We start from the raw sequence: 56,562 nt of genomic DNA on the forward strand, positions 1-56,562 counted from the left end.
CGCCAACCCGGCGCCGCCGCGACTCCGTCAGGCGGCGCTTTTGCTTGGTGGTGCCGTTGTGCGGCGAAATGTCACAGCGGTCGCGGCGGTCACGGCGACCGCCGGCACGAACGAATGCATCAACGCCCGATCGGCAGGCCGGTCGAATGGATCCAGCCCATCCAGTTCGCGAACAGGATGAACAGGAACAGCGAGATCGACAGCCCGACGCGGGTGGCAAGCGACCACACCATGCGTTTCGTATGGCCGCGGTCTTGCATCATGAAGTAGAGCGCCGAGCCCATGCTGGCGACGATGAGGACGAAGGCGATGGGAACGAGGATGTGCATGACGCGAACCGGACGACGGCAATTCGAAAGGAAGAGGATAATTATCGCACTTCGCTTTCGCGAATGCGTCTCGCGGGTGGCCCGATGAAGATCCGCTGGCTGCCTGCGCTGCTGATTCTCGTCGTCGTCGCGGTCACGATTCGCCTCGGGTTCTGGCAGCGCGACCGCGCGCACCAGAAGGAAGCGCTGCAGGCGAGCATCGTGCGCTACGAGCACGCGGCGCCCGTCGACGTCGGCGCGCAGCCGATTCCGCTCGCGTCGATCGAGTTCCACCGCGTGCGGGCACGGGGCCGCTTCCTGCCGGAGCTGGCGGTGTTTCTCGACAATCGGCCGTATAACGACCAGCCGGGTTTTTACGTCGTGATGCCGTTTAAACTCTCGGGCGGCGGTGTCGTGCTGGTGAACCGCGGCTGGCTGCCGCGCAACATCGCCGATCGCACGGCGATCGAGCCGTTTTCGACGCCGGACGGCGACATCGAGATCGAAGGCATCGCGCGCGCCGATGCGTCGCGCGCGTTCGAGCTTGGCGAAGGCGGCTCGGCCGCGCACCAGAAGATCCGGCAGAACCTGGGCGTCGCCGCGTATGCGAAGGAAACGGGGCTGCCGCTGCAGCCGTTCGTGATCCAGCAGACGAGCGACGACGGCGACAAGCTCGTGCGCGACTGGCCGGCGGCGACGACCGGCGTCGAGCGCAATTACGGTTACATGTTTCAGTGGTGGGCCATGGCGGCGGCCGCGCTCGGTTTCGGCCTGTACGCCGCGCGGCGTGCGGCGAAGAAGTCGGCCGGCGCGTGAGCGCCATGCCAGGACGCGGCGCAAGCGCCGCGGGTTCGTTTCGAGAGGTCTGATTTGTCCATGCAATCTTCCCGTCAGGGTCCGGCCGCAGCGCCGATCTCGCCCGCGGCCCGCAAGCGCGGCCGCTGGATGCTCGTGCTGCTGGGTCTCGTGTGCGCAGCGCCGATCATCGCGTCGTACTTCACCTATTACGTGATCAAGCCGAAGGGCGGTTCGACCAACTACGGCACGCTGATCGAGCCGCAGCGGCCGATCCCGGCCGACCTGCAGGTGACCGACGAAACCGGCAAGACGGTGCCGCTGTCGTCGCTGCGCGGCGTGTGGCTGTTCGTGATGACCGACCGCAGCGCGTGCGACGACGCCTGCGCGCAAAAACTCTACTTCATGCGCCAGATCCGCGTCACGCAGGCGGGCGAGCGGCACCGGATCACGATGGTATGGCTGCGCAGCGATGCGGGCGCGGTACCGCAGAAGGTGCTGGAGGCCTACCCGGACACGCGCCGGCTGGTCGCCGATCCGGCCGCGGTCGCCGCGTGGCTGCCGGCAGAAGCCGGCACCAAGGACAGCGATCACATCTACATGGTCGATCCGAACGGCAACCTGATGATGCGTTTCCCGAAGAACCCGAACCCCAGCAAGATCAAGACGGACGTCACGAAGCTGCTGAAGTGGTCGAGCATCGGCTAAGGCGAGACGACGAGGCAACCATTCGATGTCGTATCTACTGCAACTCGGCCTGATCGGCCTCTGCATCGCGCTGCTGCCGCTGTCGTACGTGTGGGTGAAGGCCGACGACGACAAGTTCCGCAAGCTGGTGTGGATCACCACGTTCCTGACCCTCGACCTGGTGATGTTCGGCGGCTTCACGCGGCTGACCGATTCGGGCCTCGGCTGCCCGGACTGGCCCGGCTGCTACGGCACGTCGTCGCCGTTCATCGCGCACGCCGCGATCACGGCCGCGCACCAGGCGATGCCGACCGGCCCCGTCAGCATGACGAAGGCGTGGATCGAGATGATCCACCGCTATTTCGCGATGGCGATCGGCGTGCTGATCATCGCGCAGGTCGTGATTGCGTGGTCCGCGCGGCTGCGCCGCCGCCCGCTGCACGTGTCGCCGTGGTGGCCGACGAGCCTCTTGCTGCTGATCGTCGTGCAGGGCGTGTTCGGCGCGTGGACGGTCACGATGAAGCTGCAGCCGGTGATCGTTACGACTCACTTGCTGCTCGGCCTCACGCTGCTCGGCACGCTCGGCTGGCTCGCGGCGCGGCAGACGCCGCTGCCGTCGCATGACCCGGAGGCCGGCCGCTACCGCGCGGCCGCGCTCGCGGCGCTGGTGCTGCTGGTCGTGCAGATCGCGCTCGGCGGCTGGGTGAGCACCAACTACGCGGTGCTCGCGTGTACCGACTTCCCCACCTGCAACGGCCAGTGGATTCCGCCGATGAACTTCGAGCAGGGCTTCCATCTTTGGCGCGCGCTCGGTATGACGAAGGATGGCGATGCAATCACGCAGGACGCGCTGGTCGCGATCCACTGGACCCACCGCACGTTCGCGTTCGTCGTCGTCGCATACCTGGTCGCGTTCGCGCTGAAGATGCGCCGCTTCGAGTCGCTGCGCCGGCCCGCGAACGGCGTGCTGCTGGTGGTCCTGCTGCAGTTCCTGACGGGCCTGACCAACATCGTGCTGCAGTGGCCGCTGCCGGTCGCCGTCGCGCACAACGGCGGCGCCGCGATCCTGCTGCTGCTCGTCGTCATGTTAAACTTTCGCATCCTTTCAAGCCGCCCCGGCCGTGTCGTGCAGCCCGCGCGCGACGCCGCCCCGGCGTGACCGTCCCCATGCAAAGCACCCTTTCCCAATCGCCCGGTAGCCGGTTCTCGCAGTACATGGCGCTGACGAAGCCGCGTGTCACGCAGCTCGCGGTGTTCTGTGCGGTGATCGGCATGTTTCTCGCGACGCCGGGCATGGTGCCGTGGCATGTGCTGATCGGCGGCACCGTCGGCATCTGGCTGCTGGCCGGCGCGGCGTTTGCGATCAACTGCCTCGTCGAACAGAAAATCGACGCGATGATGCGGCGCACCGCGTGGCGTCCGTCCGCGCGCGGCGAGATCACGACCCCGCAGATCCTGCTGTTCTCGGCCGTGCTCGGCAGCGTCGGCGCATGGACGCTCTATACGTTCACGAATCCGCTGACGATGTGGCTGACGATCGCAACGTTCGTCGGCTACGCGGTGATCTACACGCTGCTGCTCAAGCCGATGACGCCGCAGAACATCGTGATCGGCGGCGCATCGGGCGCGATGCCGCCGGCGCTCGGCTGGGCCGCGGTCACCGGCGCGGTGCCCGGCGATGCATGGATCCTCGTGCTGATCATCTTCGTGTGGACGCCGCCGCATTTCTGGGTGCTCGCGCTGTATCGCCGCAAGGATTACGAAAACGCGGGCCTGCCGATGCTGCCCGTCACGCACGGCGAGAAATTCACGCGGCTGCACATCCTGCTGTACACGGTGATCCTGTTCGCGGTCACGCTGATGCCGTTCATCTCCGGGATGAGCGGGGCCGTCTACCTGACGAGCGCGGTGCTGCTCGGCGCGGTGTTCCTCGCGTATGCATGGAAGATCCACCGCGACTATTCGGACGAACTCGCCCGCAAGGCTTTCCGTTACTCGATCGTCTACCTGTCGCTGCTGTTCGCCGCACTGCTCGTCGATCACTATGCACGCCCGCTGCTCGGCGTGTAACCGCACGGTTTGAACGCAATGCTCCATTCATGGTTCGGGCGCCGCGCGCGCCAAGGCTGGATGCTCGCGTGCGCATTCGCGGCAGCCACGCTGCTCGCCGGCTGCGACAACGCGCCGAAATTCCAGAATCTCGACATCACCGGCAACACGCAGTTCGGCAGCGATTTCTCGCTGCCCGACACGACGGGCAAGGTGCGCACGCTCGCCGACTTCAAGGGCCGTGCGGTCGTGATGTTCTTCGGCTATACGCACTGTCCGGATGTTTGCCCGACGACGATGGCCGAACTGTCCGAGGCACTGAAGCAGCTCGGGCCCGATGCCGCGAAACGCGTGCAGGTGCTGTTCGTCACCGTCGATCCGGAGCGCGACACGCCCGCGCTGCTCGGCCAGTACGTGCCCGCGTTCGATCCGTCGTTCATCGGCCTGCGGCCGGCCGACGAAGCGGCGCTCAAGAAGGTCACGAAGGATTTCCGCGTGTACTACGCGAAGGTGCCCGGCAAGACGCCCGGCAGCTACACGATGGATCACACCGCCGCGAGCTACGTGTTCGACCGCGACGGCAAGCTGCGCCTGTTCGTGCGTGATGGCCAGGGCCCCGGCCCGTGGGTCCACGACCTGAAGCTGCTGGTCGACTGAGCGGCGCGCGCCGCATGTTCGCCCGGGCGTTCGCCCGGCGAAACGCGTGACGGCCGCGACGCGCCGTCACGCATTCTTCCCGTTTCCCCTCGATCTGCATTCGCCGCCTCGCGAGGCGGCGTGCGTGCGCGTATTCGCGCGCCGGCGCGCGTTACGGCAGTGCCGGCACGTTGAAGCCCTGCGCGGCACGCGTGATCCGGAATTCCGTCACGCGGTACGTCGCGAGCCCTTCGGTCACGAACGGATCGGTTTCCAGAATCGCGTCCAGTTCGTCGCGATCGATGCGGGCTGCGAGGATCACGCCGCCTTCGCGCGGCACCTTCGGCCCCGCCGCGATGAAGATGCCGCGCTCGAACAGCGGCTGCAGATACGCACGGTGGCGTTCGAGCGCATCGTCGATGCGCTCGAGCGACGCGTTGTAGTGGATGTCGATGACGTACATGGATGGCCCTGGAATGTCGCCGGCGCGTCGTGTGCCGGTCAGCCGGTCTTTTTAGCACAGCGGCCGTCGCGTGTCGTGCCGGCCGTCGCGCGTGTATTCAAGTTGTAAGTCTCGCTGCCGTAAATACGGGGGCAACCGTTTGCGCGCGACCGGCCGTTCGCGCGTATGCGGGAATCGACTTCGACAACGAGGCACGCAGATGAGCAGAATGAGTTTGAATCGCAAGCTGTGGCTCGCGCTTGCGCTGGTATGGATCGGCCTGCTCGGCGTCGGCGCATGGAGCGCATACGAGACGCGCGCGACGATGCTCGCCGAACGCAAGGCCGGCATCGCCAATCTGGTCGACTCGGCGGCCGGCATTGTCAACGCATATCACGCGCTCGCGCAGAGCGGCACGCTGCCCGAGGCCGACGCGAAGCGCGACGCGCTCGCGAGCCTGGCCGCGATGCGCTACGGCGAGTCGGGCTATGTGTTCGTGATGGATTCGAAACCCGTCGTGCTGATGCACCCGACGCTGCCGAAGCTGGTCGGCACGCAGGTCGGCGACTATCTCGACCCGGACGGCAAGCCGCTGTTCGTCACGATCCTGAACGCGGCGAAGGCGACCGGCAGCGGCTTCGCCGAGTATCGCGGGCGGTTGCCGCACAGCGAGACCGCGGTGCCGAAGATCAGCTACGTCACGCGCTTCGCGCCGTGGGACTGGAACATCTCGAGCGGCGTGTTCCTCAAGGACATCGATACCGTCTATTACCGGACGCTGTTCGGCCACCTCGCGGTCGTGTTCGTGATCGGTTTCGTGATCAGCGCGGCGATGCTCGTGATCATTCGCAACGTTCGCGGCAGCCTCGGCGGCGAGCCGGACGAAGCGGCCGCGCTGGCAACGCGCATCGCGCAGGGCGACCTCACGCGGCCGGTGCCGGTGCGTGCGGGCGACGACACGAGCATGATGGCGGCGATGCGCGACATGCAGGCGCGCCTGCAGGCGACGATCGGCGGAATCCGCCAGTCGGCCGAGTCGATTGCGTCGGCGAGCCGCGAGATCGCGTCCGGCAACGACGACTTGTCGCAGCGCACCGAGGAGCAGGCCGCATCGCTCGAGGAAACGGCCGCGAGCATGGAGCAGCTGACCGCGACGGTGAAGCAGAACGCCGACAACGCGCGGCAGGCGAGCGGGCTCGCGAACAACGCATCGGAGATCGCGCGGGCGGGCAACGACGTCGTCAGTCGCGTGATCGGCACGATGGGCGAGATCGACGACAGCTCGCGCAAGATCGCCGACATCATCGGCGTGATCGAGGGCATCGCGTTCCAGACCAACATCCTCGCGCTGAACGCGGCGGTCGAGGCCGCGCGGGCCGGCGAGCAGGGGCGCGGCTTCGCGGTGGTCGCGGGCGAGGTGCGATCGCTCGCGCAGCGCAGCGCGACGGCGGCGAAGGAGATCCGCGAGCTGATCGTCGATTCGGTCGAGCGCGTGCGCAACGGTTCGACGCTGGTCGGCCAGGCCGGCACGACGATGGGCGAGATCCTGCAGGCGGTCGCGCGCGTGACCGACATCATGGGCGAGATCGCGGCGGCGTCCGAAGAGCAGGCGAGCGGCATCACGCAGGTCGGGCGCGCGGTCACGCAGATGGATCAGGTCACGCAGCAGAACGCGGCGCTCGTCGAGGAGGCCACCGCGGCCGCGGCGTCGCTGCAGGAGCAGGCCGGGCGGCTGCGCGACGCGATCGGCGCGTTCCGGGTCGCCGACGCCGGTGCCCGCGTACACTGAACGCAACTAACGGCCGAGCCGCGCATCGTCTGCCGGCACTGCCGCGGTGCATACCCATATGAGCGGGATGTATTTCACTTCCGGCCGATCCTGTGACACCATTTGCCCCTTCCTGCGAGTTCGGGGATACCCGTATCGCGCCCCATTTTTAGTTAGCAAGCAAGCGAGAAACAGATGAAGCGTCGCAGTCTCCTGAAGGTATTTTCCGTGCTGGCCACCGGTGCCGCGCTGACGCTGTCGGCGGGCGCGCACGCCGAGGACAAGGTCATCAAGGTCGGCACGGTCGCCGGCCCGGATGCGGAAGTGTGGCAGCTCGTGCAGAAGGTCGCGAAGGAGAAGGAAGGCCTGAACGTGAAGGTCATCGAGTTCAACGACTACGTGCAGCCGAACGCGGCGCTCGATGCGGGCGACCTCGACGCGAACAGCTTCCAGCACCAGCCGTACCTCGACAGCCAGGTGAAGCAGCGCGGCTACAAGATCGTCAGCGCGGGCCTGACCTATATCTCGCCGATCGGCGTGTACTCGAAGAAGTTCAAGGCGCTGAAGGACCTGCCGCAAGGCGCGAAGCTCGCGGTACCGAACGATCCGTCGAACGAGAACCGCGCGCTGCTGCTGCTGCAGACGCAAGGCGTGATCAAGCTGAAGGCCGGCGCCGGCACGGGCGGCAACAACGCGACGGTGCTCGACATCGCCGAGAACCCGAAGAAGCTGAAGATCTCCGAGCTCGACGCCGCGCAACTGCCGCGCGTGCTGTCGGATGTCGACGCCGCCGTGATCAACACGAACTACGCGCTCGCCGCGAACCTGCAGCCGACCAAGGACGCGATCGCGCTCGAATCGCTGACGAGCCCGTATGCGAACCTGATCGCCGTGCGCGCGAAGGACAAGGATCAGCCGTGGGTGAAGAAGCTGGTGAAGGCGTACCAGTCGGCGGAAGTACGGGAATTCATCAAGAAGCAGTTCAAGGGCTCGATGGTCGCGTCGTTCTGAACGTTGCACACCGGTCGGACCGCTGAAACGAAAGGGCCTGCATCGCGCAGGCCCTTTTTCGTTGGCGCCGCCGGCAGACCATGGCGCGGCGCCCGGCGTTCAGCGCCGGCTCACATCTCGCCGCGCCGCGAGCAGATCGCCATGATCTGCTGGATCGCGTAGTTGTCGCGCACGCCCGGCAACGACTGCACGACGCACTCGTGAAAGCGCCGCTCGCGCGGCAGCAGCATCGCGTTGTTGCGGTACAGCGCGTCGCACGAGCGCTGGATCAGTTGCGCGGCCGCGCCGTTGCGGCTCTCGCGCAGCGCGCCCAGCATGCAGTCGTCGTATTGCGCGCTGCCGTCGGTCAGCGCGAATGCCGCGCCTGGCAGCACCAGCGCGACGGCCGCGCACGCGATCGCGTGGAGTCCCCGTTTCATGCACCCTCCGATGGTGTGGATTGGGTCGGCGGACAGCATAACGTAAAGCTGTGAATGCGGCTGACGCGTTGCGCCGGGACCGGCGCGGAGCGCCGCCGGCCGGGCTTCACGAGCGTTTCGCAGCGGAGCGGCGGCCGCGTGTGCCGGCCGGCCGCCCGAAAGCGCGGAGTCAGGCGGTGGTCTGCGGAAATGGTATCCTCGTGCGTTCGCCGCCGCGCGCCTTCCCGGGGCCCGCGCGGGGCCGCTGCCGCCGTATCGCGCGCGCATCGGCACCTGCATGACGGCGGCGGGAATCCATCATCCAGAACCGACACAAATACGGGGGAGACTCACCCATGAAGCGTTTCAAGACTTTCGCAATCCGTTCGATCACGGCCGGCGTCGCCGCATTCGCGCTGGCAGGCGCCGCGCACGCCCAGACGGTCAAGGTGCTGTCGATCGTCGACCATCCGGCGCTCGATGCGATCCGCGACGGCGTGCGTGCCGAACTGAAGGCGGAAGGCTACGGCGACGACAAGCTCAAGTGGGAATACCAGAGCGCGCAGGGCAACACGGGCACGGCCGCGCAGATCGCGCGCAAGTTCGTCGGCGACCAGCCCGACGTGATCGTCGCGATCGCGACGCCGGCCGCGCAGGCGGTGGTCGCGTCGACGAAGAGCGTGCCGGTCGTGTATTCGGGCGTGACCGATCCGGTGGCCGCGCAGCTCGTGAAGGGCTGGGGCGCGTCGGGCACCAACGTGACGGGCGTCTCCGACAAGCTGCCGCTCGACCGTCAGGTCGCGCTGATCAAGCGCGTCGTGCCGAAGGCGAAGACGGTCGGCATGGTCTACAACCCGGGCGAGGCAAACTCGGTCGTGGTCGTGAAGGAGCTCAAGGAGATCCTCGCGAAGCAGGGGATGACGCTGAAGGAAGCGGCCGCGCCGCGCACCGTCGACATCGGCCCGGCCGCGAAGAGCCTGATCGGCAAGGTCGACGTGATCTACACGAACACCGACAACAACGTCGTGTCCGCGTACGAAGCGCTCGTGAAGGTCGCGAACGAAGCGAAGATCCCGCTCGTCGCCGGCGACACCGACAGCGTGAAGCGCGGCGGCATCGCGGCGCTCGGCATCAACTACGGCGACCTCGGCCGGCAGACCGGCAAGGTCGTCGCGCGCATCCTGAAGGGCGAGAAGCCGGGCGCGATCGCGTCGGAGACGAGCAGCAACCTCGAGTTGTTCGCGAACACGGGCGCGGCCGCGAAGCAGGGCGTGACGCTGTCGCCGGATCTGCTCAAGGAAGCGAAGACGGTCATCAAGTAAGCCGCGGCCCGACCGCCGCGCTTGCAGGCCCGATCCGGGCCTGAACGAAACCGCCGGGCGGGCGGCTCCCACCCGGGGCCGCCCGTCCGCTTCGCCCGGCCGTACACGTCCGGCCGGGAAGCAACAGGATTTCCCCATCATGTCTCTGTTCTCGTTTCTGGGCGCGCTGGAGATCGGCCTGATCTTCAGTCTCGTCGCCCTCGGGGTGCTGATTTCATTCCGCATCCTCAACTTCCCCGACCTGACCGTCGACGGCAGCTTTCCGCTCGGCGGCGCCGTCGCCGCGACGCTGATTTCCGCTGGCCACGACCCGTTCACGTCGACGGTGATCGCGATCGTCGCGGGCGCGCTGGCCGGCTTCGTCACCGGCTGGCTCAACGTGCGCCTGAAGATCATGGACCTGCTCGCCAGCATCCTGATGATGATCGCGCTCTACTCGGTGAACCTGCGGATCATGGGCCGGCCGAACGTGCCGCTCATCACCGAGCCGACGATCTTTACCGTGCTGCAGCCCGACTGGATGCCCGACTACGTGCTGCGCCCGGCGCTGCTCGCGATCGTCGTCGTGGTCGCGAAGCTCGGCCTCGACTGGTTCTTCTCGTCGCAGCTCGGCCTCGCGATGCGCGCGACCGGCGCGAACCCGCGGATGGCGCGCGCGCAGGGCATCGCGACGGGCCGCGCGACGCTCGCCGGGATGGCGCTGTCGAACGCGCTCGTCGCGCTCGCCGGTGCGCTGTTCGCGCAGACGCAGGGCGGCGCCGACATCTCGATGGGGATCGGCACGATCGTGATCGGGCTGGCCGCGGTGATCATCGGCGAAACGCTGCTGCCCGCGCGCCGGCTCGTGCTGACGACGCTCGCCGTCGTGCTCGGCGCGATCGTCTACCGCTTCTTCATCGCGCTTGCTCTGAACAGCGAATTCATCGGCCTGAAGGCGCAGGACCTGAACCTCGTGACGGCCGCGCTCGTCACGATCGCGCTGGTGCTGCCGGCGACGCGCAAGAAGCTGTTCGCGCGCAAGAACGGAGGGGCCTGACATGCTGTCCGCACACGACCTGAAACTCACGTTCAACCCCGGCACGCCGATCGAGACGCGCGCGTTGCGCGGGCTGTCGCTCGAGATTCCCGACGGCCAGTTCGTCGCGGTGATCGGCTCGAACGGCGCTGGCAAGTCGACTTTCCTCAACGCGATCAGCGGCGACCAGCGCGTCGATGCGGGACGCATCGCGATCGACGGCACGGACGTGACGCGCCAGCCGGCGTGGGACCGCGCGCACCTCGTCGCGCGCGTGTTCCAGGATCCGATGGCCGGCACCTGCGAGGCGCTGACGATCGAGGAAAACATGGCGCTCGCGATGGCGCGCGGCGCCCGGCGTGGCTTTCGCGCGGCGCTTGACCGGCCGTCGCGCGAGCTGTTCCGCGACAAGCTGCGTCTGCTGAACCTCGGGCTGGAAAACCGGCTGACCGATCGGATCGGGTTGCTGTCAGGCGGTCAGCGGCAGGCGGTGAGCCTGTTGATGGCGTCGCTGCGGCCGTCGCGGATCCTGCTGCTCGACGAGCACACGGCCGCGCTCGACCCGAAGACGGCCGCGTTCGTGCTGGAGCTGACCGCGCGCATCGTCGCCGAGAGCAAGCTGACGACGATGATGGTCACGCACAGCATGCGCCAGGCGCTCGACTACGGCGACCGCACGGTGATGCTGCACCAGGGGCAGGTCGTGCTCGACGTGTCGGGCGACCAGCGCCGCGGGCTCGACGTGCCGGACCTGCTGCAGATGTTCGAGAAGGTGCGGCACGAGCAGCTCGACGACGACGCGTTGCTGCTCGGCTGACGCGCGGCGGGCGGGCCGGCGCGGTGCGGGGTGCCGCATCGTGCCGGTTCGCCCGGCGGTTGGCGTGTCGGCCCGGCGATTCGGACGACACGATCCGGCCCGCCCGCTCCGGTGCGGCGTAACATGAACGATCGCGCTGGATTTCCCGTCGTTTTTCCTCTGACGAAAAACCGGTTTCGCCTCAGTACTGTGCGACGCACGCGCATTGCCATATACTGTATATCCATACAGTTGTGGGTGGCGTCATGCTCGCATCCTCCATTTCTCCCGAATCCCTTCATCCATCCCTTTGGCGCGGCTCGCAGCTCGCGCGCGGCGGTGCGCGCACGATCGATACGGGTTTCGCGCCGCTGTCGGCCGAGCTGCCGGGCGGCGGCTGGCCGGTCGGCGGCCTCGTCGAGTTGCTGGCCGCGCAGCCGGGCTGCGGCGAGATGCGGCTGCTCGCGCCCGCGCTCGCGCGCACCGTCAGTGCGCGGCGTCCGCTCGCGCTCGTCGCGCCGCCTCAGTCGCCGCATGCGACGGCGCTCGCCGGTCTCGGCGTGCCGGCCGACGCACTGCTGTGGCTGCGCGCCGGCAGCCGCACGGATGCCTTGTGGGCCGCCGAGCAGGCGCTCAGGACGGGCTGCTGCGGTGCGCTGCTGCTCTGGCAGGACGCGCGGCCCGATGCGCTGCGGCGCCTGCATCTCGCGGCCGCGCGCACCGGCGACACGCTGTTCGTGATGCTGCGCCCGCTGTCGGCCGCGCGGCAGCCGTCGCCGGCCGTGCTGCGCGTCGCGCTGCATCCGGTGCCGGGCGGCGTGTCGCTCGACATCGTCAAGCGCCGCGGGCCCGCGCGCAGCGAGCCGCTTGCGCTCGATTTGCCGTCGCCCATCGTGGAGAGCCGCTATGCGCGTCTTGCTCGGCATCCATCTGCCGCGCCTGCCGCTCGACGTGTGCGTCCCGCCGCCGTCTGACGGCGCGGCGGACGACGCAGACGACGCAGGCTGTGCGGTGCTCGAGCAAGGTGTCGTGCTGATTGCCGATGCGCCCGCGCGCCGGCAGGGCGTGCGCGCGGGCATGAAGCGCGGCGGCGTGCTGACGCTCGCGCCCGACACACGGCTCGTCGAGCGCGATCCCGCCCGCGAGGCCGATGCGCTGCGCGCGGTCGCGCTCGCATTGCTGCGCTTCTCGCCGTGCGTCGCACTCGACGACGAAGCGACGCTGATCGTCGACGTCGGCCCGAGCCTGCGCCTGTTCGGCGGCCTGCCGTCGCTGTGCCGCCAGGTGCGCGCGACGCTCGCGGCGCTCGGCTATGCGGCGCGCCTGTCCGCCGCGCCGACCGGGCGCGGCGCGTGGCTGCTCGCGCGCATGTCGGCGCGTGCGCGCATCCGGCGCCGCGTGGCCGGGCCGGCTTCGCTCGTCCGTACGCTCGATCGTCTGCCGTGCGCGCTGCTGCCCGACGCGCGCGCGTATGCGGGCTGGTTCGACGGCCTCGGCTGCCGCACGCTCGCCGATCTGCGCGGCCTGCCGCGCGCGGGGCTGCAGCGCCGCTGCGGTCCGGCGCTGCTCGCCGCGCTCGATCGCGCGTACGGCGATGCGGTCGAGCCGCTTGCGTGGATGGCGGTGCCGCCCGTGTTCGACGTGCGGCTCGAATTGCCGGAGCGCGTCGAATACGCGGAAGCCGTGCTGTTCGCCGCGCGGCGGCTCGTCGTGCAGCTCTGCGGGTGGCTGGCCGCGCGGCAGCTGTCGCTGGCCGCGATGACGTTCGATCTCGAGCACGAGCGCGGCCGTCAGGCCGTGCCGCCGACACCGCTCGAACTCGCGTTCGCCGCGCCCGTGCGCGACGAGACGCACTTCATGCGGCTGCTCGGCGAGCGGCTCGCGCGCGTCGAATTGCCGGCCGCGGTGATCGCGGTGCGGCTGAAGGCCACGCGCGTCGAATCGGTCGCGCCGCCGGCCGACGATCTTTTTCCCGAGCCGGGCGGCACGCGCGAGACGCGTGCGCGGCTGTTCGAACTGCTGGTCGCGCGGCTCGGCGCGGAGAACGTGCTGCGCGCGGCACCCGTCGCCGATCACCGTCCGGAGGCCGCGAACCGCTGGCTGCCGCTCGATGCGCAAGCGGGCAAGCCGGCCGGCGGGCCGCCCGCCGTGCCGCCGCGTCCCGCGTGGCTGCTGGCCGAGCCGCAGCCGCTCCTGATGCGCGAGAACCGGCCGGTGTTCCATACGCCGCTCAGGATGATGTCGTCGGCCGAGCGGATCGAAGCCGGGTGGTTCGACGGGCAACTGGCCGCACGCGATTACTACGTCGCGCAAGACGAGGTCGGTGCGTGCTACTGGGTGTTCCTGGAGCGCTCGGGAAGCCAGGCCGAGCCGCGCTGGTTCCTGCACGGCTTGTTCGGGTGAGTCGAAATGAGTGCGGAATTCAGCTGGCTGCCCGATTACGCGGAGTTGTTCTGCCGATCGAACTTTTCGTTCCTGCATGGCGCGTCGCATGCGGACGAACTGGTCGAGCGCGCGGCCGAACTCGGCTATCGCGGGATCGCGATCACCGACGAATGCTCGCTGGCCGGCGCGCCGCGCATGCATGTCGCGGCGCAGGCGCAAGGGCTCCCGCTCGTCATCGGTTCGTATTTCGAAGTCACGCCGGATGAAGTCGCACCGGGTCACGATCCGGGCCCCGGCGCGTTCGGCCTCGTGCTGCTCGCGCAGAACCGCGAGGGTTACGGCAATCTTGCCGAGCTGATCTCGTGGCGGCGGATGGCCGCGCCGAAGGGCACCTATACGTTGACGTCGCGGATGCTGTCGGCCCCGCCCGCGGCGTTTGCGCACCTGCGCGGCATGCCCGACTGCTTCGCGATCCTCGTGCCCGCGTATCCGGTGCGCGCGGACGTGCTCGATGCGCAGGTCGCATGGTTTCGCGCGACCTTCGGCGAACGCGCGCGGCTCGGACTCGTGCAGCTGCAGCGCGCGCTCGATGGCGCGCAGCGCGAAGAGATTCGCGCGGCCGGCGAGCGGCGCGGCGTGCGTATCGTCGCACTCGGCGACGTGACGATGCACCGGCGCTCGTGCAAGGCATTGCAGGACGTGATGACGGCGATCCGGGTCGGGATGCCGGTTGCCGAATGCGGGTATGCGCTGGCGCCGAATGCGGAGCAGCACCTGCGTTTGCGGCAGCGGATCGGACAGTTGTACGCGCCGGACGAGATCGCGGAGACCTGCGCGATTCTCGACGCGTGCGATTTCGACCTCGGCTCGCTGCGCTACGAGTATCCCGACGAGATCGTGCCGCAGGGGCTGACGCCGACGCGCTATCTGGAACAGGAAACCTTCGCGGGGGCGGCGGGGCGTTATCCGCGAGGCATTCCGGAGAAGGTCGAGAAGCAGATCCGCCATGAACTCGACCTGATCGCGAGGCTGAGCTACGAACCGTTCTTTCTGACCGTCTACGACATCGTCAAATACGCGCGCAGCCAGAACATCCTGTGCCAGGGCCGCGGCTCGGCCGCGAACTCGGTCGTCTGCTACTGCCTCGGCATCACCGAGGTCGATCCCGACCAGAGCACGATGCTGTTCGAGCGCTTCATCAGCGAGGAGCGCGGCGAGCCGCCGGACATCGACGTCGACTTCGAGCATCAGCGCCGGGAAGAGGTCATTCAGCATATCTACGAAAAATACGGCAAGGATCGCGCGGCACTCGCGGCGGCGGTCTCGACGTATCGTCCGCGCGGCGTGCTGCGCGAAACCGGCAAGGCGCTCGGCGTCGATCCGATGCTGGTCGACCGCGTCGCGAAGGGGCATCGCTGGTTCGACGGCAGCCGCGACCTGCTGCAGCAATTCGCGACGACCGGGCTCGATCCGGCCACGCCGATCATTCGCGCATGGGCCGAACTCGCGGGGCGCTTGCTCAACTTTCCGCGCCACCTGTCGCAGCATTCGGGCGGCTTCGTGATCAGCCGCGGCAAGCTCACGCGGCTCGTGCCGGTCGAGAACGCGGCGATGGACGGGCGGCGCGTGATCCAGTGGGACAAGGACGATCTCGAGGCGCTCGGGCTGATGAAGGTCGACGTGCTCGCGCTCGGCATGCTGTCGGCGCTGCATCGCGCCTTCGACATGCGCACCGCGTGGCGCGGGCCGCAGGAGGACGGCCAGCCATTCACGCTGAAGCATATTCCGCAGGATGACGAACCAACCTACGACATGATCTGCCGGGCGGATACGGTCGGCGTATTCCAGATCGAATCGCGTGCGCAGATGTCGATGCTGCCGCGGCTGAGGCCGCGCAACTATTACGATCTCGTCGTCCAGGTGTCGATCGTGCGGCCCGGGCCGATCCAGGGCGGCGCCGTGCATCCGTATCTGAAGCGGCGCAGGATCGTGGCCGGCGAGGAGGAGGGTGAGGTCACGTATCCGAGCGAGGCGCTCAAGGAAGTGCTCGTTCGCACGCTCGGCGTGCCGATCTTCCAGGAGCAGGTGATGCAGATCGCGATCGTCGCGGCGGGCTTCACGCCAGGCGAGGCCGACGAACTGCGCCGCGCGATGGCCGCGTGGAAGCGCAAGGGCAACCTCGAGAAGTATCACGACAAGATCATCGACGGCATGCTCGAACGCGGCTACACGCGCGAATTCGCCGAGCAGATCTTCGAGCAGATCAAGGGCTTCGGCGAATACGGCTTTCCCGAGAGCCACGCGGCCAGCTTCGCGAAACTCGCGTACGCGAGCAGCTGGCTCAAATGCCACGAGCCCGCGATCTTCGTCGCGTCGCTGCTGAACAGCCAGCCGATGGGCTTCTACGCACCCGCGCAGCTCGTGCAGGATGCGAAGCGCCACGGCGTGAAGGTCTTTCCGGCCGACGTCACGCGAAGCGGCTGGGAAGCGTCGCTCGAAGCGCTGCCCGGCCAGCCGCCGCCGCACGGCCAGCCCGCGGTGCGGCTCGGCCTGTCGCTCGTGCGCGGCCTCGGCGAGGCTGCCGCGCGGCGCATCGAGGCCGCGCGCGCGGCCGGCCCGTTCGAGAACGTCGACGCGCTCGCGCGCCGCGCGCAGCTCGAACGGCGCGATCTCGAAGCGCTCGCCGCCGCGAACGCGCTCGCGACGCTCGCCGGCCATCGCCGCGATGCACTGTGGCAGGCCGTCGCCGCGGCACCTGAGCGCGACCTGCTCGCCGCCGCGCCGATCGACGAAACGGAGCTGCCCGTGCTCGGCGCGCCGTCGGAAGCCGACGACATCCTCGCCGACTATCACACCACCGGCCTCACGCTGAACCGCCACCCGGTCGCGCTGCTGCGACCCGCGTTGCGCGCGCAGCGGCTGTCGTCCGCGGCCGAGTTGCGCGACCGTCCCGACGGCCGGCTCGCGCGTGCATGCGGGCTCGTGATCGCGCGGCAGATGCCGGGCACCGCGAAGGGCGTGATGTTCATGACGCTCGAGGACGAGACGGGCTGCGTGAACGTGATCGTGCGGCCCGAGCTGCTCGCGCGGCAGCGCCGCGAAACGCTCGATTCGCGACTGCTCGCGGCGTCGGGCGTGTGGCAGGTCGTCAGCGACGTGAGGCACCTCGTCGCGCAGCATTTCGAGGATCTGACGCCGCTGCTCGGCGGCCTGCGCACGTCGAGCCGCGAGTTCCACTGACGCTGTGCGCCGGCATGCCGCCCGCGCGCCGCCGCCGGATGCATACCAGTCGGCCGAACTGGTTCTATTCCGGTATCGTTTTCGGCTTCCCAAGCCTGGCAAATCCGGCCCGGGAACTGTCCCTTTGCATACCAATCCGGGTAAATCCCTATCCCGCATCGCATTGTAAACAAAGGCTTTCCGGCAACTAAAACGCTTGCCGGGCAAGGCTCCCGGCGATTTTCGCGCCGCTAATACCAGTTCGTTGACTGGTATTATGGTGGTTATATAATGCGTTCACTTTCGACGGTCCGAGATCGTCGTCCGACACCCGGAGGCACATGGAAACCGGCTGGTCCGAACTGGCGCCCGATCCCCTCGACGACACGCCGCTGTATCTGCAGCTCGCCCGCAACCTGGCGAGCGCGATTCACGCCGGCGCGTGGCGGGCCGGCGAGGCGCTGCCGTCGGAGCGGCTGCTGTCGGGGTCGGTCGGCGTGTCGCGGATCACGGCCCGTCGTGCGCTCGCGCTGCTGGTCGAGCAAGGGCTGATCAAGCGGGCGCGCGGGGCGGGCAGCTTCATCACGCCGCGCGTTGCCGATCCGCTGTCGCGTCTCGTCGGCTTCACCGCGAAGATGCGGCAGCGCGGTTTCGTGCCCGATTCGGTGTGGCTGTCGCGCACGCTGCGCACCGCGAGCCGCGACGAGATCACGCGTCTCGGCCTCGCGCCCGGCGCGACGGTCGCGCGGCTCGAGCGGCTGCGCCGCGCGGACGGCATCGTGATGGCCGTCGAGCATTCGACGTTGCCGGCCGCGGTGGTGCCCGATCCGCAGGCGCTCGGCGCGTCGCTGTACGAATACCTCGACGCACGCGGGATGACCGTCGTGCGCGCGCTGCAGCACTTTCGCGCGGCGAACGCGACGCACGAGATCGCGAAGTGGATGTCGGTGAAGCCGGGCTCGGCCCTGCTCGTGATCACGCGCATCGGCTACGGTGTCGACCAGCGCGCGATCGAAGTGTCCGAAACGTATTGCCGCGACGACTATTACGACTTCGTCGCCGAACTGAAACGCTGACGCGCGAGACTGCCCGTGCGCCACGCGCGGCGGGGCGCAACGAAGCACAACGGATTTGCAAATCGCGACGCGGATGTCCGCGTCACCAGATCATCAAGAGAAACGTCATGCTGACTGGAAACATCCTCACCTCCGACGGCTGGATTCTCGGCTCGCTCGACAGCGAGAACGGCCGCATCACCACGCTCGACGGCACGCCCACCGATCCCGCGAAGAACGACGCGCCGTACATCCTGCCCGGCTTCATCGACCTGCACGTGCACGGCGGCGGCGGCGCCGACGTGATGGAAGGCGGCGACGCGATCGAGACGATCGCGCGCACGCACGCGCAGTTCGGCACGACGAGCTTGCTCGCGACGACGATGACCGCGCCGCGCGACGAACTGATGCAGGTCGTCGCGAATCTCGGCACCGTCGCGCGCACGCGCACGCCGGGCGGCGCGCGCGTGCTCGGCGTGCACCTCGAAGGACCGTACATCAACCCCGGCAAGCTCGGCGCGCAGCCGGACGCGGCCGTATCGGCCGTGCTCGACGAAGTGCTGAAGTACCTGTCGATCGCGCCGATCCGGGTCGTCACGCTCGCGCCGGAAATCGCCGGTCACATCGAGATCATCGGCGAGATGGCCGCGCGCGGCGTGCGCGTGCAGCTCGGCCACTCGCTCGCGACCTACGACGACGCCGTCGCCGCGCTCAAGCACGGCGCATGCGGCTTCACGCACCTGTTCAACGCGATGTCGCCGCTGCATCACCGCAACCCGGGCCTCGTCGGCGCCGCACTCGCGCATGCCGAATACGCGGAAATCATCCCCGACCTGCTGCACGTGCATCCGGGCGCGATTCGTGCGGCGTTGCGCGCGATCCCGCGCCTGTATGTCGTGACCGACAGCACGTCCGCCACCGGCATGCCCGACGGCGAATACCGGCTTGGCAGCCAGCACGTGACCAAGTGCCTCGGCGGCGTGCGGCTCGCCGACGGCACGCTCGCCGGCAGCACGCTGACGATGGACCAGGCGCTGCGCAACCTCGTGTCGCTCGGCCTGCCGATCGCCGACGTGTCGAACCGGATGTCGCGCTATGCGGCCGACTACCTCGGCGTCACCGATCGCGGCCGCCTCGAGCGAGGCGCATGGGCCGACCTCGCCGTGTTCGATCGCGACCTGAACCTCACCGCGACCTACGTCGAAGGAGAATCGATTGTCGAATATGCTTAAGGAAGCGCGCGAATCCGCCCAGGTCGTCGCCGCGCAACTCGCCGACACCACGCGCGTCGAAGCGCTCGCCGGCCAACTCCTCGATCACCCGCCGGCCGTCGCGCTGACGGTCGCGCGCGGCAGCTCGGATCACGCCGCCAGCTATTTCGCGAGCCTGACGATGAGCCGCCTCGGCGTGCCCGTCGCGTCGCTGCCGATGTCGGTCGCGACGCTGCAGCAGGCGCCGCTGAAGGTGCAGGACCAGCTCGCGCTGGCATTCTCCCAGTCGGGCAAGAGCCCCGACCTCGTCAACACGATGACCGCGCTGCGCGAAGCCGGCGCGCGCACCGTCGCCGCCGTCAACGTGCTGCCGTCGCCGCTCGCCGACGCGTGCGAGCACCAGCTGCCGCTGCTGGCCGGCCCCGAACTGTCGGTCGCCGCGACCAAGAGCTACATCGCGATGCTGTCGCTGTCCGCGCAGATCGTCGCGTACTGGCAGCGCGACGCCGCGCTGATCACGGCACTGCGCGGCCTGCCCGACGTGCTCGCGCAGGCGGGCCGGCTCGACTGGTCGCCGGCCGTCGCCGCGCTCGCGGGCATCGAGCGGATGATCGTGATCGGCCGCGGCCTCGGTCTTGCGATCGCGCAGGAAGCCGCGCTGAAACTGAAGGAAACCTCCGGCATCCAGGCCGAGGCGTTCTCGAGCGCCGAAGTCCGTCACGGCCCGATGGAGCTGATCGACCGCGACTATCCGCTGCTCGTGTTCGCGCCGCCGGGCCCGGAGCAGGCCGGGCTGCTGCAGCTCGCGCAGGACATGCGCACACGCGGCGCGGCCGTGCTGCTCGCGGCGCCCGGCGGCACGCCCGGCGCGACCTTGCCGCTCGCGCAGTCCGCCCATTCGGCGCTCGACCCGATCGCCGCCATTCTTTCGTTCTACGTGATGGCGGCGGATCTCGCCGTCGCGCGCGGCCGCAATCCCGACACGCCGCGCCACCTGAACAAAGTCACCGAAACGCACTGATAGCCGAGACAGCCGATGAGACGCGCCGAGGAGTCCCAGTTGAAGAGTTCCACCCATGATCAGATCGTCCTGCTTGCCCCGCTGACCGGGCCGATCGTCGCGCTGACCGACGTGCCCGATCCGGTGTTCTCCGGCGGGATGTTCGGCGACGGCATCGGCATCGATCCGCTCGCGGGCCGGCTCGTCGCGCCGTGCGCCGGCATCGTGTCGCATCTCGCGCGCACCGGCCATGCGGTGACGATCACGACGCCGCAAGGCGCGGAAGTGCTGCTGCACATCGGCATCGACACCGTCGAGCTGAACGGGCAGGGCTTCACCGCGCGCGTCGAAGCCGGCGCGCGTGTGGCGGCGGGCGATCTGCTGATCGAGTTCGACCAGGACGCGGTCGCGCGCAGCGCGCATTCGCTGGTCTCGGTGATCGCGATCGCGAACTCCGACGCGTTCGACGTCGTCGAGCGCGCGAGCGGTTTCGCGACGGCCGGCGAGACGCCGCTGCTGACGTTGCGCGGCAAGGGCGAAGCCGCCGCGCAGGCGGCGCAGGCCGGCGCGGCGGCGATGAACGAAGTGCGCCGCGCGGTCGTGCTGACGCAGCCCGGCGGCCTGCATGCGCGCCCGGCTGCGCGGGCGCGCGAAGCCGCGCGCGGGCTCGACGCACATGTCGACGTGCTTTTCGACGGCCGCAAGGCGCCGATCGCAAGCGTGGTCGGCCTGCTCGGTCTCGGCGCCGGCGAAGGCGCGACGATCGAACTGGTCGGCCGCGGTGCGCACGCGCGGGAAGCCGTCGAAGCGGTCGAGCGTGAGTTGTTGCGCGAAGCGCACGGCGAGGTCGAGGAACGGCCGGCGCGGCTCAAGTCGCCCGCACCGCAGCCGATCGTGCGCAACACCGGCGCAACACTCGATCCGAACACGCTCGCGGGCGTGTGCGCGGCGCCCGGCATCGCGGTCGGCACGCTGGTGCGTCTCGACGATGCGGACATCGTGCCGCCCGAACAGGCGACCGGCACGCCCGCGTCGGAAAGCCGCCGGCTCGACCAGGCGCTGACGGCGGTCGATGCCGAACTCGACGAAACGGTGCGCAACGCATCGGCGCGCGGCGCGGTCGGCGAGGCGGGAATCTTCGCGGTGCATCGCGTGCTGCTCGAGGACCCGACGCTGGTCGACGCGGCGCGCGACCAGATCAGCCTCGGCAAGAGCGCGGGCTTCGCGTGGCGCGCGACGATCCGCGCGCAGATCGACACGCTGTCGAAGCTCGACGACGCGCTGCTCGCCGAGCGCGCGGCGGACCTCCGCGACATCGAGAAGCGCGTGCTGCGCGCGCTCGGCCACACGAGCGGCGCGACGCGCACGCTGCCCGACGAGGCCGTGCTCGCCGCCGAGGAATTCACGCCGTCGGACCTGTCGTCGCTCGATCGCCAGCGCGTGACCGCGCTCGTGATGGCGCGCGGCGGCGCGACGTCGCATGCGGCGATCATCGCGCGCCAGCTCGGCATTCCGGCGCTCGTCGCGGTAGGCGACGCGCTGTACGCGATTCCGGACGGCACGCAGGTCGTCGTCGATGCGAGCGCGGGCCGTCTCGAACACGCACCGACCGCGCTCGACGTCGAACGCGCACGCCACGAACGCCAGCGCCTGGACGGCGTGCGCGAAGCGAACAGGCAACAGGCCGGCGCTGCCGCCGCGACCATCGACGGCCGCGCCATCGAGGTCGCCGCGAACATCGCGACGCTCGACGACGCGAACACCGCGGTCGACAACGGCGCGGACGCGGTCGGTCTGTTGCGCACCGAGCTGATGTTCATCCATCGCCAGGCCGCGCCGAGCGTCGTCGAGCACCAGCAGAGCTACCAGTCGATCGTCGACGCGCTGCAGGGCCGCACCGCGATCATCCGCACGCTCGACGTCGGCGCCGACAAGGAAGTCGACTACCTGACGCTGCCGCCCGAACCGAACCCGGCGCTCGGCCTGCGCGGCATTCGCCTCGCGCAGGTGCGCCCCGATCTGCTCGACGATCAGCTGCAGGGCCTGCTCGCGGTGAAGCCGTTCGGCGCGGTGCGGATCCTGCTGCCGATGGTGACGGATGCGGGCGAGCTCGTGCGGCTGCGCAAGCGTATCGACGAATTCGCGCGTGCGCAGGGCCGTACCGAGCCGATCGAGGTCGGCGTGATGATCGAGGTGCCGTCGGCGGCACTGCTCGCCGACCAGCTCGCGCAGCACGCGGATTTCCTGTCGATCGGCACCAACGACCTGACGCAGTACACGCTCGCGATGGACCGCTGCCAGGCCGATCTGGCCGCGCAGTCCGACGGCCTGCATCCGGCCGTGCTGCGCCTGATCGACATCGCGGTGCGCGGCGCGGCGAAGCACGGCAAGTGGGTCGGCGTGTGCGGCGCGCTCGGCGGCGATCCGCTCGCGGTGCCGATCCTCGTCGGCCTCGGCGTGACCGAACTGTCGGTCGACCCGGTGTCGGTGCCGGGCATCAAGGCGCGCGTGCGCCGTCTCGATTACCAGCTGTGTCGCCAGCGTGCGCAGGATCTGCTCGCACTCGACTCGGCACAGGCGGTAAGGGCAGCAAGCCGCGAGGTCTGGCCGCTCGACTGAACGTCGACGGCGGGCGCGCGAGCGTTTCACCACGCAAGCAATTAGGTCAACGACGATTAATGACGAGACATGGATTGGAGGACTGAATGGACGGGAATCCGTTTCTGAAGATACAGGGCCTGGGTCGAGCGCTGATGCTGCCGATCGCGGTGTTGCCGGTCGCCGGCATCCTGCTGCGGCTCGGACAGCCGGACGTGTTCAACATCAAGATGATCGCCGACGCCGGCGGCGCGATCTTCGACAACCTGCCGCTGCTGTTCGCGATCGGCGTGGCGGTCGGTTTCGCGAAGGACAACAACGGCGTGGCGGCGCTCGCGGGCGCGATCGGTTACCTGATCGAAACCGCGATCATGAAGGATATCGATCCCAAGCTGAACATGGGCGTGCTGTCCGGGATCATCGCGGGCGTGGTCGCGGGCTTGCTGTACAACCGCTACAAGGACATCAAGCTGCCGGACTACCTCGCGTTCTTCGGCGGCAAGCGGTTCGTGCCGATCATCACGGGGCTGGTGTGCGTGGTGCTCGGCATCGCGTTCGGGTACGTGTGGCAGCCGATCCAGCATGCGATCGACGCGGCAGGCCAGTGGCTGACGACGGCGGGCGCGATCGGTGCGTTCGTGTTCGGCTTCCTGAACCGCCTGTTGCTCGTCACGGGCCTGCACCACATCATCAACTCGCTCGCGTGGTTCGTGTTCGGCAACTTCACGCCGCCGGCCGGCGGCGAGCTCGTGCACGGCGACCTGCACCGCTTCTTCGCGGGCGATCCGACCGCGGGCACCTTCATGGCCGGCTTCTTCCCGATCATGATGTTCGGCCTGCCGGCCGCGTGTCTCGCGATGCTGCATGAAGCGCCGAAGGAGCGCCGCGCGATGGTCGGCGGCCTGCTGTTCTCGATGGCGCTTACGTCGTTCCTGACCGGGGTGACCGAGCCGATCGAGTTCAGCTTCATGTTCCTTGCACCGGTGCTGTACGTGATCCACGCGGTGCTCACGGGGCTGTCGCTCGCGATCTGCCAGATCCTCGGCGTGAAGCTCGGCTTCACGTTCTCGGCCGGCGCGATCGACTACGTGCTGAACTACGGGCTGTCGACGAAGGGCTGGATCGCGGTGCCGCTCGGTATCGCATACGGCGTCGCGTATTACGGACTGTTCCGCTTCTTCATCCGCAAGTTCAACATGGCGACGCCGGGCCGCGAACCGGCCTCGGCCGATGCGGCGGCCGAGTCGTACGCATCGGGCGGCTTCGTCGCGCCGGCAGCCGGCGCCGCCGCGGCAGCACCGCGTGCGCAGCGCTACATCGCCGCGCTCGGCGGTGCAGGCAACCTGACGGTCGTCGACGCATGCACGACGCGCCTGCGCCTGACCGTCGTCGATCCGGAGAAGGTGTCGGAGCCGGAACTGAAGTCGATCGGCGCGCGCGGCGTGCTCAAGCGCGGCGGCAACAGCGTGCAGGTGATCATCGGGCCCGAGGCCGACATCATTGCCGACGAGATGCGCTCGGCGATCGGCAGCGGCGCGACTGGCGCCGCTGAGACGGCCACGGCCGCTGCAGCTCAGCCGGTCACGGGCGCGGCCGCCGGTCCGCTCGATCCCGATCCGCTGCGCTGGCTCGCGGTGTTCGGCGGGGCGACCAACGTCGCTTCGCTCGACGCGATCGCGACCACGCGCCTGCGCGTCGTCGTGCGTGACGCGTCCGCGGTCGATCGCGATCGACTCGGCGCGCTCGACGTGGCATGGGTGTCGCCGGACACGTTCCACATCGTCTGCGGCAACGCGGCGGCACGCTACGCGGAACAGCTCGGCGCGCGCCTGACGTCGACGGGCGGCGGGGCGGCGCCGCAACCGGCCTGATCCGGCACGATGCGATGAGGTGGGCCCGATCCGCGTGGCGGGTTCGGGCCGCCGGTCGGTAAAACGAAAACGGCTTGCGATACGTCGCAAGCCGTTTTGCTTTGGCGGGGCGTGGGCGCGATGCAATCGTCCGCATCGCGCACCGCTTGCGCGGATCAATCGCGCAACCGTTCAACCGCTCAGTTGTTCAACCGCTCAATCGTTCACGGGCTTGTCAGCGTGAAGGTCGGCTTCCGGTAGCCGATGCCGGCCCGGTCGAGCTTCGGCAATTCGCGCTGCGTGAGCAGCGTCGCGAAGCCAGCCCAGTCGCGCTGCAGCGCGGCCAGGTCGACGTGATGCGTGTCGCCGCGCTTGAAGCGCACGCCGGCCGCATACGGCAGCTCCCAGTCGGCCCGGTGCCACGCGCGTTCGGCGAGCGCGAGCAGCCGCGGATAGGCCATGTATTCGAGGAACGTGTCGTTGCGCATCACCTCGCCCCACGCCTGCCCCTGCATACCTTCGATGCGCGGCGCGGGGCCGATGCCCGTCACCTCGAACGCGTTGCCGTCACGATCGCCCATCACTTCGGCGTTCTGCGGCAGGTTCTCGGGCGCGAACGAGAACACCTTGTACTCGTCCGTCGCGTGCGAGCCCCAGTAATAGCCGCGCTCGCGCGGGTTGAGCGTGTACGGGAAGTCGAAGTACAGGTAGTCGGGCAGCGCGAGCACCGTCAGGTAACCCTTGCCGCTCAGGTCGCGTGCGCTGTCCGACGCGCCCCAGAAGATCGTGTCCCACAGCGACACCATCACGTGGCGCGTGCTGAAGTCCTGCGGCCCGTTCGCATGCTTGATGCCGTCCTGCCACGCGGCCATCGTGTCGATCCCGTTCGCGTCGACCGCCGCGCTCACCTGTTTCGCGAAACGCGTCGGCAGCTCGTCGATCGATTTGATCTCGCCGCGCTGGAGCAGCGCCGTGCACGCGGGCGAACGCGCCCACGGCTTGTCCTGCGCGGCGACATCGATGCGCCCCTTGTTCGGGTCGGTGCCGTTCAGCGGCTGGAAGCCCCCGCCGAGGAAGATGTTCTTCGCCTCGTCGCCGCCGTAGTGCCAGGTGTGCAGCGGCGCCTGCGCGTCTGCATGCATCGCCGCGATCTCGCGGATCACCTTCGACGCGAAATTGAGCGCACCCGGCACGCACGGGTTCAGGTCGCTGCGCCGATCGTAGAACTGCACCGTCGTCAGGTTCGTCGTGTCCTGCGGATCGAGCAACCGGTACGCGTTCGCTTCCTGCTCGCGGCCGGCCGCGTGCAGCCGCCGGTAGCGCGCCTCCATCGTCACGACGGCCGCGCGCGCATGCGCGGGCATGTCGATCTCGGGGATGATCCTGACGAAGCGGGCAGCCGCGTAGCGCACGAGCGCCACGTAGTCGTCGCGCGTCAGGTAGCCGCCGCCCGAGCGGTTGTCGGGGCCCGAGCCGAGTTGCGGCAGCAGGCAGCGCGTCTCGCTCGGGTCGTGACAGCGGCGCGAGCCGATGTCGGTCAGCTCCGGCAGGCCGGGAATCTCGATGCGCCAGCCTTCGTCGTCGGACAGATGCAGGTGCAGGCGGTTGAGCTTGTATGCGCTCATCTGGTCGATCAGGCGGCGCAGCGTCGCCGGGTGCTTGAAGTTGCGCGCGAGGTCGACGTGCATCCCGCGATGCGTGAAGCGCGGCGCATCCTCGACGAGCATCGCCGGGATCGGGCCGCCGCCGGCGGGCGCGAGCGAGTAGAGCGTCTGCACGCCGTAGTAGAGGCCCGCGCGATCGTAGCCTTCGATCAGCACGCCGCGCGGCCCGATCGCGAGCCGGTAGCCGCCCGGCACCGCAATGTCGGCCGGCAGCCGGCGCGGCGCGACGGCACCGCGGACCGGCACGCGCGCGCCGTCGAGCCCGAGTGTCGTCGCACGTTCGCGCAGCGCCGCGATTTGCCCATCCGGCAGGTCCGGCAGCGCGAACTCGACGCCGCGCAGGTCGAGCGTGCCGGGCAGCGGCTGTTCGCGTTTCACGCTCGGCAGTGCGCGGCTCGCGTCAGGCCGTGCCGCCACGGGCGGCGCGTTGCCGGTCGAATTGTTTTGCGCGTCGGCCGGTAGCGATTCGACATAGCGGAGCTCGTCGTCGGTGTCGTTGTAGCGGAGCACGGCGGGCGGTGCGCCGTCGACGACGACATACGGGCGCGGAATCACGTCGCTGTAGCGCAGCAGCCAGTATTCGGCGACGAACGGCAGTTCGATACGTTCGCCGGGCGCGAGCCGCATCGAGCCCGGCTGCGGCGTCAGCTCGTACAGGTCGCCGGTGAGCCGCCGCAGCGCGAAGCCCGGACGATCGATCCGCAGCAGCCGGCGGATGCTGTGCAGGTACAGCTTCCAGCCGCCGTCGGCGATCGTCTGGTGGCCGCGGTTCTGCAGGATCAGGCGGCCGGTCGCGCAGGCCGCGCCGTCGGCGCCGAGATCGGCGCACGGCACGCCGGCCGCGGCCGCGTGGTTGTTGTCGACGGCGACGCGCAGCGCGAGGCCGTTCGACAGAAGCGTCGCGAGACTGGCCGCTTGCGCGGCCGGTTGTGCGATGCCGGCAGCCGCGACGGCGGCGGTCGGCGTCGGCTGCGCGCCGATCGCGACAGGCGGCAGCGCCGCGATCAACAGGGCGGCAACGAAGGATGGCAAGGTGTGCTTCATTCGAACTCCTGAGAAAAAAGTGGGCGTGGCGGCGTCGTTGAAGGCGACGTCGCCGCGATCGGGTCTTTCAATGGAGCTGCGGGAGATACCCGCGCACGGGGCGATGCGGCCGCACCGCGCGCATTCGGCACGCGGGGGCGTGCGTTACGGAACGGGAGGCGGGCACCCGTGCCGATCGGATCCGCGGGGTGGCGGATGCGTGCTCATTGGCGGCGCACGGCAATCGCCGCGGCAACGATGCGACCTCGGCGGAGTGGGTTCGACCGGCCGCGCACGATCGCAACGGCGGCCGCTGCCGCATACGCATGGCAACTCGACGCGCGGGCGCGCGCCAGACACGGGATTCGCATGTCTCCCCCACCAGATGGATTCGGCCTGTCGGCGGCCGTGTCCAAAGATCTTATGAAACCTTTGATTGGTATTCAAGTGGTATCAATCTGGCGCTAAATTGGCATCGAGGAATCGCGGGGCCGCCGATGGTACGGACGAAAAAAAACCTCGCGTGACGCGAGGTTCGTTCCGGGCGGGAGGGGCGGTGCGAGCCGCCTTCCCGCGTGCGATCAGCCGCGGCGTGCGCGCACCGGCGCTTCCTGCGGCTTCTGCCGCGCTTCGAGCCACATCGCGTTGACGATGCCGAACGACAGCGCGACGCCGATACCGAGAATCCAGCTGAAATACCACATGATCCGACTCCTTGCGAAACGGTGGGCGAGGGCGCGTGGGCGCCCCGGCCAGGTTCAATACATCGAGTGCTTGTTCTCTTCGAGCGACTGATGCGTGACCTTGCCGCGCATCACGCGGTACACCCAGCTCGTGTAGAGCAGGATGATCGGCAGGAACACGATCACCGCGAACAGCATCACCTGCAGCGTCATGTGGCTCGACGTCGAATCCCACACGGTCAGGCTGCTGCGCGGATCGAGCGACGACGGCATGATGAACGGGAACATCGAGAAGCCAGCGGTCAGGATCACGCCGGTGATCATCAGGCCGGTGCAGAAGAACGCCGTCTTTTCCTGCTTCGAGCCGGCGAGCAGCAGCGCGAGCAGGCCGCCCGCGATCCCGACGACGGGTGCCGCGATCATCCACGGATACTCGCCGTAATTCGCGAGCCACAGGCCCGAGCCGGCGGCGACGTCCTTGAGCAGCGGGTTCGCGACCGTGTCGGTCGGCGCGGCGTGCGTGATGTGGAAGCCGCCGATGGTCGACGCGATCAGCACGCCGGCCAGCACGAACAGCACGACCGCGAGGAGCGCCGACACGCGCAGCGCGATCGACGCGCGGCGTGCGATCACGCCGTCGGTCTTCATCTTGATGAACGCGGCGCCGTGCGCGACGAGCATCGTGAGGCTGACGAGCCCACAGAGCAGCGCGAACGGGTTCAGCAACGCCCAGAAGCCGCCGTAGTAGGTCACGCGCAGGTCGCTGTCGAACTTGAACGGCACGCCCTGCAGCAGGTTGCCGAACGCGACGCCGAACACCAGCGCCGGCACGAAGCCGCCGACGAACAGGCCCCAGTCCCAGCCGGCGCGCCAGCGCGGGTCGGGCCGCTTGCTGCGATAGTCGAAGCCGACCGGCCGGAAGAACAGCGCGAACAGCACGAGCAGCATCGCGAAGTAGAAGCCGGAGAACGACGCGGCATAGACAAGCGGCCAGGCGGCGAACATCGCGCCGCCCGCCGTGATCAGCCACACCTGGTTGCCTTCCCACGTCGCGCCGACCGTGTTGACGATGATGCGGCGTTCCTCGTCGGTCTTGCCGAGGAACGGCAGCAGCGCGGTCGCGCCCATGTCGAAGCCGTCGGTGACGGCGAAGCCGATCAGCAGCACGCCGACGAGCAGCCACCAGATCAGCTTGAGAGTTGCATAGTCCATAGCGATTCCTTGTTCGGTTTCAGGTGCGCGCTCAGGCCGACGCGTGCTCGCCGGCGGCCGCCAGCTCGTGGTGATAGCGGCCGGTATGCAGCGAGGACGGGCCGAGACGCGCGTACTTGAACATCAGCTTGATCTCGATGACGAACAGTGCCGTGTAGAACGCGATGAAACCGGCGAGGCTCAGGTACAGGTCCGTCGACGTCAGGCTGGATGCCGACAGATGCGTCGGCAGGATGCCCGCGATCGTCCACGGCTGGCGGCCGAGCTCGGCGACGACCCAGCCGAATTCCGCGGCGAGCCACGGCAGCGGGATCGCCCACACTGCATAGCGCAGGAACCAGCGGCGGTTGTCCTGCAGCACCTGCCGGCGCGCGCAGAACCAGAACGCGGCGACGAAGGTCGCGAGGAACAGGAAGCCGAGGAACACCATGATCCGGAACGAGAAGAACACGGGCGCGACCGGCGGGATCGTCTTCTTCGCGGCGGCCTTGATCTGCTCCGGCGTCGCATCGACCACGTTCGGCGTGAATTGCTTGAGCATCAGCCCGTAGCCGAGATACTGCTTGTGCTGATCGAACAGCGCGCGGGTCGCGTCGCTCGTGTCGCCTTCCTTGATCTTCTGCAATGCGCCGTACGCGACCATCCCGCTCTGGATGTGTTCCTCGCTGTGCTTTGCGAGCTCGCGCAGGCCGATCACCGGTTCGTCGATCGAGCGCGTCGCGATCAGGCCGAGTGCGTACGGGATCTTGATCGCATAGTCGGTGCGCTCTTCCTTCTGGTTCGGAATGCCGATCAGCGTGAACGATGCCGGCGCCGGCTGGGTTTCCCATTCCGATTCGATCGCGGCGAGCTTCATCTTCTGCACTTCGCCGGTCGTGTAGCCCGATTCGTCGCCGAGCACGATCACGCAGAGCGTCGACGCGAGACCGAAGCCTGCCGCGACCGCGAACGAGCGCAGCGCGAAATCGGTGTCGCGCTTCTTCAGCAGGTACCACGACGAGATGCCGAGCACGAACATCGCGGCCGTCACGTAGCCGGCCGACACGGTGTGCACGAACTTCACCTGGGCGACCGGGTTGAACAGCACGTCGAACAGGTTCGTCAGCTCCATGCGCATCGTCTGGTAGTTGAATTCGGCGCCGACCGGATTGTTCATCCAGCCGTTCGCGACGAGGATCCAGAGCGCGGACAGGTTCGAACCCAGCGCGACGAGGAACGTGACCATCAGGTGCTTGACCTTCGACAGGCGGTTCCAGCCGAAGAAGAACAGGCCGACGAACGTCGATTCGAGGAAGAAAGCCATCAGGCCTTCGACCGCGAGCGGCACGCCGAAGATGTCGCCGACGTAGTGCGAGTAGTACGACCAGTTCGTGCCGAACTGGAATTCGAGCGTGATGCCGGTCGTCACGCCCATCGCGAAGTTGATCCCGAACAACTTGCCCCAGAACTGGGTCATGTCCTTGTAGACCTGTTTGCCGGTCATCACGTAGACGGCTTCCATGATGACGAGCAGCCAGGACAGGCCGAGCGTCAGCGGCACGAACAGGAAGTGGTAGAGCGCCGTGATGCCGAACTGCAGACGCGACAGATCGACGACTTCGCTACTTATCATGGTGGTCTCCCTCGGTAGATGCAGGCGCCGGCACCGAGAGCAGCTTCTCGGCGACGACGGCAGGCGGCAGCGACATGTGCTTGGCCTGCGGATGATTGAAGAATGCGTATTTGAGCGACATCAGGAGGATCAGCTTGACGATCACTACCAGCGTGATGTCGCGCATGAGGGTCGGCCCGCGCGCCCACGCGGCGATGCGTGCGCGCCAGCCGAGCGTGCCGGCGGCCTGCGGGGGAGGCGGCGCAGGCTCTTTATTGATCGAGATCAAGGCGATTATCCTGAATCGATTTACGTGGGTTTTGGGGCGACTCTACGTCGGATTTATGACGGCAGTTAAGCTGTTTTAATCCTTTTAAGCCGACATGCCAATTTTAAAATGCCGGCTTTCCGATGCCGAGTGTTGCGCTGCGGCAGACCGTCGCGAAGCACGTGTCGAAACTTGATGCAGATCAAGGTTATGCGGAAGGGGCCGGAATTTGCCCGATACCCGATCAATAAGGTCGATTAATACGGCGTGATCGAGGCTAAACCATAGACGAAAAAAAACCGCTGCCGGGTGGGCAGCGGTTTTGGGTAAAGCGCTCTAAATCGCGGAGTTACGCGTATTCGGCGAGTGCCGTGCGCATCTTCTTCATGGCGCTCGCTTCGATCTGGCGGATGCGTTCCGCCGATACGCCGAACTCGGCCGCGAGATCGTGCAGCGTCGAGCCGCCCGAGCCGTCGTCGTCGACGTTCAGCCAGCGCGCCTCGATGATCCGGCGGCTGCGCGCGTCGAGTGCCTCGAGCGCTTGCGCGATGCCGTCCGTCTGCAGCATGTCGCGCTGACGCGCGGCGAGCACGGCGGTCGGCTCGTTGTGCGAATCGGCCAGGTAGGCGATCGGTGCGTACGACTCCTCGCCGTCTTCCACTTGGCCCTCGAGCGCGATGTCGCCGCCCGACAGACGCGTCTCCATCTCGGTCACGTCTTCGCGCTTGACGTTGAGCTCTTGCGCGAGGCCGTCGATTTCCTCGGGCGTCATCGCCTGCATGCTCTTCTTGTGGCTGCGCAGGTTGAAGAACAGCTTGCGCTGCGCCTTCGTCGTCGCGACCTTCACCATCCGCCAGTTGCGCAGGATGTACTCATGGATCTCGGCCTTGATCCAGTGGATCGCATACGACACCAAGCGCACGTTTTGCGCCGGGTCGAAACGTTTCACAGCCTTCATCAGGCCGATGTTGCCTTCCTGGATCAGGTCGCCGTGCGGCAGGCCGTAGCCGAGGTAGTTGCGCGCGATCGACACGACGAGCCGCAGGTGCGACAGCACGAGGCGGCGTGCCGAGTCGAGGTTGTTGTCGTCGCGGAATTCGGTCGCGTACTGGCGTTCCTCTTCGGCGGTCAGGAGCGGGATCCGGTTGACGGCCTGGATGTACGCGTCGATGTTGCCGAGCTGGCCCGACAACATCGATTGCGTCGCGAGCGCCAGCGAGCCTGCCGATTCGGCCTTGGCCGGCGTCGGGCTCAGGGTGTTCGGAAGGGTCAGGGCGTGGCTCACTAAAAAACTCCTTTGGAATCAGGGACAAACCCCTGGTCTCGGATGAGATTCCGGGGCCCATCTTAGCACTCCCGTAATCCGAGTGCTAATTCCTTAGAGGGGGTGCGGGCATCCAAGTTCCCGATTCTCTATCGAACTTGTCGAATCGATAGTCTAATTTGCGACCGGACTGGCCGGTAGAAGTTCCGTAAGTTGTTGTTTCTGATAGTAATCAGTAGACGGTTTCGATTTTTGTAGTTTTGGAAGCAAACAATTTCGCTTCGTGATGCCGATCCGAAAAGTCCTTTACCATACCATTCAGTTCGCTCGGGCCCGGCCGCGGCGGCAAGGCCCCATTCAACCCACAAAGTTGGAGTGTCTGATGAACAATAAGAAGAATTGCCGGCCCCGCAGCCGGCTTGCGGTGCATGCGCTGCTGGCGGCATCGCTGCTGGGCGGATCGGGTGCCGCGTTCGCGGATCGATGGGGAATTCAGGCGGGCGGCGGGTTTTCCGATCGCCACGGGATCGACAAGGCCGATCTCGGCGTCGTGTGGGATCCGGGCTGGAACTGGTGGGAAATCGGCGGCTGGCACTTCGCGTTCGTGATGGAAGGCCACGCCGGCTACTGGCACACGGGCGGCAATGTTCATGGCAGCATCGGCGAATTCGGTGCGACGCCGATGTTCCGCTTCATCAAGAGCGCGGGGCAGGTGCGTCCGTTCGTCGAGGCCGGCGCCGGCATCCGCTTCCTGACGTCCCCGACGATCTCCAACAATCTGTCGCTGGCGACGTCGTTCCAGTTCGTGGACGTCGTCGGCGTCGGCGCGCAGTTCGGAGAACGGCAACAGTATCAGCTCGGCTACCGTTTTCAACATGTGTCTAACGCGGGTATCAAAGAGCCGAATCCTGGTATAAATTTCCACCAGTTCTACGTGCAGTACAACTTCTGATCCGCACGCCCGCGCACGGCGGGCGCGTTGCCGAGGAGTCAGGCGATGGCGAAGGTGGTCGATGCGATTCGCGCGCTCGAGCGCGATCGGTTCCGGGCGATGGTCGACGGGGACGGCGAGGCGCTCGAGGCGCAATTGTCGGACAAGGTGTTCTTCGTGCACACCAACGGCAAACGCGAAACCAAGCAGCAGTTCATCGACGCCATCGTCGCCGGCCGCCGTCGCTATCGCCAGATCGAAATCCAGTCGCAGGACCTGCTGCCCGTCGGCGACGCAACCTGCGTCGTCACCGGGCGCGCACTGATCGAGATGGAAACGAACAACGGCGGGCTGGTGTTTCCGATCGCCTATACCGCCGTCCATACCCATGAGCAGGGGCAGTGGCGCCTGCTGGCGTGGCAGGCGACGCGGTGCGCGACCGAGACATGAGCGCGCGTGGCGCTCCTTTTCGTGTCCCGACCGAGGCGGCCTTCTGGGCCGCTTTTCATTGCCCGTGCGGCGCGGATTGCGCGACACACGGGCGGTCACGCACCGCTCGCTGACGTTCGAACCCTGAAACAAAAATCTGCCGGTCAGGCCGCCGCACGGCGGTCGGCGCACTGCCAGGCCGAGCGGTTGATCGCGCTGACGACCGCATCGAGCGCGGCGCTCGCCGCATCGGCGTGCACGCCGACGCCATGCCGCAGCGGCGCATCGCCGACCCGGCAGCCGACCGATACCGCAATTCGCCCGTCCGTCGTACGCGCGTGTTCGCACGAGGCGACGTCGATCGTCGCGCCGGCCGCCGTCGCGAAGGCCGCGGCCGTGCGTTGCACGACGTCTTCGGGTGTCGCGCCGGCCGGCGGCGCGCCCGCGATGTCGCGGTTCTGCCAGCGTGCGGCGTCGCCGTGGCGCGCGGCCGGGCCGTCGGTCTCGAAGAATTCGCGGGCGAACAGCGCGCAGATCGCGTCGCCGGTCACTTCCTCGCCGGACGCGTCGGCGAGCGTCTGCACCGCATGGCTGAACTCGATCTGCACGCGCCGCGTCGGCGTGAAGCCCATCCCGCGTTCGAGCAGGAACGTCGCGCCGCCTTTGCCGGACTGGCTGTTCACGCGAATGACCGCGTCATAGCTGCGACCGAGGTCGGCGGGGTCGATCGGCAGATACGGCACTTCCCACACCGCGTCGGGGCGCTGCTGCGCAAAGCCCTTGCGGATCGCATCCTGGTGCGAGCCCGAGAACGCGGTGAACACGAGGTCGCCCGCGTACGGATGACGCGGATGCACCGGGATCTGGTTGCAGCGCTCGACTACGCGGCGCACCGCGTCGATGTCGGAGAAATCGAGGCCCGGATCGATGCCCTGCGTATAGAGGTTCAGCGCGAGCGTGACGAGGTCGACGTTGCCGGTGCGCTCGCCGTTGCCGAACAGGCAGCCTTCGATGCGGTCGGCGCCCGCGAGCAGCGCGAGTTCCGCAGCCGCGACCGCGGTGCCGCGATCGTTGTGCGGATGCACGGACAGCACGATGCTGTCGCGATACGCGAGGTTGCGGTCCATCCACTCGATCTGGTCGGCGAACACGTTCGGGCTCGCGGCTTCGACGGTCGCCGGCAGGTTGACGATCATCTTGTGATCGCGGGTCGGCCGCCACGCCTGCGCGACCGCGTCGCACACTTCGCGCGCGAACGTCAGCTCGGTCATGCTGAAGGTTTCCGGCGAATACTGGTAGGTCCAGTGCGTGTCGGGGCGGGCCGCCGCGTGTTCCTTGATGAGTCGCGTGCCCTCGACCGCGAGCGCCTTCACGTCGTCCTTCGACATCCCGAACACGATGCGCCGGAACGACGGGCAGATCGCGTTGTACAGGTGCACGATCGCGCGCGGCACGCCTTCGAGCGCATCGAAGGTGCGCGCGATCAGGTCTTCGCGCGACTGCACGAGCACTTCGATCGTCACATCGTCGGGAATGCGCTTGTCGTCGATCAGCTTGCGGACGAAATCGAAGTCGGTTTGCGACGCCGACGGAAAACCGACTTCGATCTCCTTGAAACCGATCGCGACCAGCATGTCGAAGAATTCCAGCTTCTGTTCGATGCTCATCGGCTCGATCAGCGACTGGTTGCCGTCGCGCAGGTCGGTGCTCATCCAGACCGGCGCACGCTCGATGGTGCGGGTCGGCCAGCGGCGGCCATTGATGCGGACGGGCTCGAACGGACGGTACTTGTCTTGCGGGTTGCGCTTCATCTTCTGGACCTCGGGTCTCAAGTCGCGAGCGAAGACGGGCGGCATGGGCGACGGGTGGCGCTGCCTCGCACCGTGGCGCCAGAAACGCGCTGCGGATGCGGATGATCTTCGCGAATCGGCCGACGGATGGACGGACGAATGCTGACGACTTCGGGTTGTAAAAACTGCGAGAAGGGTGCTGCGAGGAACTGCAGGGAGGGACCGTGCGGACAGCACACGGCGCTACGACAGCCTTAGGCTAGTCGTAGCGATAGCGACCGCGCTAGGCGGCCGGAGGTAATTCGGAGGGTGTTCGGAAAGGAACGCATGGCGACAACTCTATGCCAGGATGCGTGCGCGTGTCAAATGGTCGGTTGAAAGGCCGGCGCGACCGCGTACCGGCCCCGGATGCCGGTCACGGTGCGAGCCGGGCGATTCGCACGATCGTCTCGACCTGCCGCGCAAGCGTGTCGGGTACCGGAATTTCGCCGCGCAACACGGCGTCCGTCCACGCGGCCGTGGTTGCCGCGTCGCGCGATTCGGGCAGCGCGACGGGCGGCGCGTCGCTCGACGAGCGCTCGGGCTCGATCAGCGTGTCGCATACGCCGTCGTGCAGCCAGTCGACCTGCACCTGGCGCCGCGTGTCGGCCACCGCTTCGCCTTCGGTGCCGCGCGCGAGCAGCGCGCCGCCGAGTGCGGCGTCCGGGTGATCGCGGAACAGTTGCGCGAGGCTGTCGCGGTACGGCGGATGCGTGTAGTTGACGAGCCGCAACCCGGCCGGCGCGAACGGCTGCAGGATCTTCACGAGCGTGTGCGTCGAGTTGCGCACGCCGAGCACGCCGCGCAGCGACAGCAGACGCGCGATGCGCGGCGCCAGCGCGGCGATGGGCGCGAACGCGACGCGGCGTTCCGCGAGCATGTCCTCGATCGCGTCGTGCGACGTCGACGGCGGGATCGACAGCGCCGAGAAGATCTCCGCGCTCGTCACGCGGCCCGGATCGCGCTCGACACCGTGCACGAGCACCGGCACGCCTTCTCGCGCGAGCAGCAGCGCGAGCAGCGGCACCAGGTTCGGCTGCTTGCGCGCGCCGTTGTAGCTCGGGATCGACACCGGGCGGAACGCGGCATCCTGCACGTGCACGGGTTCGAACGACGCCTGCGCGGCTGCGAGCATCGCGGCCAGTTCGTCGGCGCTTTCACCCTTCAGACGATAGGCGATCAGGATCGCGCCGAGTTCGACGTCCGACACGCGCGAGTCGAGCATCGCGCGATAGAGCTCGAACGTGTCTTCGGCGGACAGCGCGCGTGCGCCGTGCGGGCCGCGGCCGATTTCCTTGATGAAGCGGGCGCAAGGGAACGGCGAGGCAGCGGGGTCGAGGGAAGCGGTCATCGGGGCGTGGGGCGGGCGGCCGGCATCGGGCTGCGCGGTGAGCGGTAAGGAATGCCCCGAGTATCGCACGGGCACGGCTGCGCGCGCCGACGCGGCGCGGCGCGCTAAACTCGGGTTCCCGGTGGTGCCGCGTGCGCTGCGGACGCCGTCGCCGGCCGAATACGATCCAGAGAGACATCCCATGAAGCTCTACAGCTATTTCCGCAGTTCCGCGTCGTACCGCGTGCGGATCGCCCTGAACCTGAAGCAGCTGCCGTACGACACGGTTCCCGTGCACATGCTGCGCGACGGCGGCGAGCAATTGAAGGACGCCTACCGCGCGGTGAATCCGGATGCGGTCGTGCCGACGCTGATCGACGGCGATGCCACGCTGCAGCAGTCGCTCGCGATCATCGAATATCTCGAGGAAACGCATCCCGAACCGGCGCTGTTGCCGAAGCAGCCGGTCGACCGCGCGTATGTGCGGGCGATCGCGCTGCAGGTCGCGTGCGAGATCCATCCGCTGAACAACCTGCGCGTGCTCAAGTACCTGAAGCACACGCTGAAGGTGTCGGAGGAAGCGAAGAACGACTGGTACCGGCACTGGATCGAGGCGGGTTTCGCGTCGCTCGAGACGCGCCTCGCGAACGATCCGCGCACCGGCAAGCTGTGCTTCGGCGACACGCCGACGCTCGCCGATATCTGCATCGTGCCGCAGGTGTTCAACGCGAACCGTTTCTCGATCGACACGACGCGCTTTCCGACGATCCAGCGGATCGCCGATCATGCGTCGACGCTCGACGCGTTCAAGGCCGCCGAGCCCGGCGTGCAGCCCGACGCCGAATGACGTCGCGCGGCTGTCAGCCACCGGCTGACGGCTTCCGGACGCGCATGAAAAAAGGGCGCCCGAAGGCGCCCCGTGCGGTGCGGGCCGGCGACGTTCAGCCGAGCAGCGCGTCCGCGAATTCCACTGCGCTGAACGGTTGCAGGTCCTCGACCTTCTCGCCGACGCCGATGAAGTAGACGGGCACCGGGCGCTGCCGTGCGATCGCGGCGAGAATGCCGCCCTTCGCGGTGCCGTCGAGCTTCGTGACGATCAGGCCCGTGAGGCCGAGCGCATCGTCGAATGCCTTCACCTGCGTGAGCGCGTTCTGGCCCGTGTTCGCGTCGATCACGAGCAGCACCTCGTGCGGCGCGCCATCGTGCGCCTTCGAGATCACGCGCTTCACCTTCTTCAGCTCTTCCATCAGGTGCAGCTGCGTCGGCAGGCGGCCGGCCGTGTCGGCCATCATCACGTCGATCCTGCGCGCGCGCGCGGCGCTGACCGCGTCGAAGATCACCGCGGCCGGGTCGCCGCTTTCCTGCTGGACGACCGTCACGTTGTTGCGCTCGCCCCAGACCGCCAGTTGTTCGCGCGCGGCCGCGCGGAACGTGTCGCCCGCAGCCAGCAGCACCGACTGGTCGAAGCTCTGCAGGTGCTTCGCGAGCTTGCCGATGCTGGTGGTCTTGCCTGCGCCGTTCACGCCCGTGATCATCATCACGAGCGGCTGCGCGCGGCCGAGCATCAGCGATTTCTCGAGCGGCTTCAGCAGTTCGACGAGCAGGTCGTGCAGCGCGCCCTTCACCTGCTGCGGATCGGTCAGCCGGCCCGCGCGCACCTTCTCGCGCAGCGCGCCGAGCAGGTACTCGGTCGCATCGACGCCGGCGTCGGCCATCAGCAGCGCGGCTTCGAGCTCTTCGTACAGGTCCTCGTCGATCTTAGTGTTGACGAACACGCCGGTAATGCTCGAGCCCGTCTTCGCGAGCCCGGACTTCAGGCGCGCGAGCCACGATTTCTTCGCGGAGGCGTCCTGCGTCGGCGGCGGCACGATCTCGACCGCTTCGACGACTTCGTCGCTGCCGTCGTTGGTCGGCGTGACCGTCATCACGACAGCCGGCGCGGCCGGCTGCGGTTGCGCGGGCGCTGGCGGCGCTTCGATCGCCTGACGCGCGTCGGCGGCGGGCGAGTCGGACGGTTCGTCCGGTTGCGGCGCATCGATCGATTGCGATTCCGCGGAGTCGGGCTCCTGCGTTTTCTTGAATCGTTTGAAGAAGCTGAACATGGTCTGACGTCGGGAAGAGGGCGGGGCGCCGCCAGGGCGGAGCGCCGGAGGGGCCGTCATGCGTGCGCACGGCGGCCGAAACCGTGCATTTTATCAGTGCGGCGGCGCACTCGCGTCAGCCGGTGCCGTCGCTGTGGTAACGTGCGCCTGTTTGGCGGTGCGCCTTCCCGCGCACCCGGTCCCTCCGTCGTCGATATTCCGTATGTCCCGTTCCTCTTCCGGCCGCCCGACGGCCCCCCCTGGTCGCGGCAAGCCGCACACGATCCGCATCATCGGCGGTGACTGGAAGCGCACGCCGCTCGCCGTGCTCGATCTCGACGGCCTGCGGCCGACGCCCGATCGCGTGCGCGAGACGCTGTTCAACTGGCTCGGCCAGGATCTCGAAGGCCGGCGCTGCCTCGATCTGTTCGCGGGCACCGGTGCGCTCGGATTCGAGGCCGCGTCGCGCGGCGCGACGAGCGTCGTGATGGTCGAGCGCCACCCGCGCGCGGCGCAGCAACTGCGCGCGATCAAGGACAAGCTCGGCGCACGCTCGGTCGAGGTCGCGGAAGCCGACGCGCTGCGGCTCGCGGCCGGGCTGACCCCGGGCGCGTTCGACGTCGTGTTCCTCGATCCGCCGTTCGGTGAGGCGGCCGTGCTCGAGCGCGCGATCGCGCTGGCGGCGCCGCTCGTCGCGCCGGATGGCGCGCTGTACGTCGAGACGGGCGCGGAGCTCGACCCGGCCGCGCACGAAGCGCTGGCCGGTTGGCAGGTGGTGAAGCACGGCAAGGCGGGTGCGGTTCACTATCATTTGCTGCGGCGCGAAAATGATGAATAATGCGCGTTCCATACGAGGCGGCGCGCCGCAAAGGCGACGCATGCCCATCTCGGCAGCGGCGTGCGCGTCGCACGGCTGCCACCCCGTTTGCGTGATGACAGGAGGAGCGACATGGTAGTCGCCGTGTATCCCGGTACGTTCGATCCGCTGACGCGCGGGCACGAAGACCTCGTGCGGCGTGCGTCGAGCATTTTTGATACGCTGGTGGTCGGTGTTGCCGACAGCCGCGCGAAGAAGCCGTTTTTCTCGCTGGAAGAACGTCTGAAGATTGCGAACGAGGTGCTCGGCCATTATCCGAACGTGAAGGTGATGGGGTTCAAGGGCCTGTTGAAGGACTTCGTCCGCACCAACAATGCGCGCGTGATCGTGCGCGGCCTGCGTGCCGTGTCCGATTTCGAATATGAGTTCCAGATGGCGGGGATGAACCGCTATCTGCTGCCCGACGTCGAGACGATGTTCATGACGCCGTCCGATCAGTATCAGTTCATCTCGGGGACGATCGTGCGCGAAATCGCGCAGTTGGGCGGCGATGTCAGCAAGTTCGTGTTTCCGTCCGTGGAGAAGTGGCTGACCGAGAAAGTCGCCGCGATGGGAGGCCCGGCCGCGTGACGCGGCGCCGGCCGGTTTCATCGCGAAGCCGGCCGCCGGCCTGAAGAAGTGAGATCAGTATGTCTTTGATGATTACCGACGAGTGCATCAATTGCGACGTGTGCGAGCCAGAGTGCCCGAACGGCGCGATTTCGATGGGCCCGGATATCTACGTGATCGACCCCAACAAGTGCACCGAATGCGTCGGCCATTTCGACGAACCGCAGTGCCAGCAGGTGTGTCCGGTCGAATGCATTCCGCGTGATCCGCAGCACGACGAATCGCATGCGCAGTTGATGGCGAAGTATCACGCGTTGACTGCCGCGAAGAGCGACGACGCGCAGTGATCGCGCAGTGACGCGCGCGTTGCGAATTGCTTGGCCGGCGCCGCCTGGCGCCGGTTCCATTTCTCCCTTCGCTTCAGCCGATCAGGTCGCGCAATGCCGCGACGAGCGTGTCGCATTCGGCGTCGGTGCCAACGGTGATGCGCAAATGCTGGTCGATGCGTGGCGCCCGGAAGTGCCGTACGAAAATTTCCCGATCCTTCAGCTTTGCCGCGATCGTGCCCGCATCGTGCGCGGGATGGCGCGCGAACACGAAATTCGCGGCCGACGGCACGACGTCGAAACCGAGTGCCTCCAGCGCGTGCGTGAGCCGCACCCGGCTGTCGATCACGCGTCGGCAGGTCGCACCGAAGTAGTCGGTGTCTTCGTATGCCGCCTGCGCGGCGACCTGCGCGAGCCGGTCGAGCGGATAGGAATTGAAGCTGTCCTTCACACGATTCAGTGCGTCGATCAACGCGGCATCGCCGAACGCGAAGCCGACGCGCATGCCCGCGAGCGAGCGCGCCTTCGACGTCGTGTGCACGACGAGCAGGTTCGGATGGCGGTCGATCAGCGTGATCGCGGATTGTGCGCCGAAATCGACGTACGCCTCGTCGATCAGCACGACCGACGATGGGTTCGCGGCCGCGATCCGTTCGATGTCCGCGAGCGGCAGCGCGCGCCCGGTCGGCGCGTTCGGGTTCGGAAACAGCACGCCGCCCGCATCGTCGAGATAGTCTTCGACACGGATCGAGAAGTCGTCCGCGAGCGGCACGACCGTGATCTCTACACCGTACAGGCGCGCGTAGGTCGGGTAGAAGCTGTACGAGATGTCGGGAAAGCGCAGCGGCCGGTCATGCTTGAGCAGTGCCTGGAACGCATGCGCGAGCACTTCGTCGGAGCCGTTGCCGGCGAAGACCTGCTCGGGCTTGATGCGATGATGGGCCGCGACCGTCTCGCGCAGTGCGCGCGCGAGCGGGTCGGGATAGCGGCGCAGCGTGTCGCCGGTGTCGCCGAGTTCGCGTGCGATCGCCGCGACGACGCGCGGCGAAGGCGGATAGGGATTCTCGTTGGTGTTCAGCTTGACGGGGTGTGCGAGCGCGGGCTGTTCGCCCGGCACGTAAGGCACGAGTTGCTGAACGACGTCGCTCCAGTAACGGCTCACCGCTTGGCTCCTGACGGGCAAAAACGACCAGATTACCGCATGTGGACGCTGCGGTGCGCGATTGCGCACGACGGAGACACCGCCCGGCGCCGCCGGACGGCACGTTGCACCATGCCGGTGCGGTGGAAGTCAGTTGCGATGCAGTTGCATCGTCGCGCGGTCGAGTTCGCCCTTGACGACCATCGGCATCACGGCGAGCGCGCGCTCGATCGATGCGTCGATCACGTCCTGCTCCTCGCGGCGCGGCGGCTTCAGCACGAAGTTCGCGACGTCGGGTTTTGCGCCGGCGCGTGCGCCTTCCGGGATCAGGTCGCGCGGATGGCCGATGCCGATGCGCAGGCGCCAGTACTGCTGCGACGACAGATGCGCGGTGATGTCCTTCAGGCCGTTGTGGCCGCCGCTGCCGCCGCCGAGCTTCAGCTTCACCGTGCCGGGCGGCAGATCGAGTTCGTCGTGTGCGACGAGGATCTGGTCGGGCAGGATCTTGAAGAAACTCGCGAGCGCGACGACCGACTGGCCGGAGCGGTTCATGTAGGTTTGCGGCTGGAGCAGGTGGACTTCCTCGCCGTGCAGGCGCGCTTTCGCGTAGAAGCCGTGGAAGCGGCGCTCGTCGCGCAGCGTCGCGCTGGCTTCGCGGGCGAGCTGGTCGATCAGCCAGAAGCCGGCGTTGTGGCGCGTCGCAGTATATTCCGCCCCGGGGTTGCCGAGGCCGACGATCAGTTTGATCATGACGTTTCGTAGGCGGCAGCGCCCGCCTGGGCGCAGAAAAAGAAAAACCCGCCGGGCAAGCCGCGGCGGGTTGCGTCGACCGTTTCTTGAAACGGATCGAACGGGCGCGTAGGCGGCCGCTTAGGCAGCCGGCGTTTCGCCTTCGCCTGCTGCGTCCGACACGGCGCCAGCCGGGACCGTCGCCGATGCGACAACCGGGTTTTCCGCGTCGATGTGCGCGACCAGCGTCACGCCCTTCGGCAGTGCGATGTCCTTCGCGTGCAGCGACTGACCTGCTTCGATCTTCGACAGATCGACTTCGAGGAATTCCGGCAGAGCCGACGGCAGGCACTCGACTTCGATTTCCGTCGCGACGTGCGAGACGATTGCGCTCGACAGCTTCACTGCCGGGCTGACTTCAGCGTTCAGGAAGTGCAGCGGCACCTTCGTGTGCAGCTTCTTCTTCGCGTCGACGCGCTGGAAGTCCACGTGCAGCACGAGTTGCTTGAACGGGTGGTATTGCACGTCGCGCAGCAGAACCTGTTGCGACTGGCCAGCCACTTCGAGGTCGAGGATCGACGAGTGGAAGGCTTCCTTCTTCAGCGCGTGCCACAGCGCGTTGTGATCGAGTTCGATCTTTTGCGGGGCTGCTTCGCCACCGTAGACGATACCCGTGGTCTTACCGGCGTTGCGCAGGCGGCGGCTCGCACCCGTACCTTGCTCTTGGCGCTCGAAAGCGACGACTTTCATGTGATTCTCCATTAGCTGCCCGCGACCAGGCAGTAAAACGGGGCCGGCGAAATGGCGGCCCCCGATGAAACGGACGGGGTTTCGTCTATCCCGTCCGATTGTGCAAAAAGCGAAGCGTTGCCGCTTCGCTTTCCGCGCATGCTTTGTCGTGTCGTTCCGCGATCAGGATTCCGCAAACAGCGACATCACCGAGTCGCCGCGGCGAATCCGCGAGAACGTTTCGGCCAGCAGGCTCGCGCTCGTCAGCGAGCGGATCTTCGAGCAGCCGAGCGATTCGGCCGACAGCGGGATCGTATCGGTGACGACCAGCTCGTCGAGTGCCGATGCGGCGATACGCTCGGCGGCGCCACCCGACAGAACCGGGTGCGTCGCGTACGCGAACACCTGCTTCGCACCGCGATCCTTCAGCACTTGCGCTGCCTTGCAGAGCGTGCCGGCCGTATCGACCATGTCGTCCATGATCACGCAGGTGCGGCCTTCGACTTCACCGATGATGTTCATCACTTCGGCGACGTTCGCCTTCGGACGACGCTTGTCGATGATTGCGAGATCGCAGTTGAGCTGCTTCGCGAGTGCCCGGGCACGGACCACGCCGCCGACGTCCGGCGACACGACGAGCAGATCCGAGTAGTTCTGCTTGCGCAGGTCGCCCAGCAGGATCGGCGTTGCGTAGATGTTGTCGACCGGGATGTCGAAGAAGCCTTGAATCTGGTCGGCGTGCAGATCCATCGTGATGATCCGCTCGACGCCGGCGATTTCCAGCATGTTCGCGATGACCTTCGCCGAGATCGCGACGCGCGCCGAGCGCGGGCGACGGTCCTGGCGGGCATAGCCGAAGTAGGGGATGGCGGCAGTGATCCGGCCGGCGGACGCACGCTTGAGCGCGTCGACCATGATCATCAGTTCCATCAGGTTGTCGTTCGTCGGCGCGCACGTGGATTGCAGGACGAAGACGTCCTTGCCGCGCACGTTTTCCTGGATCTCGACCTGGATCTCGCCGTCGGAGAAACGGCTGACCATTGCTTTGCCGAGGGGGATTCCAAGGATATTGACGACTTCCTGGGCGAGCGCGGGATTCGCGTTGCCAGTAAAGACCATCAAGCCATCATGGCTGTGGCTGCTCATCGTGCACCTGCTTCAGGCTTAGGCGGGAAATGCGGGAAAATTTTTGGCAGGGGAGGAAGGACTCGAACCCTCGCATGCCGGAATCAAAATCCGGTGCCTTGACCAACTTGGCGACTCCCCTACACTCAACTGATAACTTTACCGGACTTGTAGGCCATCCGATAAAGCAAAACTTCATGACGCGAAAGCGAAGAGCGGATGCTCGTTCAGGCTCTCGGCAACTGCACCGTTCCAACCGGTGGGCAGCTTGGCTTTCGCCGCTTCTGCCTCGTGCCTGCTATGAAACACTGCAAACACGCTTGCTCCGGAGCCGGTCATCCTCGCGGGGGTCACATCATACAACCATTTGACCACCTGCGCAACTTCCGCGTACTTACTTGTCACAACTTGCTGCATGTCGTTCCGGCCGAAACTGTCTGGCCATCCCGCATCGCTGTTTTGCTGTGCAAGAAAGTCCGTAATTGTGACGCGCTTCGTATCTCTTGTCAACAACTCGTCTGAAAAAATTTCAGCGGTGGGGACATGAACGCGTGGCGTCACAACCAAGAACCAGCGAGTCGGCAATTCTACCTCAGCTAATTCTTCTCCGATACCCTCTGCGAACGCATTTTTTCCAAAAACAAAAAACGGGACGTCCGCGCCGAGTTTCACCGCGAGCGACTGCAGTTCCGTGCGCGGCAGATCGAGTTGCCACAGGCGGTTCAGCGCGAGCAGCGTCGTCGCCGCGTCGGAGCTGCCGCCGCCAAGGCCCGCGCCCATCGGCAGGCGCTTGTCGATCTCGATGTCGACGCCGGCAGCGGTGCCCGTGTGCGTTTTCAGCAGGTTGGCTGCGCGCACGACGAGATCGCTCTCCTCGGGCACGCCCGGCACGTCGGTGACGCGTGCGACGCGACCGTCGTCGCGCAGCGTGAAGTGCAGCGTATCGCCCCAGTTCAGCAGCTGGAACACGCTCTGCAGATCGTGATAGCCGTTCGGTCGACGGCCGGTGATGTGCAGGAACAGGTTGAGTTTCGCGGGCGCAAGGCAGTTGCGCAGCGAGCGGGTCGAATCGGTCATGCGTATGTCGGGGCTAGGTTCACGTGCTTACTGGTCGAGCACGAGCTTGATGTCGAGCGGCGGCGTCGCGCGCACGAGGTTGACGCGTTTGACGCCCGTGGCCGGTGCGTCCGCGTAGGCGAGATAGTCAATCGTCCAGCCGTCCTGGCGAATCTGCTTGACGTGCGTCGTGTCCGCCGGGTCGCGCACCGTCTGCGCGGGCGTTGCGGGCGCGGGCGTCGGCAGCAGCCAATAGCGCAGACCGGCCAGCGGCAGCGAGAAGCCGAGCGCGTTCTGCATCAGTTCGCCGACGTCGGTCGCGTATTGCGGTTGGCGGTTCGGCAGTTCGAGCGATGCGGCCTGCGGCGTCGATTTCACGACCGCGAGCGTCTGGCCGAGCGGGCTGCGCAGTTCGAGCGACACGTCGTCGCCGTTTTCCTGCCAGTCGAAGTTGCCGTAAACGTTCTGCGGTCGACCGAGGCGGTCGCTGTACTGCACCGCGAAGCGACCGTGATACGCGTGTGCTGCGGCCGTCTGCAGCACGGTGCCCGACGGCGCATTCGCCGACGGCGGCGTGCTCGCGCAGCCGACGAGCGCGATCGCGGCGCCGGCCGCGGCCAGCGTGCGCAGCGCGCGGGTAGACGAGGAAAACATCGGGAACATCCGCATCAAAGGCCGTTGATCTGCAGGCGCTTGAGCGTCTGCACGAGCGTGTCGTTGTCGGGTTCGAGCTTCTGCGCAGCACGCCACGCGACGCGCGCGTCTTCCTGCGCGCCGCTCTTCCACAGCACTTCGCCGAGGTGCGCGCCGATCTCGGCGTTGGGTTGCAACTCGTACGCGCGCCGCAGCACCTTCGTCGCGCCGGCCGTGTCGCCCATCCGGTACTTCACCCAGCCGAGGCTGTCCATGATGTACGCGTCGTTCGGCGCGAGCGACAGCGCCTTGTCGATAAGCTTGCTCGCCTCGGGCAGGCGTTGGTTACGATCGGCCAGCGAATAGCCGAGCGCGTTGTACGCCTGCGGGTTGTCGGGCTGCGTGCGGATCAGCTCGCGTAGTTGCTTTTCCATCGCCGCGTAGTGGCCGGTCTTCTCGGCCGCCATGGCGTAGTCGTAGCGCAGGTCGGGATCGTCCGGGAAATCCTGGACCGCCTGCGCGAGTCGCGCCTCGGCTTCCGGATAGCGCTTCGCGGTGAACAGGATCGACGCATCGGTGCGTGCGACCACGGCCGCATCGCGCGGATCGCTGATCGGCAGGTCGTCGAGCACCTTGCGCGCCTCGTCGGTCTTGCCCTGTTTCTGCAGCAGCTGCGCGCGCGTGATCTGCGCGGGCAGGTAGTGCTGGCTCGTCTGGTCGACCTTGTCCAGCCATTGCGACGCCTGCGCGTCGTTGCCCTGCTCGATCGAGATCTGCGCGAGGTAGATGTAGCCCTGACCGACGTCGAGGTTCGGCTGCTTGTCGCCGAGCTGCACGTACTGCTTCAGGTACGCGGTCGCGTCGTCGAGTTTCTTCTGCTGGATCTTGATCAGCGCGAGCGCCATCAGCGGCGTCGGATCCTTCGAGTCGAGCTTGCGCATCGTCTCGAACTGCTTCTGCGCGTCGTCGAGACGGTCGTCGGCGAGATAGAGCTGCGACAGCGCGAGGCGCGCATCGCGCGACTTCGGATTCTGCTGAACATATTTCTCGAACGACGCGATGCCGGCCTTGCGCTCGGCGGGCCCCATCTGCGACAGCATCAGCGCTGCCGGCAGATAGTCGGGGCGGATCTGCAGCGCCTGCTTCAGCGACTGCGCCGCGCCTTCCTTGTCGTCGACCGCGAGTTGCTGTCGCGCGATCGCGAGCTGCGCCTCGGGGCGGTTCATGTCGTTCTTCAGCATGTCCTTCAACACCGCGAGGCCGCCGACGCGGTCGGAGCCGCGCACCAGCAGTGCCTGCAGCGCGAGGATCGCAGGGCCGCGCGTTTCGCCGGTCGCGCGGGCCAGTTCGCGCGCCAGCATCGGCTGTGCGTCGGCCGGCTTGCCGGCGAGCACGAGCAGCGCGGCGTCGACTTGCGATGCGCGGTTCGAACCGGGGGCGTACTGGCGCCACAGATCGGCCGCGGACAGCGCGTCGGCCGGGCTTTGCGCGCCGAGCGCGATTTCGGTCGCACGCTGCGCCATGCGCGGGTCGCGCGTGTCGCGGGCGAGCGCGAGGTAGGTCTGGTAGGCCGGCGCAGGCTGGTTGCGCTGGAGCGCGACCTCGGCGGCCAGCACCTGGTAGACGATCTGGCTCGTCAGCGGGACGCCCGGGAGATCCTTTTTCTCGTCCGGCAACACGTGCTCGAACGCGCCCTGCGGCTCCGCGTCGTCCGATGCCGGATTCTGCGCGTGAGCCGGGAAGGCGGTGAGGGTCCACGCGGCGAACAGCGCGGCGCCGAGCGCACGGCGGACCGGGAAGGCGCGCGCGCCGCGCACGGCGGCGGGGCGCTTCAGAAGCAGCTTCGAGGGCAAGGTCATGGAAATCCGTTCGATGTTTCAACCGATTGTAACGCGCTCGCTACAATACACGCACGATCGTGAATCCAGTCTCAGACCCGCAAAACATGCCAGAGTTGCCAGAAGTCGAGGTCACGCGCCGGGGCATCGAGCCCTTTGTCGCGGGCCGCCGCGTCGAGCGTGTCGACGTCCGTACCGCGATGCTGCGCTGGCCCGTGCCGGCGGGGCTCGCCGAGCAATTGCGCGCGCGCGAGGTGCTCGCCGTCGAGCGTCGCGGCAAGTATCTGCTGTTCGAGGTCGACGCGGGCTGGTTCATCGTTCATCTCGGGATGACGGGCACATTGCGCGTGCTGCCCGCGGCCGGCGTGCCGGTCGCTGCAAAACACGATCACATCGACTGGATCTTCGACGAATTCGTGCTGCGGTTCCGCGATCCGCGCCGTTTCGGCGCGGTGCTGTGGCATCCGCGCGAAGCGGGCGACGTGCATGCGCATCCGCTGCTCGCCAGCCTCGGCGTCGAGCCGTTCTCGCCGGCGTTCACCGGCGCGCTGCTGCACGCGCGCACGCGCGGCCGCACGGTGTCGGTCAAGCAGGCGCTGCTCGCGGGCGACATGGTCGTCGGCGTCGGCAACATCTATGCGTCGGAGAGCCTGTTTCGCGCGGGCATCCGGCCGACGACCGCCGCCGGCAAGGTGTCGCTGCCGCGCTACGAGCGGCTGGCCGACGCGGTGCGCGCGACCCTCGCCGACGCGATCGAGCGCGGCGGCAGCACGCTGCGCGATTTCGTCGGCAGCAACGGCGAAAGCGGCTATTTCCAGCTCGACTGCTTCGTCTACGATCGTGCAGGGCTGCCTTGCCGCGCATGCGGCACGCCGATCCGCCAGATCGTGCAGGGGCAGCGCTCGACCTATTTCTGCCCGACCTGTCAGCGTTGAGTCGCGCGTTGCAACCACTTTCCAAAGATTCGAACACTTGAAGCCGCCCCGCATTGCACCCGCTCCGTTCCCCGTCACGCCGCTGCATCGCACGTTCGCCACGCGCCTGATCGCCTGGCAGCGCGTGCACGGCCGCCACGACCTGCCGTGGCAGAACACCCGCGATCCCTACTGGATCTGGCTGTCGGAAATCATGCTGCAGCAGACGCAGGTCTCGACCGTCGTCCCGTATTACGCGCGCTTTCTCGAGCGCTTTCCCGACGTCGCCGCGCTCGCGGCCGCGCCGTCCGACGACGTGATGGCGCTATGGGCCGGGCTCGGTTACTACTCGCGCGCGCGCAACCTGCATCGCTGCGCGCAGGTCGTCGTCGCCGAGCATGGCGGCGTATTCCCGTCGACGCCGGAGGCGCTCGCCGAACTGCCGGGCATCGGCCGTTCGACGGCCGCGGCGATCGCGTCGTTCGCGTACGGTGCGCGCGCGACGATCCTCGACGGCAACGTGAAGCGCGTGCTGGCGCGGGTGTTCGGCGTCGAAGGCTTTCCGGGCGAAAAGCGCGTCGAGAACGACATGTGGGCGCTTGCGGAATCGCTGCTGCCGGATGCCGCGAACGCGGCCGACGTGAGTGCCTATACGCAAGGGCTGATGGATCTCGGCGCGACGCTGTGTGTGCGCGGCAAGCCGGATTGCGCGCGCTGCCCGTTCGCGGGCGACTGCGTCGCGCAATCGACGGGGCGGCAGCGCGAACTGCCGGCCGCGCGGCCGAAGAAGGCCGTGCCGACGCGCAAGACCTGGATGCTCGTGCTGCGCGATGGCGACGCCGTGCTGCTCGAGCGGCGTCCGCCGGCCGGCATCTGGGGCGGCCTGTGGTGCCTGCCGCAGGCAGACGGCGATGCGGCACTCGCGGAACTCGCACGCGGCTTCGGCGGTGGCGGCCCGGTGCCGCTCGCGCCGTTCACGCACACGTTCACGCATTTCCGGCTCGAGATCGAGCCGCGGCTGAGCGATGTGGCCAACGGCGAGCAGCCGTTCACGCACGCGCAGGATGCCGAGACGGCGTGGGTGCCGTTGGCGGGGCTCGATGCGTACGGCGTGCCGGCGCCCGTGCGCAAGCTGCTCGATGCGTTGAGCGGGCCGCTGCTGTAAAGAAAGGGGAAGGGTGCGGCGCGGACCGCGCTCACCGATGCGCCGGGCCGCAGCGGGTGTTTTGCCCGCCAGGATGATCCGCTCGGCGATGCCGCCGCGGCGCGCTTGGCCGACCGCGGCTTACAGCCATCCGTGCCGGTCGAGCACATGGTGCACGGCATCGATCCGCGCGCCGACGTCCGGAAATTCCATCAATTTCTGCCGCGCACGCAGGTCGAGCGGCAGCAGTTCAGCGAGGCGGTTCGATACCCAGCTCGGGTCGTCGAGGCGGAACGGTTCGCCGAACGGCATCTTGTCCGGTTCGGATTTCTTCAGTGCTTCGATGATGCGCTCCAGCACTTCGGCACACGAGCCGAATTGCGCCAGCGCTTGTTCGCCTTCGAGCGGAATGTCGTCGGGCAACGGCTCCGCGATCCCGACCAGCAGCCCGTTGCCTTCGACGCGATACGACAGCAGCTCGAATCGCTGCGTGCCGATCGCCTGCAGGTACAGCATCCCGAACTCGCCGGTATCGCACTCGGTGATGCGCGCCATGCAGCCGATCGTCTCGGGCACCGACACGGCGCCGTCCTGCGCGACTTCGGGCCCGCTCTTCAGCAGGCACACGCCGAACGGTGCGTCGTCGCGCAGGCATGCGCGGGACATGTCGAGATAGCGCGCCTCGAACACCTTGAGCGGCAGCCAGCCGCCGGGGAACAGCACCGTGTGCAGCGGAAACAGCGGCAGGTCGATCAGGGTGGTCGATAGCGTGGACATGGCGCACCGGCAAGAGGGCGGTGTCGCTAAGGTCGTTCGACCTCGGCGACGAGCCGCGACGACGCGTCGACATCCACGGGCGCGTCACGATGCCGCACGATCACGTTCGCATCGTGCGCGAGGCGCGCGGCGAGCGTTTCCGCGATGAACACCGAGCGATGCTGACCGCCCGTGCAGCCGATGGCGACGGTCAGGTAGCTGCGGTTGTCTTCGCGAAAGTGCGGAAGCCATTTCGTCAGGAACGCATGGATGTCGTCGATCATCTGGTGGACGATCGGCAGTGCGTCGAGGAAGGCGATGACCGGCTGGTCCAGCCCGGTGAGCGGGCGCAGCTCATGGTCATAGTACGGGTTCGGCAGCGCGCGCACGTCGAACATCAGGTCGGCATCGAGCGGCACGCCGCGCTTGAAGCCGAACGACTCAAACATCACCATCAGGTCGTTGTTCTTCTGTTCGATGAAGCGCTTGACCCACGTGCGCAGCACGTTCGCGCGCAGCGTGCTGGTATCGATCTGGTGACCGAATTCGGCGAGCGGTGCGACCAGCTCGCGTTCGCGCTCGATCGCCTCCTCGAGCGAGGACAGCAGCCCGACGTTCGCGTCGTGCGACGGCGAGCCGGACAGCGGGTGGCGCCGGCGCGTTTCGGAGAAGCGCTGGATCAGTGCCTGCGTGCTCGCGTTGAGGAACAGCACGCGGACATCGTGCTCGAGCGACAGCGCGCGGATCAGGCCGGGCATTTCGTCCAGCGACGCGCTCGAACGCGCGTCGATCGCGACCGCGAGCCGGTGCTGGCCGCCGTCGGCCAGGTAGCGGGCGAGTTCGGGCAGCACGTGCGGCGGCAGGTTGTCGACGCAGTAGTAGCCTGCGTCTTCGAGCGCGTTCAGCGCGACGGACTTGCCTGAGCCGGAGATGCCGGTGATGAGGACGATGCGCATGGGAAGCAGAGAATCCTGACGTTTCATCATAGCACCGGCTCGACGCGTCGGCGCTGCGAGGCCGGCGCGTGGGAGCGTTACACGAGCTTGCCGGGGAACTGACTATCGGGATCTTGCATCGCGAGTCGTTGCCGATCCATGAAATCGCGCAACGTGTCGATTCCGCGCAACTGCAGGATCGTGTTCCGCACGGCCGCCTCGACGAGCACCGCGAGGTTGCGGCCGGCCGCCACCTGGATCGTGACCTTGCTGATCGGCAGGCCGAGCACGTCGACCGTCTGGCTTTCGAGCGGCAGGCGCTGGAATTCGCCGTCCGGGCGACGCACGAGCTGGACGATCAGTTTCAGCTTCATTTTCCGGCGCACCGCTGTTTCACCGAAGATCGTCTTGATGTCGAGCAGGCCGAGGCCACGCACTTCGAGCAGGTTCTGCAGCAGAGGCGGGCAGCGGCCTTCGACGAAATCGGGGCCAAGTCTGACGAAATCGACCGCGTCGTCGGCGACGAGGCCGTGGCCGCGGCTGATCAGCTCGAGGCCGAGCTCGCTCTTGCCGAGGCCCGAATCGCCGGTCAGCAGCACGCCCATCCCGAGAATGTCGATGAACACGCCGTGCAGCGTCGCGCGCGGCGCGAGGATCCGCGACATGTAGAGCCGCAGGCTGTCGATCACCGCAGCGGCCGACATCGGCGTCGTGAACAGCGGCGTGGACGAGCGCGTGCAGCGCAGCACGAGTTCGGGCGGTGCCGCGGCGCCGCCGGCGACGACGAGGAACGGTGGCTCGAGGGCGATCAGCTCGGCCATGTGGCGCGAGCGGTCTTCGTCGGTTTGCCGCTGGTAGTAGTCGATTTCGGCTTCGCCGAGCACCTGGATCCGGTTCGGGTGGATCAGGTTCAGGTGGCCGACGAGGTCGGCGCTCGACGTTGCGTTGCCGACGGTGTCGGCCGAAAAACCGCGCTCCCAGCCTTCATGCCCCGTCAGCCAGCTCAGCTTCAGCGTGGCCGCGTTGTCGTCGAAGATGCTCTGGGCGTTGATGCTGGACGTATCCATGACTCTCGTCACTCCAATGGGCCGGTGTTCAGGCGCGCGGCGACGGACGTCGCCATGCCGGGCGGCCCTGGAAGGCGGCGCGTGCCGCCTCGTACCGGAAAAATTCCGCCCGGATCAACTCAAGGTTGCCACTGAGTGAGCAGGCGATGCAACTCGGCGATATCCGTTTCGTTGTGCAGACGCTCGCGCGCGTCGCGATCGGACAGCAGTTGCGCGATTTCCGACAGGATCTCGAGGTGCTGCTGGGTGGCTTGCTCGGGGACGAGCAGGAAAATCAGGAGACCGACGGGCTGGCCGTCGGGGGCTTCGAACGGGATCGCGTCGGCGAGCCGGACGAACGCGGCGAGCGGGTGCTTGAGACCCTTGATGCGCCCGTGCGGAATCGCGACGCCTTCGCCGAGCCCGGTCGAGCCGAGGCGCTCGCGCGCGAACAGGTTGTCCGTGACGGTGCTGCGGGCGATGCCGTTCTGATTCTCGAACATCAGCCCGGCTTGTTCGAAGACGCGTTTCTTGCTGGTGACGGAGAGGTCGATGACGACGTTCTCTATGGGCAGGATTTTGGCTAGGCGATTCATGTTGGCAGGCGATTGGGCGGCCTGGGGTCTCCTTGCGGCGGCAGACTGATTTTCCATGTTCGGCGATATCAAGGCGTTCGGCATCGGAAACCTGCAAGGCAGCTACCGCACCCAACGCCCCCCGGCGATAACCGGAACATTATAGAGCACAGCCGCGCGCGTGGCGCGGCATGGACGGACCGGTCGCACCACTGCCGCTCGGACACAAAAAAACGCCCGGCGAACCGGGCGGCGTGTGTATTGCGGTGAACGTTATTGCGGCGGCAGTTCGATCTGATCGATCGACGGCTGCAGCTTGATCGGGTCGTGCGCATGGGTCTGCAGACGCTCCATGTGCTTGACGACCTGGCGATCCAGCTTGTCGATCAGCAGATCGATCGCAGCATACAGGTTGCCGTTCGCGCTTTCGACGAAGATGTCCTTGCCCTTCAGGTGCAGGTTGATTTCCGCGCGCTGCTGCTTGTCCTTTTCCTTGTGATTGTCGACCGAGAGGATCACAGTGCCATCGATCACCTGATCGCTATGCCGTAGCACCCGGTCCAGCTTGGTGATCACGTATTCGCGAATTGCAGGCGTGACTTCGAGATGATGTCCACTGATCTTCAGGTTCATAGTGCTTCTCCAAGCGAGTGACCACCCGGCCGCATCGAGGCGGCGCTCCGGTCGACTTGCCCCTGCCGCAGGTAGCGGCAAATTCGCGGACGAGTCGCCCGGCCTGTTCCCCGTGTGCGCGGTGGCCGGAACACGCCTGCCGCCGGGCAGGCAGCAGGCTTAAAGAGACTTGCGCAGATTCACTGCCGGGATTTTGAGGGCTTCGCGATACTTGGCAACCGTGCGGCGCGCGACCACGAATCCCTGTTCTGCCAGCAGCTCGGCAATGCGGCTGTCCGAAAGTGGCGATTTTGGGTCTTCAGCTCCTATCAGTTGCTTGATCAGGGCTCGGATGGCGGTCGACGATGCGGCGCCTCCGGTGTCGGTCGAAACGTGTGATCCGAAGAAGTACTTAAATTCAAGCGTCCCGAACGGGGTCAGCATGTACTTGCCTGTTGTCACACGGCTGACAGTCGACTCGTGTAGGCCCAGCGTATCAGCTATTTCCCGCAAAACCAAGGGGCGCATGGCAATTTCACCGTGCGCAAAGAAATTCTTCTGACGTTCGACAATAGCCTGCGCGACACGCAGGATCGTGTCGAATCGCTGCTGAATGTTCTTGATCAGCCAGCGTGCTTCCTGGAGCTGCTGTTTCAACGATCCGGCCGACGGATCGCCGCGGCTGTTGCGCAGGATGTTCGCGTACAGGTTGTTGATCCGCAGGCGCGGCATCACTTCCGGATTGAGTTCCGCGAGCCAGCCCTGGCCGGCCTTCTTCACGATGATGTCGGGCACGACGTAGTCCGCCTCGGCCTTGCCGTACGCGGCGCCGGGGAACGGCTCCAGCGAACGGATCAGCGCGTGCGCGTCGCGCAGCGCATCGTCGCTCGCCTTCAGGTGCTTGCGCAGCCGTGTGAAGTCGCGCGCGGCGAGCAGTTCGAGATGCTGCGACACGATCTCCAGTGCGAGCGTGCGCGTGGGGGACGGATCGAGGCGCAACAACTGCAGCTTCAGGCATTCCGACGCCGAGCGGGCCCCGACCCCGGCCGGGTCGAAACTGTGCAGCAGCGCGAGCGCCGCATTCAGCTCGTCGCAGTCGATTTCCAGTTCCGGCGGCAGGTCGGCGAGCACTTCGTCGAGCGAGGCGGTCAGGTAGCCGTCGTCGTCGAGCGATTCGATCAGGAACATCACGAGCGCGCGATCGCGCGGGCTGGCCTGCGTGACGCGCAATTGCGCGGACAGGTGGTCGCGCAGCGACGTCGCCGCTTCCTGCACCTGCAGCGGCGGGAGGTCGTCGTCGTCCGATGCGCCGCTGGAGCGGCCGAACTCGTCGAGATTCCACTGCGGGCCGTCACCGGTGTCACCCGATGCGTAGCTGTCGTATTCGTCGGCAGCGGCCGGCTCGTCGCGCTCGGCGCGATCGCTCGACTGGCTGCTGCCGTTCGCGGCGCCCGGCTCGGTGTTCTGGCCGGGAGGCGTCTGCGCGATCAACGATCCGTCCGCCGCGACGCGCAGCGGGCTCGCGATCCATTCGTCATCGTTCTCGAGCAGCGGATTCTGCGCGACGGCCATCGCGACTTCCTGCTGCAGTTCGAGCGTCGACAGCTGCAGGAGCCGGATCGACTGCTGCAGTTGCGGCGTCAGTGCCAGGTGTTGCGACAGGCGGAGTTGAAGGCTGGCTTTCATGGCAGAGAGGGAGTCATACCGGCAGTTTGCCACGACCCAGGCGCCTTGAGCCATCCGCGATTACGCGCGGCGCGGCGTACGGCCGCAGGGGCCGCCGTGCGGGGCGCGCGGGCGCGGCCCCACGCGGCGATGCCGGGCGCCGGAGCGGCGGCCAGCCACGGGGGAAGTTACATGCGGAAGTGTTCGCCGAGGTACACGCGGCGCACGCTTTCGTTTTCGATGATTTCGCTCGGCGCGCCGGCGGCGAGCACCGAACCGTCGCTGATGATGTATGCGTGGTCGCAGATGCCGAGCGTTTCGCGGACGTTGTGATCGGTAATCAACACGCCGATATTACGCTGCTTCAGGAACTTGACGATCTTCTGGATCTCGAGCACCGCGATCGGGTCGACGCCTGCGAACGGTTCGTCGAGCAGGATGAAGTTCGGGTTGGTCGCCAGCGCGCGCGCGATCTCGACGCGACGGCGTTCGCCGCCCGACAGCGACAGCGCCGGGTTCTCGCGCAGATGGCCGATCTGCAGCTCGTCGAGCAGCGCCTCGGTGCGCGACGCGATCGCGTCCTTCGACAGCCGCTTGCCGTCTTCGCCGTGCTGCAGTTCGAGCACCGCGCGGATGTTTTCCTCGACGGTCAGCTTGCGGAACACCGACGCTTCCTGCGGCAGGTACGACAGGCCGAGCGACGCACGCTTGTGGATCGGCAGCAGGCTGATCGAGCTGCCGTTCAGCGAGATCTCGCCCGCGTCGAGCGGCACGAGGCCGACGATCATGTAGAACGACGTCGTCTTGCCGGCGCCGTTCGGGCCGAGCAGGCCGACGACTTCGCCGCTCTTCACGTCGAGCGACACGTCCTTGACGACCGTGCGCGAGCCGTAGCGTTTCTTCAGGTTGCGGACGACGAGCGAGCTCGTCGTGCCGGCCGGCTGGCGGTTCGGAAGCGCGTTCATTGGCCCGGCGCTCCCTGGATCGTGGTCGACGGCGACAGCTTCGCCGGCGCGCCGTTCAGCTGCCCGGGGCCGCCGTTCTTCGGCGACAGCATCGCGC

At 67.4% G+C, this 56,562-nt stretch carries 53 protein-coding genes and 1 tRNA gene (1 of these 54 running past the window's edge); 26 read left to right on the top strand and 28 right to left on the bottom strand.

The genetic code is table 11. From position 1 onward, the window contains the following. Positions 1–119: 119 nt before the first annotated feature. Positions 120–329, bottom strand: coding sequence for a twin transmembrane helix small protein (locus HWX25_RS17115; protein ID WP_044848213.1), 210 nt, complete (start codon positions 327–329; stop codon positions 120–122). An 84-nt stretch (positions 330–413) separates the two neighbouring features. Here HWX25_RS17115 and HWX25_RS17120 point away from each other — a divergent pair, with 84 nt between their 5' ends. The 5 genes from HWX25_RS17120 to HWX25_RS17140 are packed head-to-tail and all read left to right on the top strand — an operon-like array spanning position 414 to position 4,496. Beyond that, complete coding sequence (locus HWX25_RS17120) at positions 414–1,124, top strand: SURF1 family protein (protein ID WP_244138777.1); 711 nt, start codon at positions 414–416, stop codon at positions 1,122–1,124. Positions 1,125–1,184: 60 nt separating this feature from the next. Further along, on the top strand, positions 1,185–1,811 hold the full coding sequence (locus HWX25_RS17125) for a cytochrome C oxidase subunit I (RefSeq protein WP_175909308.1): 627 nt from the start codon (positions 1,185–1,187) through the stop codon (positions 1,809–1,811). Positions 1,812–1,836: 25 nt separating this feature from the next. Then, complete coding sequence (locus HWX25_RS17130) at positions 1,837–2,949, top strand: COX15/CtaA family protein (protein WP_059703318.1); 1,113 nt, start codon at positions 1,837–1,839, stop codon at positions 2,947–2,949. A gap of 8 nt (positions 2,950–2,957) precedes the next feature. After that, on the top strand, positions 2,958–3,860 hold the full coding sequence (gene cyoE, locus HWX25_RS17135) for a heme o synthase (protein WP_006477738.1): 903 nt from the start codon (positions 2,958–2,960) through the stop codon (positions 3,858–3,860). An 18-nt stretch (positions 3,861–3,878) separates the two neighbouring features. Next, positions 3,879–4,496: an SCO family protein gene (locus tag HWX25_RS17140; protein WP_059599875.1), complete on the top strand. Its 618-nt coding sequence runs from the start codon at positions 3,879–3,881 to the stop codon at positions 4,494–4,496. A gap of 151 nt (positions 4,497–4,647) precedes the next feature. On the opposite strand, the gene HWX25_RS17145 is transcribed toward HWX25_RS17140, so the two are convergent. Continuing rightward, positions 4,648–4,938: a YciI family protein gene (locus HWX25_RS17145; RefSeq protein WP_044848209.1), complete on the bottom strand. Its 291-nt coding sequence runs from the start codon at positions 4,936–4,938 to the stop codon at positions 4,648–4,650. Between the two features lie 199 nt (positions 4,939–5,137). Here HWX25_RS17145 and HWX25_RS17150 point away from each other — a divergent pair, with 199 nt between their 5' ends. Beyond that, entirely contained in the window at positions 5,138–6,706 is a 1,569-nt protein-coding gene (locus HWX25_RS17150; protein ID WP_175909310.1) for a methyl-accepting chemotaxis protein, read from the top strand. 174 nt (positions 6,707–6,880) lie between these two features. Then, positions 6,881–7,696 (top strand): MetQ/NlpA family ABC transporter substrate-binding protein, encoded by an 816-nt coding sequence (locus HWX25_RS17155; protein ID WP_059691441.1) that lies wholly within the window; start codon positions 6,881–6,883, stop codon positions 7,694–7,696. A gap of 110 nt (positions 7,697–7,806) precedes the next feature. On the opposite strand, the gene HWX25_RS17160 is transcribed toward HWX25_RS17155, so the two are convergent. Then, complete coding sequence (locus HWX25_RS17160) at positions 7,807–8,115, bottom strand: VF_A0006 family four-cysteine protein (protein WP_059526188.1); 309 nt, start codon at positions 8,113–8,115, stop codon at positions 7,807–7,809. A 335-nt stretch (positions 8,116–8,450) separates the two neighbouring features. Between HWX25_RS17160 and HWX25_RS17165 the strand changes: the two genes are divergently transcribed. The 11 genes from HWX25_RS17165 (at position 8,451) to nagE (ending at position 24,566) form a co-directional block, all read left to right on the top strand. Next, positions 8,451–9,416 (top strand): ABC transporter substrate-binding protein, encoded by a 966-nt coding sequence (locus tag HWX25_RS17165; protein WP_175909312.1) that lies wholly within the window; start codon positions 8,451–8,453, stop codon positions 9,414–9,416. A gap of 139 nt (positions 9,417–9,555) precedes the next feature. Further along, positions 9,556–10,452, top strand: coding sequence for an ABC transporter permease (locus tag HWX25_RS17170; RefSeq protein ID WP_059526182.1), 897 nt, complete (start codon positions 9,556–9,558; stop codon positions 10,450–10,452). A 1-nt stretch (position 10,453) separates the two neighbouring features. Then, positions 10,454–11,248: an ABC transporter ATP-binding protein gene (locus HWX25_RS17175; protein WP_059526179.1), complete on the top strand. Its 795-nt coding sequence runs from the start codon at positions 10,454–10,456 to the stop codon at positions 11,246–11,248. Positions 11,249–11,493: 245 nt separating this feature from the next. Next, positions 11,494–12,201, top strand: coding sequence for a translesion DNA synthesis-associated protein ImuA (gene imuA / locus HWX25_RS17180; RefSeq protein WP_175909315.1), 708 nt, complete (start codon positions 11,494–11,496; stop codon positions 12,199–12,201). Continuing rightward, positions 12,134–13,630, top strand: a complete 1,497-nt coding sequence (locus HWX25_RS17185) for a DNA polymerase Y family protein (RefSeq protein WP_175909317.1) — start codon at positions 12,134–12,136, stop codon at positions 13,628–13,630. The genes imuA and HWX25_RS17185 overlap by 68 nt, the downstream gene beginning before the upstream one ends. Before the next feature lie 6 nt (positions 13,631–13,636). After that, positions 13,637–16,852 carry an error-prone DNA polymerase gene (locus tag HWX25_RS17190; protein WP_175909319.1) on the top strand — a complete coding sequence of 1,072 codons (3,216 nt, stop codon included), beginning with the start codon at positions 13,637–13,639 and terminating at the stop codon, positions 16,850–16,852. A 320-nt stretch (positions 16,853–17,172) separates the two neighbouring features. Further along, a complete protein-coding gene (locus HWX25_RS17195; RefSeq protein ID WP_059703331.1) occupies positions 17,173–17,907 on the top strand; it encodes a GntR family transcriptional regulator in 735 nt (244 codons plus the stop codon). Positions 17,908–18,014: 107 nt separating this feature from the next. Then, positions 18,015–19,118 (top strand): N-acetylglucosamine-6-phosphate deacetylase, encoded by a 1,104-nt coding sequence (gene nagA / locus HWX25_RS17200; protein WP_175909321.1) that lies wholly within the window; start codon positions 18,015–18,017, stop codon positions 19,116–19,118. Next, complete coding sequence (locus HWX25_RS17205; RefSeq protein WP_175909360.1) at positions 19,111–20,118, top strand: SIS domain-containing protein; 1,008 nt, start codon at positions 19,111–19,113, stop codon at positions 20,116–20,118. Before nagA ends, HWX25_RS17205 begins: the two co-directional genes overlap by 8 nt. Positions 20,119–20,133: 15 nt before the next feature. Further along, positions 20,134–22,716: a phosphoenolpyruvate--protein phosphotransferase gene (gene ptsP, locus HWX25_RS17210; RefSeq protein ID WP_059819815.1), complete on the top strand. Its 2,583-nt coding sequence runs from the start codon at positions 20,134–20,136 to the stop codon at positions 22,714–22,716. Positions 22,717–22,802: 86 nt separating this feature from the next. Beyond that, positions 22,803–24,566 (top strand): N-acetylglucosamine-specific PTS transporter subunit IIBC, encoded by a 1,764-nt coding sequence (gene nagE / locus HWX25_RS17215; protein ID WP_175909323.1) that lies wholly within the window; start codon positions 22,803–22,805, stop codon positions 24,564–24,566. A gap of 203 nt (positions 24,567–24,769) precedes the next feature. On the opposite strand, the gene HWX25_RS17220 is transcribed toward nagE, so the two are convergent. The 6 genes from HWX25_RS17220 to rpoH form a co-directional block, all read right to left on the bottom strand. Then, positions 24,770–27,253, bottom strand: a complete 2,484-nt coding sequence (locus HWX25_RS17220; RefSeq protein ID WP_175909325.1) for a family 20 glycosylhydrolase — start codon at positions 27,251–27,253, stop codon at positions 24,770–24,772. A 560-nt stretch (positions 27,254–27,813) separates the two neighbouring features. After that, entirely contained in the window at positions 27,814–27,936 is a 123-nt protein-coding gene (cydX, locus tag HWX25_RS17225) for a cytochrome bd-I oxidase subunit CydX (protein WP_059526148.1), read from the bottom strand. 54 nt (positions 27,937–27,990) lie between these two features. Further along, positions 27,991–29,127 (bottom strand): cytochrome d ubiquinol oxidase subunit II, encoded by a 1,137-nt coding sequence (gene cydB, locus HWX25_RS17230; protein WP_175909327.1) that lies wholly within the window; start codon positions 29,125–29,127, stop codon positions 27,991–27,993. A 31-nt stretch (positions 29,128–29,158) separates the two neighbouring features. Next, positions 29,159–30,739: a cytochrome ubiquinol oxidase subunit I gene (locus HWX25_RS17235; protein WP_059819811.1), complete on the bottom strand. Its 1,581-nt coding sequence runs from the start codon at positions 30,737–30,739 to the stop codon at positions 29,159–29,161. Continuing rightward, positions 30,729–31,007 (bottom strand): cytochrome oxidase putative small subunit CydP, encoded by a 279-nt coding sequence (gene cydP, locus HWX25_RS17240; protein ID WP_059526138.1) that lies wholly within the window; start codon positions 31,005–31,007, stop codon positions 30,729–30,731. The genes HWX25_RS17235 and cydP overlap by 11 nt, the downstream gene beginning before the upstream one ends. Before the next feature lie 328 nt (positions 31,008–31,335). Continuing rightward, positions 31,336–32,271: an RNA polymerase sigma factor RpoH gene (gene rpoH, locus HWX25_RS17245; RefSeq protein ID WP_175909329.1), complete on the bottom strand. Its 936-nt coding sequence runs from the start codon at positions 32,269–32,271 to the stop codon at positions 31,336–31,338. A 361-nt stretch (positions 32,272–32,632) separates the two neighbouring features. Between rpoH and HWX25_RS17250 the strand changes: the two genes are divergently transcribed. After that, entirely contained in the window at positions 32,633–33,202 is a 570-nt protein-coding gene (locus HWX25_RS17250; protein WP_175909331.1) for an acyloxyacyl hydrolase, read from the top strand. A gap of 45 nt (positions 33,203–33,247) precedes the next feature. Beyond that, positions 33,248–33,631: a nuclear transport factor 2 family protein gene (locus HWX25_RS17255; protein ID WP_059526129.1), complete on the top strand. Its 384-nt coding sequence runs from the start codon at positions 33,248–33,250 to the stop codon at positions 33,629–33,631. 143 nt (positions 33,632–33,774) lie between these two features. Here HWX25_RS17255 and leuA read toward each other — a convergent pair whose 3' ends face one another. Then, positions 33,775–35,421 carry a 2-isopropylmalate synthase gene (leuA, locus tag HWX25_RS17260; protein ID WP_175909333.1) on the bottom strand — a complete coding sequence of 549 codons (1,647 nt, stop codon included), beginning with the start codon at positions 35,419–35,421 and terminating at the stop codon, positions 33,775–33,777. Positions 35,422–35,815: 394 nt separating this feature from the next. After that, the gene (gene ybiB, locus HWX25_RS17265) at positions 35,816–36,790 is read right to left on the bottom strand and encodes a DNA-binding protein YbiB (RefSeq protein WP_175909335.1); all 975 of its coding nucleotides are present in this window, start codon (positions 36,788–36,790) and stop codon (positions 35,816–35,818) included. 181 nt (positions 36,791–36,971) lie between these two features. Between ybiB and maiA the strand changes: the two genes are divergently transcribed. Continuing rightward, on the top strand, positions 36,972–37,616 hold the full coding sequence (gene maiA, locus HWX25_RS17270; protein WP_059819807.1) for a maleylacetoacetate isomerase: 645 nt from the start codon (positions 36,972–36,974) through the stop codon (positions 37,614–37,616). A 94-nt stretch (positions 37,617–37,710) separates the two neighbouring features. Here maiA and ftsY read toward each other — a convergent pair whose 3' ends face one another. Continuing rightward, positions 37,711–38,871: a signal recognition particle-docking protein FtsY gene (ftsY, locus tag HWX25_RS17275; RefSeq protein WP_059526120.1), complete on the bottom strand. Its 1,161-nt coding sequence runs from the start codon at positions 38,869–38,871 to the stop codon at positions 37,711–37,713. A gap of 202 nt (positions 38,872–39,073) precedes the next feature. Between ftsY and rsmD the strand changes: the two genes are divergently transcribed. The 3 genes from rsmD (at position 39,074) to HWX25_RS17290 (ending at position 40,623) form a co-directional block, all read left to right on the top strand. Further along, on the top strand, positions 39,074–39,688 hold the full coding sequence (rsmD, locus tag HWX25_RS17280; protein ID WP_175909337.1) for a 16S rRNA (guanine(966)-N(2))-methyltransferase RsmD: 615 nt from the start codon (positions 39,074–39,076) through the stop codon (positions 39,686–39,688). Positions 39,689–39,799: 111 nt separating this feature from the next. Further along, positions 39,800–40,297 carry a pantetheine-phosphate adenylyltransferase gene (coaD, locus tag HWX25_RS17285; RefSeq protein WP_006398238.1) on the top strand — a complete coding sequence of 166 codons (498 nt, stop codon included), beginning with the start codon at positions 39,800–39,802 and terminating at the stop codon, positions 40,295–40,297. 59 nt (positions 40,298–40,356) lie between these two features. Then, entirely contained in the window at positions 40,357–40,623 is a 267-nt protein-coding gene (locus HWX25_RS17290) for a YfhL family 4Fe-4S dicluster ferredoxin (RefSeq protein ID WP_175909339.1), read from the top strand. Between the two features lie 73 nt (positions 40,624–40,696). Here HWX25_RS17290 and hisC read toward each other — a convergent pair whose 3' ends face one another. The 8 genes from hisC to HWX25_RS17330 all read right to left on the bottom strand — a co-directional run bounded on the left by hisC (position 40,697) and on the right by HWX25_RS17330 (position 47,874). Further along, entirely contained in the window at positions 40,697–41,764 is a 1,068-nt protein-coding gene (gene hisC / locus HWX25_RS17295; protein WP_175909342.1) for a histidinol-phosphate transaminase, read from the bottom strand. 129 nt (positions 41,765–41,893) lie between these two features. Continuing rightward, positions 41,894–42,493: an aminoacyl-tRNA hydrolase gene (pth, locus tag HWX25_RS17300; protein WP_175909344.1), complete on the bottom strand. Its 600-nt coding sequence runs from the start codon at positions 42,491–42,493 to the stop codon at positions 41,894–41,896. A 120-nt stretch (positions 42,494–42,613) separates the two neighbouring features. Further along, complete coding sequence (locus HWX25_RS17305; RefSeq protein ID WP_175909346.1) at positions 42,614–43,222, bottom strand: 50S ribosomal protein L25/general stress protein Ctc; 609 nt, start codon at positions 43,220–43,222, stop codon at positions 42,614–42,616. 162 nt (positions 43,223–43,384) lie between these two features. Next, on the bottom strand, positions 43,385–44,347 hold the full coding sequence (locus HWX25_RS17310) for a ribose-phosphate pyrophosphokinase (RefSeq protein WP_059526106.1): 963 nt from the start codon (positions 44,345–44,347) through the stop codon (positions 43,385–43,387). Between the two features lie 44 nt (positions 44,348–44,391). Further along, positions 44,392–44,468 (bottom strand) — tRNA-Gln (locus HWX25_RS17315). A 53-nt stretch (positions 44,469–44,521) separates the two neighbouring features. Then, complete coding sequence (gene ispE / locus HWX25_RS17320; protein ID WP_175909349.1) at positions 44,522–45,403, bottom strand: 4-(cytidine 5'-diphospho)-2-C-methyl-D-erythritol kinase; 882 nt, start codon at positions 45,401–45,403, stop codon at positions 44,522–44,524. Between the two features lie 27 nt (positions 45,404–45,430). Further along, on the bottom strand, positions 45,431–46,051 hold the full coding sequence (gene lolB, locus HWX25_RS17325) for a lipoprotein insertase outer membrane protein LolB (protein ID WP_175909351.1): 621 nt from the start codon (positions 46,049–46,051) through the stop codon (positions 45,431–45,433). Next, positions 46,051–47,874, bottom strand: a complete 1,824-nt coding sequence (locus HWX25_RS17330; RefSeq protein ID WP_059691460.1) for a tetratricopeptide repeat protein — start codon at positions 47,872–47,874, stop codon at positions 46,051–46,053. The genes lolB and HWX25_RS17330 overlap by 1 nt, the downstream gene beginning before the upstream one ends. Before the next feature lie 86 nt (positions 47,875–47,960). Here HWX25_RS17330 and mutM point away from each other — a divergent pair, with 86 nt between their 5' ends. Continuing rightward, complete coding sequence (gene mutM, locus HWX25_RS17335; RefSeq protein ID WP_059526099.1) at positions 47,961–48,788, top strand: bifunctional DNA-formamidopyrimidine glycosylase/DNA-(apurinic or apyrimidinic site) lyase; 828 nt, start codon at positions 47,961–47,963, stop codon at positions 48,786–48,788. Positions 48,789–48,825: 37 nt separating this feature from the next. Further along, positions 48,826–49,932, top strand: a complete 1,107-nt coding sequence (gene mutY, locus HWX25_RS17340; RefSeq protein ID WP_175909352.1) for an A/G-specific adenine glycosylase — start codon at positions 48,826–48,828, stop codon at positions 49,930–49,932. 120 nt (positions 49,933–50,052) lie between these two features. Here mutY and HWX25_RS17345 read toward each other — a convergent pair whose 3' ends face one another. From HWX25_RS17345 to lptA, 8 genes are all read right to left on the bottom strand, one after another. Continuing rightward, entirely contained in the window at positions 50,053–50,688 is a 636-nt protein-coding gene (locus tag HWX25_RS17345; RefSeq protein WP_059526095.1) for an LON peptidase substrate-binding domain-containing protein, read from the bottom strand. Between the two features lie 26 nt (positions 50,689–50,714). Next, positions 50,715–51,623 carry an RNase adapter RapZ gene (gene rapZ, locus HWX25_RS17350; RefSeq protein ID WP_059526093.1) on the bottom strand — a complete coding sequence of 303 codons (909 nt, stop codon included), beginning with the start codon at positions 51,621–51,623 and terminating at the stop codon, positions 50,715–50,717. Between the two features lie 77 nt (positions 51,624–51,700). Beyond that, complete coding sequence (gene hprK / locus HWX25_RS17355; RefSeq protein WP_011353227.1) at positions 51,701–52,669, bottom strand: HPr(Ser) kinase/phosphatase; 969 nt, start codon at positions 52,667–52,669, stop codon at positions 51,701–51,703. Positions 52,670–52,788: 119 nt separating this feature from the next. Then, complete coding sequence (locus HWX25_RS17360; RefSeq protein WP_059526091.1) at positions 52,789–53,328, bottom strand: PTS sugar transporter subunit IIA; 540 nt, start codon at positions 53,326–53,328, stop codon at positions 52,789–52,791. 168 nt (positions 53,329–53,496) lie between these two features. Beyond that, complete coding sequence (raiA, locus tag HWX25_RS17365) at positions 53,497–53,856, bottom strand: ribosome-associated translation inhibitor RaiA (protein WP_006477786.1); 360 nt, start codon at positions 53,854–53,856, stop codon at positions 53,497–53,499. A gap of 159 nt (positions 53,857–54,015) precedes the next feature. Beyond that, a complete protein-coding gene (locus HWX25_RS17370) occupies positions 54,016–55,521 on the bottom strand; it encodes an RNA polymerase factor sigma-54 (RefSeq protein ID WP_059819799.1) in 1,506 nt (501 codons plus the stop codon). 167 nt (positions 55,522–55,688) lie between these two features. Then, positions 55,689–56,465 carry an LPS export ABC transporter ATP-binding protein gene (gene lptB, locus HWX25_RS17375; RefSeq protein WP_021162599.1) on the bottom strand — a complete coding sequence of 259 codons (777 nt, stop codon included), beginning with the start codon at positions 56,463–56,465 and terminating at the stop codon, positions 55,689–55,691. Further along, positions 56,462–56,562, bottom strand: partial view of a lipopolysaccharide transport periplasmic protein LptA gene (gene lptA / locus HWX25_RS17380; protein ID WP_059464489.1) — the end only. It continues 565 nt past the right edge of the window; 101 of the gene's 666 nt are visible here — the last part of the coding sequence; the start codon falls outside the window, past its right edge — the gene reads right to left on this strand; its stop codon occupies positions 56,462–56,464. Before lptA ends, lptB begins: the two co-directional genes overlap by 4 nt.

This window comes from Burkholderia sp. BCC1640 (assembly GCF_902833125.1).
In the GTDB taxonomy this organism is placed as follows: Bacteria; Pseudomonadota; Gammaproteobacteria; order Burkholderiales; family Burkholderiaceae; genus Burkholderia; species Burkholderia diffusa.

Bases quoted from the DNA above. Each gene is read 5' to 3' on its own strand.
- HWX25_RS17370 (WP_059819799.1), bottom strand. From the start codon at position 55,521: ATGAAAGCCAGCCTTCAACTCCGCCTGTCGCAACACCTGGCACTGACG.
- lolB (WP_175909351.1), bottom strand. From the start codon at position 46,051: ATGCGGATGTTCCCGATGTTTTCCTCGTCTACCCGCGCGCTGCGCACG.
- mutM (WP_059526099.1), top strand. From the start codon at position 47,961: ATGCCAGAGTTGCCAGAAGTCGAGGTCACGCGCCGGGGCATCGAGCCC.
- imuA (WP_175909315.1), top strand. From the start codon at position 11,494: ATGCTCGCATCCTCCATTTCTCCCGAATCCCTTCATCCATCCCTTTGG.
- HWX25_RS17255 (WP_059526129.1), top strand. From the start codon at position 33,248: ATGGCGAAGGTGGTCGATGCGATTCGCGCGCTCGAGCGCGATCGGTTC.
- HWX25_RS17160 (WP_059526188.1), bottom strand. From the start codon at position 8,115: ATGAAACGGGGACTCCACGCGATCGCGTGCGCGGCCGTCGCGCTGGTG.
- maiA (WP_059819807.1), top strand. From the start codon at position 36,972: ATGAAGCTCTACAGCTATTTCCGCAGTTCCGCGTCGTACCGCGTGCGG.
- HWX25_RS17305 (WP_175909346.1), bottom strand. From the start codon at position 43,222: ATGAAAGTCGTCGCTTTCGAGCGCCAAGAGCAAGGTACGGGTGCGAGC.
- HWX25_RS17155 (WP_059691441.1), top strand. From the start codon at position 6,881: ATGAAGCGTCGCAGTCTCCTGAAGGTATTTTCCGTGCTGGCCACCGGT.
- HWX25_RS17205 (WP_175909360.1), top strand. From the start codon at position 19,111: ATGCTTAAGGAAGCGCGCGAATCCGCCCAGGTCGTCGCCGCGCAACTC.
- HWX25_RS17220 (WP_175909325.1), bottom strand. From the start codon at position 27,253: ATGAAGCACACCTTGCCATCCTTCGTTGCCGCCCTGTTGATCGCGGCG.
- cyoE (WP_006477738.1), top strand. From the start codon at position 2,958: ATGCAAAGCACCCTTTCCCAATCGCCCGGTAGCCGGTTCTCGCAGTAC.
- rapZ (WP_059526093.1), bottom strand. From the start codon at position 51,623: ATGCGCATCGTCCTCATCACCGGCATCTCCGGCTCAGGCAAGTCCGTC.
- HWX25_RS17130 (WP_059703318.1), top strand. From the start codon at position 1,837: ATGTCGTATCTACTGCAACTCGGCCTGATCGGCCTCTGCATCGCGCTG.
- pth (WP_175909344.1), bottom strand. From the start codon at position 42,493: ATGATCAAACTGATCGTCGGCCTCGGCAACCCCGGGGCGGAATATACT.
- HWX25_RS17120 (WP_244138777.1), top strand. From the start codon at position 414: ATGAAGATCCGCTGGCTGCCTGCGCTGCTGATTCTCGTCGTCGTCGCG.
- HWX25_RS17235 (WP_059819811.1), bottom strand. From the start codon at position 30,739: ATGATAAGTAGCGAAGTCGTCGATCTGTCGCGTCTGCAGTTCGGCATC.
- leuA (WP_175909333.1), bottom strand. From the start codon at position 35,421: ATGAAGCGCAACCCGCAAGACAAGTACCGTCCGTTCGAGCCCGTCCGC.
- rsmD (WP_175909337.1), top strand. From the start codon at position 39,074: ATGTCCCGTTCCTCTTCCGGCCGCCCGACGGCCCCCCCTGGTCGCGGC.
- ybiB (WP_175909335.1), bottom strand. From the start codon at position 36,790: ATGACCGCTTCCCTCGACCCCGCTGCCTCGCCGTTCCCTTGCGCCCGC.
- HWX25_RS17360 (WP_059526091.1), bottom strand. From the start codon at position 53,328: ATGCCGAACGCCTTGATATCGCCGAACATGGAAAATCAGTCTGCCGCC.
- cydX (WP_059526148.1), bottom strand. From the start codon at position 27,936: ATGTGGTATTTCAGCTGGATTCTCGGTATCGGCGTCGCGCTGTCGTTC.
- HWX25_RS17170 (WP_059526182.1), top strand. From the start codon at position 9,556: ATGTCTCTGTTCTCGTTTCTGGGCGCGCTGGAGATCGGCCTGATCTTC.
- hprK (WP_011353227.1), bottom strand. From the start codon at position 52,669: ATGGATACGTCCAGCATCAACGCCCAGAGCATCTTCGACGACAACGCG.
- HWX25_RS17290 (WP_175909339.1), top strand. From the start codon at position 40,357: ATGTCTTTGATGATTACCGACGAGTGCATCAATTGCGACGTGTGCGAG.
- HWX25_RS17185 (WP_175909317.1), top strand. From the start codon at position 12,134: ATGCGCGTCTTGCTCGGCATCCATCTGCCGCGCCTGCCGCTCGACGTG.
- coaD (WP_006398238.1), top strand. From the start codon at position 39,800: ATGGTAGTCGCCGTGTATCCCGGTACGTTCGATCCGCTGACGCGCGGG.
- raiA (WP_006477786.1), bottom strand. From the start codon at position 53,856: ATGAACCTGAAGATCAGTGGACATCATCTCGAAGTCACGCCTGCAATT.
- ftsY (WP_059526120.1), bottom strand. From the start codon at position 38,871: ATGTTCAGCTTCTTCAAACGATTCAAGAAAACGCAGGAGCCCGACTCC.
- HWX25_RS17195 (WP_059703331.1), top strand. From the start codon at position 17,173: ATGGAAACCGGCTGGTCCGAACTGGCGCCCGATCCCCTCGACGACACG.
- HWX25_RS17115 (WP_044848213.1), bottom strand. From the start codon at position 329: ATGCACATCCTCGTTCCCATCGCCTTCGTCCTCATCGTCGCCAGCATG.
- ptsP (WP_059819815.1), top strand. From the start codon at position 20,134: ATGAGACGCGCCGAGGAGTCCCAGTTGAAGAGTTCCACCCATGATCAG.
- nagE (WP_175909323.1), top strand. From the start codon at position 22,803: ATGGACGGGAATCCGTTTCTGAAGATACAGGGCCTGGGTCGAGCGCTG.
- lptB (WP_021162599.1), bottom strand. From the start codon at position 56,465: ATGAACGCGCTTCCGAACCGCCAGCCGGCCGGCACGACGAGCTCGCTC.
- HWX25_RS17125 (WP_175909308.1), top strand. From the start codon at position 1,185: ATGCAATCTTCCCGTCAGGGTCCGGCCGCAGCGCCGATCTCGCCCGCG.
- HWX25_RS17310 (WP_059526106.1), bottom strand. From the start codon at position 44,347: ATGAGCAGCCACAGCCATGATGGCTTGATGGTCTTTACTGGCAACGCG.
- HWX25_RS17150 (WP_175909310.1), top strand. From the start codon at position 5,138: ATGAGCAGAATGAGTTTGAATCGCAAGCTGTGGCTCGCGCTTGCGCTG.
- HWX25_RS17345 (WP_059526095.1), bottom strand. From the start codon at position 50,688: ATGTCCACGCTATCGACCACCCTGATCGACCTGCCGCTGTTTCCGCTG.
- HWX25_RS17250 (WP_175909331.1), top strand. From the start codon at position 32,633: ATGAACAATAAGAAGAATTGCCGGCCCCGCAGCCGGCTTGCGGTGCAT.
- HWX25_RS17145 (WP_044848209.1), bottom strand. From the start codon at position 4,938: ATGTACGTCATCGACATCCACTACAACGCGTCGCTCGAGCGCATCGAC.
- HWX25_RS17140 (WP_059599875.1), top strand. From the start codon at position 3,879: ATGCTCCATTCATGGTTCGGGCGCCGCGCGCGCCAAGGCTGGATGCTC.
- HWX25_RS17175 (WP_059526179.1), top strand. From the start codon at position 10,454: ATGCTGTCCGCACACGACCTGAAACTCACGTTCAACCCCGGCACGCCG.
- HWX25_RS17190 (WP_175909319.1), top strand. From the start codon at position 13,637: ATGAGTGCGGAATTCAGCTGGCTGCCCGATTACGCGGAGTTGTTCTGC.
- HWX25_RS17330 (WP_059691460.1), bottom strand. From the start codon at position 47,874: ATGACCTTGCCCTCGAAGCTGCTTCTGAAGCGCCCCGCCGCCGTGCGC.
- ispE (WP_175909349.1), bottom strand. From the start codon at position 45,403: ATGACCGATTCGACCCGCTCGCTGCGCAACTGCCTTGCGCCCGCGAAA.
- nagA (WP_175909321.1), top strand. From the start codon at position 18,015: ATGCTGACTGGAAACATCCTCACCTCCGACGGCTGGATTCTCGGCTCG.
- HWX25_RS17165 (WP_175909312.1), top strand. From the start codon at position 8,451: ATGAAGCGTTTCAAGACTTTCGCAATCCGTTCGATCACGGCCGGCGTC.
- cydB (WP_175909327.1), bottom strand. From the start codon at position 29,127: ATGGACTATGCAACTCTCAAGCTGATCTGGTGGCTGCTCGTCGGCGTG.